Below are 57,671 nucleotides of genomic sequence, written 5' to 3'. Positions count from 1 at the left end.
GAATCTCCATCGCTGAAACCCCAAAAGAAAGTCACCAATGAATCGGTAGCCGTGGCCTCAAAGCTGTAGCTGCCGGGTGAGGATAGTTTCGTTGCAGAGATTGACGCTTCCACACCCTCGCATGAGGTGCTGTCGCCAACATCCGTTACATTGACACTATCGGAGGCGAATACCTCACAACCCTCCACGGTTGTCCCCCAAAAGTTGACTAGATAGAGCCCATTAGAAGCATACTGATGAACAGGGGATACGGCCTCCGAGGAATCTCCATCGCTGAAATCCCAAAAGAAAGTCACCAATGAATCGGTAGCCGTGGCCTCAAAGCTGTAGCTGCCGGGTGAGGATAGTTTCGTTGCAGAGATTGACGCTTCCACACCCTCGCATGAGGTGCTGTCGCCAACATCCGTTACATTGACACTATCGGAGGCGAATACCTCACAACCCTCCACGGTTGTTCCCCAAAAGTTGACTAAATAGAGCCCATTAGAAGCATACTGATGAACAGGGGATACGGCCTCCGAGGAATCTCCATCGCTGAAATCCCAAAAGAAAGTCACCAATGAATCGGTAGCCGTGGCCTCAAAGCTGTAGCTGCCGGGTGAGGATAGTTTCGTTGCAGAGATTGACGCTTCCACACCCTCGCATGAGGTGCTGTCGCTAACATCCGTGACATTGACACTATCGGAGGCGAATACCTCACAACCCTCCACAGTTGTCCCCAAAAAGTTGACTAGATAGAGCCCATTAGAAGCATACTGATGAACAGGGGAGACGGCCTCTGATGAATCTCCATCACTGAAATCCCAAAAGAAAGTCACCAATGAATCGGTAGCTGTGGCTTCAAAGCTGTAAGTACCGGGTGAGGATAGTTTCGTTACAGTGATTGACGCTTCTATACCCTCGCAGGAGGTGCTGTCGCCAACGTGCTCACGGTATTCGGGCGAACCATACAAGTGAGTTTGAAAAAGAATGCTTAGCAGGAAACTAAAAATTAGAAATTTCCACTTTATAAAGTCTGATTTTCTGGTCATATGTTATAAAAGTTTGGTTTGTTTAATGCTAGGGCAGCAACATACCGTTTTACCCTTACCGCCTGAGGAGATAATTTTCTGACTGGCCTCCTTAATTGGCCTGGATTATCCTGGCTAAAAGAAGAAGCGCACACCCAGGGTAGCATGAACAAAACCTGTTTTCAGGACCGAACTATTCAGGAGAGGCTCAAACCTCCCTTTGTATTTACTCTCTATAAAGAACACCGAATTGTAAGCGGGTCTGTATCCCACCTGCATTAGCAAAGCATAACTTAAAAAAGGAGCCGTTTTCAAACCCATCAATTCCAGCTCAGCGGGTCTGTTGATATACAATGAAACAGCACCCTCTCCTCCAATCCATATCGAGAATTTATTATTAAGGTTTACCTGCCAGGTCAGACGAATGGGAATAGAAATACTCTGAACATTCGTGGAGCTTTTTTCCGTGTGGGAAATAGTGCCGGGATAAGCTGTAGAATCCACCACATAAAAATATTGCCGCTCCCCATCTACGATAATGTAATAGGAGGCCGTGGTATCTACCTCATAGGCCGTATACATTGAATCCGTCCTAAGCTCAGTAGTAAAGTAGGCACTGGAATAATCAATACCGGTTCCCAGTCCGATTTTTTGTTTCTCATACTGAAACCTCACGCTCATATCGACCATCGGCTTGCTATCGATCGAATAGCTGGTACCTGTCTGGTCCGGTGTTTCTTTTTGCTGAAAGACAGGAAATACGAAGCCTGCGACTAAAGATACAGAAAGATTTCCCGGTTTCATGTCATATTTGGTAACGGTTCTGACCACCCTGACTGTATCATGGTGTTTTTCAGTGACGACTCTACGAACGGTATCATAAACGGTTTCAACGACTTTTACTGTGTCATAAATGATCGCCACTGAATCTTTTATCTGGGGAGGGGCAGTTTTCCGGATATTTTCCTCTGGTGGTTTCTCTTTAGCGGGCGACTCTGTGGAGGAAGTGATCAGCTCTGCAGGTGGCTCACTTTTGGTGGTGATAATGACCATATTCTGCATAATGCTGTATTCCAAACGAAGAGGGGTCAGGATGTCCCGAAGAATGACATCCACGGATTGCTCCGTAAAATGCGCGGTTACCCTGGATTTTTTGGGAAAATTGTCCGGGTTGTAGGAAAACAGATAGCCGGAAAGGTCACTTAGTTTATCCAATGCGTGCTCCAGCTCTGTGTTGTCAAAATGCACAGTGATCTGCTTTCCCTGGGAAAAGGTAGACGAATACATGAAAAGCAAGGAAGCAGGAAGTACCAACCATCTAACCATCACCTGTTCAATTGCACCTGTTACCTGTAAGTATGTATTTCTGACCGTCTTTTTTTACGGTGATCTTTAGCGTGGCTTCCAGAACTTTTAGAATAAAATCAAGATCACGATTCTCAAACTTTGCGGTGATCTTACACTGCGACAGATCCTCGTGAAACGTGATGGAGACGTTGTACAACGCTTCCAGCCTGGCGACTACATCCGGCAGTTCCGCCTCTCTGAATTCCAGGAAGCCGGTTTTCCAGGCCAGGTAATTGGCATCAGCCACCTTATTTTGCTTCGTTGCCTGTGCGTCATCCGATTCCTTTACCACCTGATCTTCTGCTGTGAGTAAAAACGTCTCATTGTCTTTCAAAAAGGTGGTTTTCACTTTCCCTTCTTTTACCGTGACCTCAGTAGGCTGATCGGGATAGGCCCTTACATTAAACTGTGTACCCACTACCTCGATCCGGGCATCCGCTGTGGTCACCACAAACGGGTGCTGCGGGTCATGCCGGACCTCAAAAAAGGCTTCCCCGGTGAGCTTCACCCTTCTCTCTGCAGATCCTTCCTGCTCATACCTAAGGTTGGAAAACTTGTTTAATGCTACCATGCTGCCATCCGGGAGGCTGTACTCTGTGATGGTACCGACGGTCTCGTAAGCCTGCTCCACTTTAGCAGTCTCTTTAAAAACACCCGAATAGATTACAACCGCAGCAGCCACTATCAACAGACTAATTGCAGCTGCAACCCGCCAGACCCCGTATAGACGTGGGCGTTGTTCACCCTGCATCTTTCGGTGTACCTTCCGTAAGGCCACATTTGCGTCCAGTTTCTTTTCTGCCAGAAGCCCGGTAAGAAACCACGTGTCTTCCATCGCTTCCCGGTCCGGAGCTTCCGATGTATCAGCAGGCCCGTTCCCGGTGAGTGCTTTGGCTATTTCAATATCATGCTTATCTTTTTCTTTCATGTGTTTAAAAGTTGCTGAAATCAGCGGTTTGCTGCAACTCTTTGATCATACCCAGTTGGTATGGCTCAATGTCTAAGTTGAGCATTATGTTCATTTCATAGATATGACATCTATACTTATACGACAACTTATCGACGATTGTCCCTAGACCCAATCCATAAAAACTGCCAGAATGGGTAAATATTCCTTTAGCCCCTCCCGAAGCGACCGGAGTGCTTTTCCCATCTGGGCTTCTACTGTTTTTACTGATATATCGAGTTTTTCAGCAATCTCATAATACTTCAGCCCCTCAAACCGGCTCATGCAGAAAATAAGTTTCCGCTGCTCGGGGAGTGCGGATATATTGTTTTCAATAGCCTGCTTGAGTTCCTCCGCAACGAGCTGGTCCGACATCTCGTAGCTGTCACCCCGCTGCGTCACATAGTCGAGGTATTTATCCCTGACTTTAAAGTGTTTTATCCGGTTAACACAAGCATTGTGCGTGGCAGAGTAGAGGTAGGACTTGATGCTTTTCCGGATCACCAGTGTACTCCGGTTTTCCCAGAGGTTGAGAAATATCGTCTGCACAACCTCCTCCGCTTCTTCCCAATCATTGACAAAAGAAAAGGCGTATCTGCAGAGGGGCTCATACATATCCACAAATAACTGATCAAATGCGTATCTATCACCTTGTCGAATCCTTGCTATTACCTGGTTTAATGTCAAAGCGGGCGAGTTTACTTCTCTCAAAGATAATGAGAAGCATTAAGTTAAGAAGGGTGTACGACAGTTTTGCAAAAAAATGACCCTGGCGTTATAAGAGGTTTTCACACAAAAACACCAATATTCCCCTTTAGAAAAAAGGGGTGTAGGGGAATGTTTATAAGCAAGTTGTTTTTGTGTGAAAATTGTTGGGAACATTCAAATAATGCAAAACTGTAGTACACCAGTTAAGAATATTCCGTTTCCGAGAGTCCATTTTGGAGAAAGCTGCGGTACCATTACGCTTTGTTTGATTGGCCCCGTTGTTGGTGTTTTCACCAACAACACCAGGTGGCTCACAGGCCAGCACCGGGTTGTTAGGGAAGCTGATCTGTGGGTCACAGAACAGGGATAGAGGATTACTTTGAGATCCCATCAGATTACTCCAAGGCTTTATCAGATTACTTTCCACTCTCATTAGATTAGTCCAAACCCTCATCAGATTACTTTTCATCCGTATCAGATTAGTTCTCACTTGTATCAGATTACTCTGTGACCCCATTAGATTAGTCCAAATCCTTATCAGATTACTTTTCACTCGTATCAGATTACCTGCAGAGGTCATCAGATTACTTTCTACCCTCATAAGATTACTCTACGACCCCATCAGATTAGTCTAAACCCTTATCAGATTACTCTGAGACCCCATAAGAGTGAGGCGTCCTAAAATAACTTGACAGGTTTTACATTAATTCTGATTGTAGTTTACAATAATAATTGATAATCCTAATTGTACTTTACCAGTATTGCTTTAATCCTGGGAGAAGTAGACAGGCTAGGATCTAGTCCTGCTTTGGGTTGTCATGTAATTTGTTATTCCTTCATTTGCTTTACAGTTTAAATGGTCATACTAATTCAGCTTTACTTGCTACCTAGTAATCCTGTTAATACTTTACGGGTTGTCAGATAATCCTAACAGGAGTTGACCCTTAAGGAGCTTAATCCTGACTGCTCTTTTCACCTTTTCTTACAGTCCTGTTTAAGCTTACCGATTCCTCAATAGCCTTAGCTGTATGTACCTGCTGTGGTGTCATTCCGTTCAGGCTATCATGAGGACGCAAACAGTTATAAGATGCTACTGCTTTTTGTACCGCCTCTTCTGCTTGATGAGGTGTATCAAAGGACTTCCCTAAGTTATAATCTCCTTTTAAGATACCGTTTACCCGTTCAGCAATCGCATTCTCATGAGGGCTCCCTCGGTGGGTCATGCTTATGCTTGCCCTATGGGTTTTCAGCATGTTTACATACCCCTGGCTGCAGTACTGCACGCCCTGATCACTGTGGTGGATCAGACTCTTCTCCACGTATAGCCTGTTCGAAAAAGCCATTAATAATGCTCTCATGGGGCCATCTGCAGAAAGGTTGTCCAGCAAGCAGTACCCCATGATTTTCCGTGAATAAGCATCTGTAATCAGGCTTAGATACATGAAACGCCCACCTACTGTCAGGTAGGTAATATCCACCACCCAAACTTGCTCTGCTCGCTTTATTTCCAGTCCTTTTACCAGGTTTGGATAGCGTCTAAAGCCATGTGTACTGTCAGTGGTCTGAGGCCTCCTGCGCTTTCTCTGCCGCACTTTCAAGCCATTACGCTCCATCACATCGAAGAGATAGTCCCGACCAATACGCAACTCGTTTTTCGCCAGCTGTTCATTAATAAGCGGCAGTAGTTTACGTGCTCCAAGCTTCTGGATACCGATATGATTACGGATGTCCTTTACCAGCTTAACCACAATGGTCTCTAGTAATGCATGGGATGTTTTGGACTGATGCCAGTGGTACCACCCTTGGCGGGTTTTGCCAAACAGTCGACAAAGGGACGCAAGCCCATTGTCTGGATATATTAATCGCATTATTTGGACTGCTTGGCCCCAGGCTTTTTTCGGATCTGGATGTTAAACTGGTCCTCAGCTACATCCACTAACGTCTCCAGAGCTGATACTTTCAGCATAGCCAGCTCTAAAGCCTTCTTCAGCTCTGCATTCTCCTTCTCCAAGGCCGAGGCGTCTTTATTTTGGTTAGAGCTTTTCATGTTGTTTAAAATACGAAAATATCCCAGATGCTCCAAGGCTTCCTGCTTAAAGGTGTGGACAGTATGGTTTTCCAGCCCATGTTTCCTGGCGATAAAGCTTGTGGACTCCCTGTCCATAACCAATTCTTCCAAAACCACTTGCTTGAACCCAGCACGATACAAGCGCTTACTCTTGTACTTTTTCTTGATTTCTAATGCTTCTGTTGTTTTCATAACTTGACTTGTTTGGTGTCAAGCTATTTCAGGACGGGACCGAGATGTAGCTCAACTTCGCAACCTGTAACCTCGCAACTCGAAACCCCCAAACTCATTAAACTCCACTTTCCTCACTTCACTACCAAAATACTCACCGGACCGGTCAGCCCTGCTTTCAGAAGTGGAAGACCCTCCAGCCGGTAGGGAGAAGTGGTCCGGGTGATCCGTTCGGCTTCCGGTAGGTCATGATCGCGGATCAACCGGTTTCTCCAGGTATTGGTCACCGCTATTTCCAGGGTATTTTCTCCTGTTTGTAGCCCATCCGTAATAGCTACCTGGTAGGGTGCGGTCCAGACAATACCACAAGGTTTGCCGTTTACTTTTACCTCAGCTATGTCATGAAGCTCATCAAATTTGAGGTAATATACCTTTCTATCCGCTGGCTCAAAATCAAAAGTGGTCGTGTATATGGCTGTCCCCGAGTAGTATTTAATTCCGGGGTCTTCGCTCTTGGTCCAGCTTTGGAGAGAATTCCACGTTACCGGTTCCTCTGGCCCACCAAACTCAGGATCAAATGTTATAGTCCAGGATGACTCAAGTGTTTTTTCTGATCTGAACTCCTGCCAGTTGGATCCTTTGCAGGATTGTTTATCCGTTTCCTTTTCCAGGATGACAAACAGGGAACCATTCGGCGCTAAGCGTACAGGTAATTCCGTTCGGGTTCCATTGATTGTCCAGCTTTCAGCCTGTATTTTCCTGTTGGTAACAGGGTCATAAAGTTCTGGCACTTTACCCGTTACTCTTAGCGAAAGTTCCAGGATACGATCCGTTTCGCTTTGGTTAGAAATGAAGTAGATATCTTTCTGTTCACTTCTGCGATGGGTCCAGGCAATGTCTTTGGCTTTCCGGCTATTTTCAAATGCCTGAAAATCAGGCTTGATGTCCAGCCCTTCAAAAGAATCAGCCGTAACAGGTGTTTTGATCACCTTTCCTTTGCCTACAGGCTTTGCGTAAAATCCATCCTGAAGCTCAAATGAATCTCCCCAAAGTTCATCGGCCAGCCGATCGAATTCCTGATCAGCCGAATCCAGCCCCGGTGTGTGCATTGGTTTTTCACTGATCAGTAAGGTGGCTCCGTTTTTCACCATGGTTGCTAGCTTTTCCAGGACCTCTTTAGACACGTACTCCGGGTTAGGATCCATTCTGCGGCTTTTCGGGAGGATGAGCAGCCGGTAGTTCATGCCTGTTTTGAGCTGAATATTCCCACCTTCAACAGATGTCAGCTCCAGCAACGCATCTTTATTAAAAGAGTCGTATTTGTAGCCGTTCAAAGGGTCCAGCCAGTCTTCCGGATCGGCCATGCTGGCAGAGTGATTCACACCTTTTGGAAGCTCCCTTTGCAGCTGACCTTCATTGATCAGTCTGGAGCGTTCACGCTCTACCGTTTCTTTCCCGAAAATACCCGGGAGTGTCTCTACGAGGCGATCGGGGAGGATGGACCTTCTGGGCAGACCTTCGCCGGTAAAGACTGCTATGTCCACAACCGGTTTGCCTTCCTGCAAAAGTCGTTGACACCTTTCGGTATATGCTACAAAGGCCTTTCCGGGTTTCCACCAGGTCTGATCTCTTTGGAAATAGAGTCCTACACTGCTCAGGGTCATGCCTGGCTGTCTGTCCAGCCATGGATTGTGAGCGAAAACATGGAAAAACAGCCGGTTAAAACCCAACGCGTAATTTCTGTCCAGCAGTGGTTTAAGCATTCCCGGATGTTCATCCCAGGCCATGCGCAGTTCGGTAAATCCTTCAGCCTGAATGATGTTTTTCCCATAAACGTGGGCTCCGGATATGGCATCCAGCATGTCATTGGGTTTGTCATGGGTAGGGCTTCTCAGCCAAAATTCACCCATGGGCAGATCAACCGACTGATAGTGTTCCATACCATCGCTTAGCATGGTAGGAGCGACGCTCTCCGCACTGAATAAAACGCCGTTTTCATGTGCACGCTTCTTCATGATCCCATAAAAGTTATCAACCATCATTTCTGTAATCGTTTGACGGATGTCATAAAGAAACTTTTCAGAAAACTCAGCGCTTTTGATGGGATAGCCGGTCATTGCCGGAAGGTAGGGAAGGGGATCGTACCCTCTTCTCTTTCTGAATTCTTCCCGAAAAACAGGGGACCAGTTTTGGCTGCCGCATTCCCAGCTGTCTACATGGAAGGCTGTCAGAACTTCTTCAGAGAGCTCCGGCCCCATTTTTTCAATAACCTGTCCGTACCACTTGTCAAACTGCAGGTTGATGGCCTGGGGGTTGAACTTGTCACACTCCAGACCCAATCCGCCACCCCCGGTATAGTTGGTATGCCCGGTAGAGGTGTGCCCTATTCTGAGCACCGTCCAGTCTCCATCAGGTGCGTTCCAGTTGAGCAATCCGGAGGTATCCATTTGGTCAGTAAGATCTATCAGGTTTTCCGGGTCGATGCATGCGGAGCGGGCCAGCTGCTGTTCTGTCGTCCTGGGGCTGATCCGCCAGACCTCCCCGGTTTTACCCTCAAACTGATGGATTTTCGGCAGACTGGACATTTCCAGACCGGCAATTTTAAGGCGGGGGCTCCACTTTGCAGCGTCCAGGTCCTCAGCCCCCGGTTCTGTTCCTTCTTTTGACCATCGAAATCTGAAATATCGTGCAGTCGTTTTTGGAATGGCATAGGTCACCTGGGCATCCGTATCCTGCCATCCGTGGCGAGGGGGTACCATCTGGTGGACCGAGTCAAAGTGAATGCCGTCCTGACTTGATTGTACCAATAAGCGGTGCGACTGGTAGTTGTTGCCTTTGGTGATCACCCGGATGCTCTGACAGGTAAAGGGTTCACTAAATTCATACTGGAACCAACAATCCTCGTTGCATCGAAATTGCTCTTCATTTCCTGGGATAACCAAATAATCAGCATTATCTCCTGTGCTGGTGGTAATAGTCGGCCTGGTGGCGTAGGTGGATGTCGCGATTTCCTTTGTAGGAAAGGCGAATACGGCAATGTCTTTATAGTATCCCTGGTAGCCTTCGGGTCGCAGCAATTTCAAATCCACTTTGCGCCCACCTTTTATGTGCATTTCTTTCCAGACTATTTTTTGCATGGAAAGTTCAGGAGTGATCCATGGGCCGCCGGCCAGGGCAAACCCATCGCTGGCATGCATCCCCAGTTGGAGTCCCAGCCTTTTGGCTTCTTCCATGGCAAACCGGACCATTTCCCACCATTCAGATGATAATTGTACAATCGGAGGATTGATAAGAGGAGGGTCTTCAGGTCCTTGAATGGGCATGAGATAAGCTCCGCCTATTCCGGCTTCTTTCATGGCTTCCAGGTCAGCAGTGATACCTTCCTTGCTTGCGCTTGCTTTCATCCAGTACCAAAACACCCAGGACTTTTCAGGGTGATTAGGCATCTTCACCGTCTCAGGTGGTTGGCAGGCCAGTAGAAATAAGAGGAGAATGGTAAATGATTTTTTCACGGCTAGGAATTTGTCTTTACGTTCAGGAAAACATCTCCTGCTGATTGAAGCAGATTAAAATTTCAGCGAACATCTGCGTTATCTGCGGGAGTTAGGTTGATCACTTATACAAAGGTCCATAATTGACACAAGCCCGGTAATCAGCTCCTTCAGGGTCCATACCAAAAGAAGCCCAGTCCTTTGGCCGGAAAGGTTCCGACTCTACGTTATGCATATTGACCGGGATCCTGAGCATAGAGCAAAGCGTGATCAATTCCTTGCCATAATGTCCGTAGCTGAATGCGCCATGATTAGCGCCCCAGTTAGCCATTACCGAATAAACGTTTTTAAAAGCCCCTTCACCTGTTGTTCTCGGTACAAACCAGGTGGTTGGCCAGGTAGGATTCGTTCGTTGGTCCAGGGCATTGTGAACCTCTTTAGGCAGATCCACTGTCCAGCCTTCAGCAATTTGCATGACAGGTCCGAGTCCTTTCACCAGATTGAGCCGGCACATCGTTACGGGCATTCCGCCTCTGGTCACAAAGTGTGAAGAAAACCCGCCGCCCGGAAAGTAATCTACCGCCGGAGGCCAGTCGGTGGCATCCAGGCATTTCTTTGCTTCAGCATCACTGATCTCCCAGAAAGGCTTCATTGCCGGATTTCCATTTACGGATTGCTCGCCACTGCCATCCAGTGCAGACGACCCGGAGTTGATCAGGTGAATGATGCCCTCTTTTGCCAGCCCTTCAAGCCGGTGGCCGGTAACCCTTTTGACAGAAGCCGGACTCCAATAAGTGCGTACATCTGAAAAGATCTGGGCCTGATTGGTAATTAGATAACCGAAAAGCATGGATACGCCATTCAGGGAGTCGTTTTCGGTAGCCATCATCATTGGAGGACGTTTACCGTTCCAGTCAAATGAGCTATTCAGGATGGCTTCCATAAAGTCGCCATTGGCCATGTAGTCAGTCCATTGTCGCTGGCCCTGAAATCCTGCGGCAATGGCATTGAACCCCAGCGCTTCTTCACCAAAACCCTTCTTTGCCAGCGCTTCATTCCCAACCATCAGGTCTTGACAGATCATGGCCATTTTTACCACCGTTTCCCATTCTTTGTCCAGCTGTTCCCGTGATTTGTTGTGAGGGTTGTAGTTGGTATTTTCTTTGCAGTTTTCTTTTGTCCATTTCAGCGCAGCACCAAATTCTTTTTCATCAAAAATGCCTTTTCCGATCCTGCGATTGATCTCAGACATGTCTACGTATTCATTTCGCATGCCCAGGTATTCCTGAAAGAAGTCTTCTTTTACTACGGATCCTGCAATCCCCATAGACACGGCTCCAATGGACAGGTAAGACTTACCCCGCATGGTAGCTAAGGCTATTCCGGCTTTGGAAAACTGCAGAAGCTTTTCTTCAACCTCTGTGGGGATGGGGTCGTCTACAGAGTCCTGTACATCTTCTCCGTAAATGCTGAAGGCAGGAATTCCTTTTTGTGTGTGGCCCGCAAGAGCTGCAGCCAGGTAAACTGCTCCCGGCCTTTCTGTTCCGTTAAATCCCCAGATGGCTTTCGGCCGGGTAGGGTGCATATCGATGGTCTCCGTACCATAGCACCAGCATGGGGTCACCGTAATGGAGAGACCTACATCCTCCCGCTCGAATTTTGCTTCACATCCGGCCGCCTCAGCCACGCGTCCTATGGTGCCATCAGCAATGACACATTGCACGGGAGTTCCATCCAGGTATTTGAGTCTGGCTTCCAGAAGGTCCTTTACTTTATGAGCCATTTTCATTGTAGGCTCCTCCAGAGATTCTCTGATGCCGCCCAGTCGGCCGTCAATCACGGGTCTGATCCCGATTTTGGGAAGTTTTCCGCGTAGTTTATAGAATTGATTCATATGATTTGAAACTAGATGCTAGGGTACAATTCTAAGGGGAATAGCCCTTTTGACAATCCTTCCCCATCCTGTAATCAGGAGTTTTACTGATAATAAAAAAAGCCACCTCGGAAGAAGTAGCTTTTTCTCAAATCAAATTGAATAATCCTTGATCTTATAGTCTACCGATGACAGATATAGTAGTTGAGATGATGTTTCCTGCTAATGTTTGTCATCGCATTTTATGTGCCTGTATCCAAAAGGACCTGTCCTTAGCTAGCCTTAAATACTAATTCAAAATTTCCTAAGCCACCGACTCGACTTCCGGATTCTACAGTGTTGAAAGTGATAGTAAGCGTAGTATTATCAGAGGATAATGATGCACTTGCAGATCCAACCTCAACGTCTTCACCAGCGTCGGTCAACACAACATTACTAATAGTTCCTTCATCGCTTACATCAAAGCTTCCGCCGCTAGTAACATACGTGTCAATTCCTCCTCCGGATAAGCCGAACGTGATTGTAGAGCTTCCACTAATGTTAATAGCGATATCAGCAATAGTAATTCCATCAGCATCGGTAGATGAGTTTGTAGCATCTATCGTCCAGGTACTTTCTGTAAGGGCTTTAATGTCCTTTTCTCCTTCTGTTTTTCCACCACCATTATCTTTACCACATCCCATAAAAATGACAAGAGATGCAAATACTAAGAGTGCGATTAGCGTATTAATTTTTTTCATTTTACTAAGAGTTAGTTTGTAACGTTCGATTCTTTTCAATTCCAATCTTGTTTTCAAATCTATCTTTATCAATTATTCAAACCATCCTGTGCTTTCATGTCTGATAGCCCTCCTTTTTTTACTTCTTTTGTTTTAGTGACCGGTTAATACCTCATTTAAATGAGGCTAGCCGGAGAGCTTTTTTTTCAGCGCATTATTTAACCACATGTTTGTAAAAAAATACTTTGAAGAGTTTTCGGTAGGAGAAGTAAGGGAAACCATTGGACGAACCATTACAGAGTCTGACATTGTCCTGCATGCGGGGCAAACCGGGGATTTTTTTCCACATCACATGGATGCCGAATGGTGCAAAACCCAACCCTTTAAGGAGCGTATCGCGCATGGTACATTGATCTTTAGTGTAGCTGTTGGGATGACAGCTGATTTTATCAACGAAGTGGCCATGACTTATGGGTACGAACGGCTCAGGTTTACCAAACCGGTTTTTATAGGAGACACCATTAAAGTAAAGGTGATCATTAAAGATATGAAGGACCACAAAAAGCCATCTTATGGCCTTGTGACGGAGCTTGTAAAGGTTTTTAACCAAAAAGATGAGCTGGTAATGGTATGTGAGCACCTTCTTTTGACGGAGAAAAAGGAGGCAAATGGCTGAGATAATATTAAAAGGGATAACCTGGGGACACAGTCGCGGGATAACGCCACTCCAAGCATATGCCCAGCGATTTAACGAGAAGTATCCGGAAGTGACCGTCACCTGGAGAAAACGGACTTTGCAGGAATTCGCTGATTACCCAATTGAGAAGCTTGTGGATGACTATGACCTGGTGATCATTGACCATCCGTGGGTTGGGTGTGCGGCTGCTACTAACTGTGTTTTACCTTTGGATCAATACCTGTCAAAGGAATACCTGGCTGACCAGGAGCAAAACTCGGTGGGTTACTCACATCAGAGCTACAACTATGGAGGTCATCAGTGGGCATTGGCGGTAGATGCAGCTACACCGGTGGCGAGTTATCGTAAAGATCTGCTCGAGAAAAATGGTGCCCAGGTTCCGGAAACCTGGGAAGAGGTGTTGGAACTGGCTAAAAAAGGTAAAGTGGCTGCCCCGGCTATTCCCATCGATCTGTTGATGAACTTTTATGCTTTTTGTCTGGCACATGGGAGTGAGCCTTTTCAGTCAAAAGAAGAAGTGATTGATCAGGAAACTGGTTTGAAGGCGCTGGATACCATGAAAGAGTTTTATTCTTTACTGGAACAGGAGATGTTTTCGCGCAACCCCATAGCCGTAGCTGAGCTGATGAGTACTTCCAGTGATTACTGGTACTGCCCTTTCGCTTATGGCTACTCCAACTATTCACGTGTTGGCTATGCACCTTATTTGCTGCATTATACCGGATTGGTGTCTTTTAAGGGAAAAACATTACGAAGTACTCTTGGCGGGACAGGCCTGGCTGTATCAGAAAGAAGTCAACATAAAAAATGGGCAGTCAGGTTTGTGGAAGAAGTGGTTTCTTCTACGATCCAATCTACATTTTATACAGAGCACGGCGGTCAGCCGGGACATCTGAAAGCCTGGATCAGCGAGTCTAACAACCGGCTTACACATGATTTTTTCAGGAGTACGCTACAGACTTTAGAGGATGCTTACGTCCGTCCGAGGTACAATCGTTACCTCCACTTTCAGGATCACGCGGGTGATCCGATCCGGGAGTATTTAAAAGACGGTGGAGACCCTAAAGAGGTATTGCAGCGAGTCAATAAGATTTATCAGGAAAGCCTAAGCACATGAGCCAGCTTCCACTTGAAGGATTGACGGTATTGGAGTTTTGTCAGTACTTATCCGGCCCCTCGGCTGGCCTGAGACTGGCAGATCTGGGTGCCCGCGTGATCAAGATTGAGTCACCAAAAGGGGATGCGTGTCGGAAGTTGGCTATAGAAGATCTGTGGGCGGATAGTAATACCTCATTGCTATTTCACACGATCAACCGGAATAAGGAGAGTTTCTCAGCTGATCTGAAGGCCCCGGAAGTGATAGAGAAGGTGAAGAAACTCATTGCACAGTCTGATGTGATGATCCACAACTTTCGTCCGGGGGTGATGACAAAACTTGGCCTGGGTTATGACCAGGTGAAGGAAGTAAATAGCCGGATCATCTATGCAGAGATCACGGGTTATGGAGCTGAGGGACCATGGAGCAAAAAGCCTGGTCAGGACCTGCTGGTACAGGCAAAGAGTGGACTTATGTACACTTCAGGAAATGAAGCAGATCCTCCTGTTCCATTTGGTTTGGCTATCGGGGATATCATTTGCGGAGCGCAGTTGGTTCAGGGTGTTTTAGCAGCTCTGATTCGCATGAAAAAAACGGGAAAGGGCGCTAAACTGGAGCTGTCATTGCTGGAATCCCTTCTGGATTTTCAGTTTGAACTGCTCACCACGTATTACCAAAGTGGTCAGCTACCAAAGCGATCAAAGACGAACAATGGTCATTCGCTACTTGGGGCGCCTTATGGTTTACATCAAACGCAGGACGGATACATTGCCATCGCCATGGTGCCGCTTACCAGGTTGGCAGATGCTATAGGATGTGATGAACTGAAAAAATATGGTCAGGTAGATGCTTTCAAAAAAAGAGATGAGATCAAGCATATCCTGGCTAAACATTTGATCAGGAAGCAAACCCAATTTTGGCTGGATAGTATGCAGAAAGCGGACCTGTGGGCTATTGAAGTGCTGGATTGGCAGAAAATGGTCAATCAAAATGGCTATAAACAGCTCCAAATGGAGCAGAGAATTGCCAGTGATCGTGAGCTATATACCACAAGATGTCCCATTCGTATTAACCGCCGGAAGATATACGGGCAAAAGCCGGCACCTGATCTGGGAGCTGACAATGAAAGTATAGAAAAAGAATTTGGGTTGGCATGAAGCTTTTGGAAGACATATTAGTCATTGACTTTAGCCAGTTTTTGTCGGGCCCTTCGGCGAGTTTACGACTGGCAGACCTGGGAGCACGGGTGATAAAGGTTGAAAAACCGGGGACCGGAGATATCTGTCGTCAGCTTTATGTTTCTGATGTTCGTATCGATGATGAGTCTACCATTTTCCATGCCATCAACCGAAATAAGGAAAGCTATGAAGCGGACCTGAAGAATGAGCAAGACCTGATCAAGGTAAGGAAATTGCTGAGTAAAGCGGATGTGTTGCTGCATAATTTTCGGCCGGGTGTGATGAAACGTTTGGGGCTTGATCATGATTCTGTGAAAAAGATTAATCCGTCCATCGTTTATGCAGAGATCAGTGGATATGGTGATGAGGGAGAGTGGAGTGAATTGCCCGGGCAGGATCTGTTGCTTCAGGCGCTCACAGGATTGCCTTATTTAAATAATGATGCCACTAAACCACCAACACCCATGGGCGTGGCAGTAGTGGATATTTTAGCAGGTACACATGTGGCTCAGGGCATTCTGGCTACATTGTATCAGAGGTTAAGCTCCGGTGAAGGAGCTTTGGTGCAGGTAAGCATGCTTGAGAGTGCCCTGGATTTTCAGTTTGAAGTGCTGACCTGCTTCCTCAATGATGGCCGACAACTCCCGCAAAGAAGTAACGAAAATCATGCACACTGCTATGTAGGTGCGCCATACGGAGTTTACAAAACTTCAGATGGATACCTGGCTCTGGCCATGGGAAATATTCCTGACCTGGGGGAATTACTCGAGTGTGAGCCACTGAAAGCATATACTGATCCTGCCAGGTGGTTTGTACAACGGGATGAAATTAAGCTGGACCTTGCCAGACATCTGTCCACAGAAACCACAACACATTGGCTGAGTTTGCTTGAACCTGCAGACATCTGGTGTGCCGAAGTGTTTAATTATGAGCAACTCCTTGCACAGGAGGGTTACCAGGCGCTGGATATGGAGCTCATCGTGAAGACTACTTCCGGGAGTGAAGTGAAAACCACCAGGTGCCCGATCAGGGTAGATGGTGAGTTGCTGACCTCACCTGTTGGAGCGCCGGAGCTTGGGTTTCATACGGTTAGTATTGATCAGGAATTTGGAAATTAAACTACCGGAAGGATGAATATTATCGATACACACATTCACATTTGGGACCTGGAAAATATCAGTTACAAGTGGCTTGAGGGTGATGAAACGATCCTGAATCGCACTTATCACTTCAGGGAAATAGAAGAAGACCGAAAACAGGTAGGAGTAACGGCGGGCGTATTGGTGCAGGCCGAAAACCATTTTGAAGATACGGACTGGATGCTTCTCAACGCAGAAAAGACTGACTGGATCAAAGGGGTGGTAGGATGGGTGCCTCTGATCAGCCCTGAAGCTACTGAGCAGGCACTGAATAAATATCTGGATAATCCCTATTTCAAAGGAGTCAGGCATTTGATCCATGATGAGAAAGATCCAAAATGGCTTCTGCAGGACACGGTGCTGGAAAGCCTTAAGATCCTGGCTGAAAGAGGGGTGCCTTACGATGTGGTAGGTGTTTTGCCGGAGCACATCGAAACGGCGTTAACAGTTGCTGAAAAGGTACCTGAGCTAAACATGGTCTTTGATCACCTCAACCAGCCACCTGTTTCTACTAAAAAACAGTTTGGACGGTGGGGAGAGTTGATGCTGGAAGCGGCAGGACATGCCAGGTTTCATCAGAAAATTTCCGGGCAGGGAACTGCATCCGGCAATTTTCAGGAATGGACTAAAGAAGACCTGAAACCATACATTGAGTTTGTACTGGAGCATTTCGGGGTGGACAGGAGCTTCTGTGGCGGAGACTGGCCCGTGTCTTTGCTAGCCGGTGACTATGTAAAAACCTGGACAGCTTACAAAGAACTGCTTTCGGAGATCCTAAGTGAAGAAGAACAGAAAAAGGTCCTTTTCTCCAGTGCCAACAAGTTTTATAATCTCAACTTATGAACGTAATAAGCGGAGTGCTTTTTCATGCGGTTGGTGCTTCGGCGGCTTCCCTGTGTTATACCCCTCAAAAGAAGGTGGTTCAATGGTCCTGGCAAACTTACTGGCTGGCTCAGGCACTGGTTTGCTGGCTTTTATTGCCCTTGATAGGTGCCTATCTTACTATACCTGAACTGCTAACCGTACTACGGGAAGCGCCAGCTGATGCCATGTGGATGTCTTTTGGGTTAGGGGTAGTGTATGGCATAGGAGGAACTGCATTTGGCCTGGCCATTCGACATATCGGCTTCTCTTTGACGTATGCCATTGCTATAGGCATCTCGTGCGTATTAGGTACCCTACTGCCTCCGTGGGTGAGGGGAGAACTGATGACCGTACTCAGCAAGCCAGGTTCGGAATATATAATCGGTGGAATGCTGCTAGGTGTGGCAGGGATTGGGTTTTGTGGGGTGGCAGGCCGTTTCAAAGAAATGGACCTGGAACAGAAAACCAGCCCTTCAGGTAGTAACTTTTCTTTGACAAAAGGACTTGTCCTGGCGATAGGTGCCGGGATCCTTTCAGCTTTATACGGCTTTTCCCTGGATCAGGGTCAACCCATTGCCGATGTGGCAGCAAAGTATGGTGCAGGCCATTATCAGGGCAACGTGATCTATATTTTTTCAAACACGGGAGCCTTTTTATTCAGCCTGATTTATTGCCTGTATTTGCATCAAAAAGAAGGGACATTTAAAGAGTACCTGGCTAAAAACAATGGCCGTACGCGCCCCCTGACCTTCAATTATTTACTTTCGGCATTGACAGGGTTACTGTGGTATTCACAGTTTTTCTTTTATGGGTTAGGGCATACCCGCATGGGAGACTATAAGTTTAGCAGCTGGGCCATTCATATGATCATGTTGGTATTGTTTAGTTCATTGGCCGGTTTACTGCTAAAAGAGTGGGTGGGAAGCAGCAGGAAAACAATAGGAGCGCTGATCCTGGCATTAGTTGTATTGGTTGTGGCCGTAGTGGTGTTGACCATTGGCAACGCTTACGGTAGATAACTCATGGAGAAATTTGGAATCAAATTACCCGCAAAGAAACTTCCGATATTCATCATCGGGGCAGGAGGGATCGTACGTGATGCTCACCAGCCTGCCTATCAGCTGGCCGGATTTGAAGTAGCTGGTATATATGATTTGCAGCATCATAAGGCAGTGGATCTTGCTGAAAGCTTTTCAATCTCTGAAGTTTATGATACTCAGGATTCTTTAGTACAGGCCGGTGGTAAAAAGTGCGTGTTCGATATAGCTGTGCCTGGTCATGAGGTTTTGAACGTTCTGGGACAGTTACCGGATGGAGCTAATGTCCTAATCCAAAAGCCTATGGGCGAAAACCTGGCAGAGGCAACTAAAATCCTGGAGTTATGCAGGCAGAAGCAATTGAATGCGGGAATCAATTTCCAGCTGCGATATGCACCTTTTATCAGTGCGGCCAGGAAAATGATCGGACAGGGGGAAATAGGGGAATTGGTGGATATAGAAGTGAATGTCAACGTGTATACCCCATGGCAGCTGTGGGATTTTTTATTTACAGCTCCTCGGGTCGAGATCCTCTACCACAGCATTCACTATTTGGATTTGATCCGTTCTTTTTTGGGTAATCCGGGGAGCATTTATGCTAAGACAGTTAAACACCCGAAAATGGATGCTCTGGCCTCAGTAAGGACCTCCATGATCCTGGATTACGGAGATATGATCAGGGCTAATATCCTGACCAACCATGCGCATGATTTCGGTATACAGAACCAGCATTCGTACATTAAGCTGGAAGGAACCAGAGGAGCCATTAAGATGAGTCTGGGGGTCCTGATGAATTACCCTAAGGGCGTACCTGACACTTTTGAGTATGTGATTTTAAAAGAAGGAGAAGAACCAAAATGGAAGACTAAAGAGGTTGAAGGTTCCTGGTTTCCACATGCATTTATTGGGTCCATGTCTGAAATCATGCGCACAGCAACGGGCGAAACAGATCACCCAGATAACGCTGTGGAAGATTGCATCCATACCATGGAGTGGGTGGAGGCTGCCTACAGATCGAGTGAGGAAGGTGGAGTGGAGCGTTTGGAGTAATAAGATCCGTTCTTCCTGGTTCCTTATTATTCCTTTTTATTGTTTAGTCAACAAAGGTTTCCTTAATTATTCGCTGACCAGAACTATGCGGTATTGATTTAGCTCCATTCGTCAAGGTTCTCATCTTGAAATACTTCATCTATCAGGAGGTTGTCGTCTCCATTTTCAGACATCTTTTTAAAAGCGTCATTCCATCCTTTTCTGGATTGCTTTATTGGCTTAAGAATGATTTTATCCTCGTCAAGTATGAGTTCCACTTTATCAGTAAGGTGGTATTGTTCAAGAATTTTGTTTGCTTAACCTCAGCCCTTTGGAATTCCCTATTTTTATGATTGATGCTTCCATGTTACAACTATTTATGCAATTACAAGGTTATTACATTTTGAGCGATATCAAGAGAAAGTTAAAGACGAATACGAACTGGTAGAGGAGATATTAGTGCTCCGGATTATGATACACGGTTACTTGGCTGAGCAAGTTTTTGGAAATGTTGATATTTTATTGACCTACCGATCCAATGGCAACCAAACAGCCATATCAGCCTCTTCTCTGTTTGCCCAGGCAAAATAGGGGATCAGTTTCACCTCAACAGGTTTTGTACTTCGGCTTACTTCACGATACAGCTTATTTTCAGCAGAGCGCTCGACCAGCTTAGCCTCGCCTCTTAAGCTAACCAGCATAGTGTTGTCAATCGTAGTGGTTTCTGGTTCTAGCTCTATATCAGCCGGGATGATCACATCTGAGAGCTTTTGTCCTTCTTCTAAATCTACAGCTTCCAGGCAATAGACCAGCGGACCTCTTTGTATGGCCACCATGTTTTGGGTTTCTTCTACCAACGGACTGGCCTCTATAAGTGTGGCTGGCATATCCAGAACCAGACGGATGTTGTCCCCTTTTTTCCATTTTTCGGTCAACGAAAGATAAGAAGCTGACGGCGCAGGAGTGTTGATTTTTTCTCCATTTACATAGACTGTAGCTCCCTTGCACCAGTCAGGGATTCTGAAGTTGAGTGATTTTTTAGCAGTCGGAGCCTCGTTTACCTGGATTTTGATTTCACCATCCCACGGGTAATTGGTCGTCTGAGTCAGGCTAATGTTTTCATCACCCAGTGCGGTATTCAGACTGCTGCTACCATACATATTGAACCAGATCCCCTTGTCATTTTTACTGTAAAAGTAATTGGATACCTCAGCGATAGTTCTGATAGTATTAGGCGGACAGCAATTGGATAACGAGATGTATGCCTCTCTTACATTCGGCCATCTCAGCTGGAATGGCAGGTCTGTCCGGTGGCTCAGCGGGTTGGTGTAAAAGTATCCTTTCCCGTTGAGATTTGCTCCAGAGAGCACACTGTTGTAAAATGTTCGTTCCATGAGGTCTGCATACCTGCCTTCTCCTGTGGCTTGTAGCATGCGGTAGTTCCAAAGCACACTCCCAATGTTGGCGCAGGTCTCGTTATGGGCCGCTGCATTGGGAAGTTCATACTCACGGCCATAAGCCTGGTGGACCTGTTGTATCTCTGCAGGGTTGTAAGAAGTACCATTTGGTGAGACCCCGTCATACAGCGCACCACAGCCTCCGGTGATGTATAGCTTTGAGCTTACCAGGTTATCCCAGATCTTGTCCAGTGCTGCTTTGAGCGTTTCATCACCTGTTTCTGCGTAAACGTCCGCTACGCCAGCATATAGGTAGTTAGCTCTTACGGCATGTCCTACAGGTTTTTCCTGCTCACGAAATGATATGCGATCCTGATTATGGTCCGTGCCATCTTCTACCATGCTGCGGATGTCTATAAACCGCCTGGCAAGTTCCAGGTACTTTTTCTCTCCTGTAGTGCGGTACATTTCTATTGTTCCCATGTAGTGCGAAGGGCAGATGGCATTTTGAGCCATCTTTTCAGGGAATTTTTCAGTATATGTGTATAAATAGTCAGCAGCTTTCCTGGCAATTTCCAGGAGATCTGTTTTTCCGGTGGCCTTGTAATGGACAGTGGCTGCTGTCATCAGGTGTCCCATATTGTAGCTTTCAAAGTCCATGCGGTCACGAAATTCCACAGCAGTTTCAGGGTTGTTTCTTGCTTCGATCATCACAGGTGTGTGAATGTATCCGTCGGCTCGTTGTGAAGCTTTGATCAGGGGAATTACCTCATCGATCATCTGGCTGTACTTTTCATCACCTGAGAGTGCATAAGCCATACTGGCTGCCTCGATGAGTTTGTAAAAATCTCCGTCATGAAAAGGGGCGCCTTCATGCTTGCCATTAGCTTTCCCGGCGGCTATCTCAAAGTTGCGTACTGCATGGCTGATCTCTGGGTCATTGTAAATACTCCACATCTCAGGGATCATGGTTTCCATGCAGGTCTTCACACGTTCCTGCCAAAAGCCCTCGGTAAGTTTCACCTCATCAAAACCCACCGGTTTCAGCTGCGCAAAAGGACTTGCTGAGGTATTGACCAGGCTTTTATTGGCCGTCAGGGACTTTTTATCCAATGGCCTGGTATCATTGCCAGGTTCCTGTGCAGGTTGGCTGCAACTGATGACGATTACCAGGAGGCAGAATAATATTGTGCTTTTCATCTTTTTTAGAGGTTGTCCTGGGTGCCAATTTCATCATTTTTATTCGTAACGCGAACAGGAGATAGCAGGACACTTAATCGTAAGTTGTCCCGGATATTTACGATTGAACGCATTTAGGAATATGTTAACTAATCCTCAAATTTCAGGCTGCAAAACACCTATATTCCCTCTTTGAAGAGGGTGGAGGGAGATGTTTCATCTACAAATACCGTTTTGCAGGCTGTAAATTTTTGAATGTGTTTGCCCTGACTGTCACTGGTGAAAATGGATAGGATTACAGCAACATATTTAGTAGAGACACCTCACAATCTGCATGAAGCAGCTGCAGTGCTTGCCGGAGAGCAGTCCAGCGGCACATTTGTTTCTGTACCGGGGGAGACAGAAGAAATTAAGGAACGGTTTGCTGCACGGGTAGAGCAAGTAGAGGAAAAGGAGGTAGTGGATCAGCCCAGTATTCCTGGTGATCACCTAAGATCCGGGAAATATTACAGAGGACGAATTACGGTATCCTGGTCTGTGGAGAACTTTGAGGTAAATGTACCGGTCCTTATTTCCACACTCCAGGGAAATCTTTATGAACTGCGACAATTTACAGGACTGAAGCTTGATGATTTTGAGCTTCCCGATATTTACAAAGATCATTTTACCGGTCCGCAGTTTGGAGTGTCCGGAACCAAAGAGCTCGCTTCTGTTGATGCTGATCGTCCAATGATCGGTACCATTATCAAGCCCAGCATAGGGTTGACCCCTAATGAAACTGCAGCTATTGTAAAAGAACTTATAGAAGCGGGGATTGATTTCATTAAGGATGATGAATTGATGGGATCACCAGCCAACTCTTCTTTTTCGAAGCGGGTGAGTACTGTAATGCGAGTGATTAATGACTATGCGGATAAAACCGGGAAGAAGGTCATGTATGCCTTCAACATCACGGGAGATTATGACACCATGCAAGCCAATTATGATCGGGTGGTAAACGCAGGCGGCACCTGTGCGATGGTCAGCATCAATAGTGTAGGCTGGGCTGCGGTCAGAGATATTTGCAAACGTGGAGAGTTATCTATCCATGCGCACCGCAATGGCTGGGGTATGCTCAACAGACATCCTTATCTCGGAATTAACTTTCCGGCTTACAGTAAGCTCTGGTGGATGGCCGGGGTTGACCAGCTGCATGTTAATGGAATTCGCAATAAGTTTTGGGAGTCAGATGAATCTGTGGTGCGGTCTATTAAGTCCTGCCTGACACCATTCATCGGTGATCGGATCGTTTTGCCTGTAGTTTCCTCCGGACAATGGGGAGGTCAGGCTTTTGATACCTATAAGTATACACAAACCACCGACCTGCTCTACATGGCCGGTGGAGGTATTATGGCACATCCATCAGGACCAGCTGGAGGTGTAAGAGCGCTTAAGCAGGCGTGGGAAGGTGCAGTGAGTGGGTTGAGTTTGGAAGAAGCTGCCCGTAAATACAAGGAGTTTGGTGAATCAGTGGAAAAGTTTGGTAAGTGAAAAGTGTGAAAGACATAAAACTAGCTTTTTATGGCGATGATTTCACCGGGTCCACTGATGCTTTGGAGTTTTTGACCAGGGCAGGGGCACGAACGGTTTTGTTTTTGGAGGAGCCAACTCCGGAACAAATACAGCGATTCCCTGACCTGGATGCCATTGGCATTGCAGGGATAACCCGTGTGATGGAGCCACAGGAAATGGCCAATACTTTAAAATCAGCCTTTGATGCGTTGAAAGCTTTGACCCCCCGACATATTCATTATAAGGTTTGCTCCACGTTTGATTCATCTCCCGAAATCGGTAATATCGGCGTGGCAATCATGGTAGGGCAAGAGGTTTTTGAAAATGAATGGACGCCCATACTTGTGGCAGTTCCGGGTCTGGGTCGTTACTCAGCTTTTGGCCATCTGTACGCCCGCATGGGCATTGGTAGCCAGGGAGCAATTTACCGACTGGACAGGCATCCGTCCATGAGCAAGCACCCCATCACTCCGGCGGATGAAAGTGACTTGCGGGAGCACCTGTCGCGTCAAATCGAGGCAGAAATGGGGCTGATCGACCTGGTGGATCTGGCTAAACCTTTGGAAGAAATTGAGGAAAAGCTCAACGCTGAAATCGCTGATGGAAAGGATATCATTTTCTTTGATGCCATGTATGAAAATCAAATGGCCACCATTGGGGCGTTACTGGATACTAAGGCTGAAAACCAGCCATTGTTTTCCGTGGGTTCGTCCGGTATTGAGAAGGCGCTGGGTGACCATTGGGCAGATCAAAAAATATTGAAACTCCGTACGAATTGGGAGTTGGTCAATGAACATAAAGCCATTCTGGTACTTTCCGGAAGCGTCTCTCCGGTTACGGCTAATCAAATCAATTGGGCAGTAGCGCATGGTTTTGAGGAAATAGCCGTGGAACCAGATGCGTTGGGAAATGAAGCTTTCATTTCCAACTATGTGTCGCAAATTCAGGAACATCTGTCCAAAGGCCGAAGTGTGATCTTGCACACTTGCAAAGGGCCGGATGATCCGAGGGTAAAGACCACGAAAAAGTACTTTCAGTCTCAGGGACTGGATGAGTTGGGCATCCGAAAGGAAACAGCCAAAAGATTTGGAGCCATTCTGGGGCAATCGGCATGTCGTACCCTGGAAAAACAGCCTGTCAAGAGACTCGTGATAGCCGGAGGGGACACTTCGGGGTTTGTGGCGCGTGAGCTGGGCATAACCGCCGTGGAGATGATCGCACCCGTATATATGGGAGCTCCGCTTTGTCGGGCTTACGCCAAAGGATCACCTGTAGATGGCATGGAAGTTAACCTGAAAGGCGGCCAGGTGGGGGATGAAAGGTATTTTGAGGTTTTGAGAAAGGGGAGGATCGATTGAGGATTTGGGATTGAGGATTTGGAAAGACCGGGAAGACATGGTAGATGTAGAAGCTTACATAAGGGAGCTTCGTAAGCCAAAATGTGATTTGACTAAGACCCTGGTTATGATGATAGGGGTACTGATTAAGAATGAAAATTTAAAAGTCTGCGTCTATCTGCGTGATCATCGGGAATAAAGGGTATTTCAAAAGTTGCGCTGATTTTCGCAGAATTAAAAATTAATAAATAGCAACTTCATGACTAAAAAACTAGGATTAATACACACTTCAGCAACATTGGTTCCTGTATTTCAGGAACTTATTGATAAGCACTTAAAAGGCAAAGACATCAAGGTCTTTAACATCGTGGATGACAGTCTGATCAAAAATACCATCGAAAGGAACAAGCTAACTCAAGACACATCAAGACGAGTGGTGGACTATGTAGGATCAGCAGAAGCGGCCGGTGCTGATTACATCCTGGTGACCTGTTCGTCTATAGGGCCGGCGGTGGAATCTTCCGCGTCCCTCACAGGAGTCCCGGTGCTGCGTGTGGATCAACCCATGGCAGATAAGGCGGTGCTCATGGGCACAAAAATCGGGGTTGTTGCGACACTTTCCACCACATTAGAACCGACCAGTGACCTGGTAATGAGAAGGGCAGAGGCAGCAGGCAAAAAAATTGAGCTGACTTCCAAACTATGTAAAGGAGCATTTGATGCGCTGATGGGAGGAGAACCCGAAAAGCATGATCGGATGGTGGCCGATGCCCTTAAAGAGCTTTCATCAAAAGTGGATGTGATCCTCCTGGCTCAGGCTTCTATGGCCCGTGTAGTGGGACAGCTTTCCGAAGAAGATAAAAAAGTCCCCATTCTGGCCAGCCCACAGATAGCCATAGAATATTTAGCTGAGGTTCTTTAAATGAAGCGTGTGCAGCGTTTACTACTTTGGACCTCCCTACCTTTTGGTGTGGTATTGATCATCAGTTTGATTGTCGGAGCTAATGAGTGGGCCAGACCCCTGGCAGTTGGAACTGCGGTAACGCTATCCATTGGCTTAGGTTCGTTGAGGCTCCTGAAAAGCTACCAGTACACGGCCTGGATCCTCACGGCTATTGTAGCAGCATTGATCTATCCATCTGCATTTTTATCCGTAGGAGGTTTTGATATGCGTAATAAGTGGCTCATTCTGGTTGTGGTACAGTTGGTCATGTTTGGGATGGGTACGCAAATGAGCTTGGCGGATTTTGCCGGTATTCGGTCTATGGGTAGAGGCGTTCTGATTGGTTTGTTGTGTCAGTTTAGCATCATGCCTACCCTGGGCTTTCTGCTTACCAGAGTTTTTGATTTCGATCCTGAAATTGCTGCGGGAGTGGTGCTGATCGGGTCGTGTAGTAGCGGCCTGGCCTCTAATGTGATGGTCTACATAGCGGGAGCCAACCTTACCTTGTCAGTGACCCTGACAGCCGTTGCTACGTTGCTGGCACCTTTGCTTACTCCGTTGCTGATGCAGCTATATGCTGGTACCTACATCGAAATCAGGTTTTTGGACATGTGTTTGCAGATCATCAAGATCGTCATTGTCCCAATTGGGGCGGCTATGCTCTACGATGGTCTCAAAACACTCTCACCAGGCTTCAAAAAGCGAACTTACACAATAGCTCTTTTAGCCGTTTTATGGCTTGCAGGAGTTATGGTTTTTGGTAATCCTGTCACTTCCTTTGGACAGGTGATTGCAGAGTTGATCAGCTTTCTGTCAGGAGCGGTAATTTTCGGTGTTGTTTACTATCACTTAACCAATCTGATCAAGGGCCTAACGAAGGTTATGCCGCTTTTTTCCATGTTTGGGATCGTGTATTTCACATTAGTTACCACGGCTGCCAGCCGCGAAAATATCCTTCAGATCGGTTTGCTCCTTATTTTGGTAGCCATTATCCACAATTCCCTGGGCTATACGTTTGGTTATTGGCTTAGTCGTGCCTTGAGGCTTGATAAGGAATCAGCCAGAACCATAGCCCTGGAAGTTGGCCTGCAAAATGGAGGAATGGCCTCCGGACTGGCCGGTGTAATGGGAAAACTTGCTACCCTGGGGCTGGCCTCTGCCATATTTAGTCCGTGGATGAATGTATCAGGCTCCCTTCTTGCCAATTACTGGAAAAGGAGTTCAAAGAAATAATTACTTTGTGGTAAACCTCAATAATCTTCTTATCAGCCTATTAGCCTTTTATCCAGAATCAAGGGACGTGTATCCATCAATTTGATCTGGTTAAAGTCTTCATGTAAAGGATTTAGAATGTAGTTGTATTCTGTAGGTACGAGTGCACTTGGGACTTGAAGACACAGACCACCTTGTTTGAAAAAACTTGTTCCATAACTGACTGTCGCTCCGGTATGAGGATAAGCATTCCAGTTTTCCGGTAGGGGGTTGATTTTCGAAATGGGGAGGTCGTCAGGAAAGTCCAGTTCTGCGATATACAGACCAGTATCAATTTTATCAGAGCCCAGATTGGCGATGGTTTCTAATACGGCCAGGGACACACTTGAAGAGGTGTATAAAGCGTGAACACCTTTCTGGTTCCAGCGCCCACCAAAGAGCATAGAACCTGTTCCGGATAAGTCTGAGATATGAGCCTTTCTTGAAATCCGGTAGAGTATCACGAATATACTCCATAGGCGATACGACCAAGCGTATCATTAATGATACTAATACCTGTCTCAGTGTCCATGTATGAAAGAGGACTTTTGCCACCGAGAGCCAACAGAGGAGATTGGAGCCATTCTCTGAAGGATTTGTCATCACCCAGTACTTCCTCTCCAAACTGATAAAGGCTGGCAATCTGGAGTACCCGGTCACTGACCTGTGGACTTAATAGCTCTTGATCTTTGACCTTTTCGATGGTACGCTTACTCACGGGTAGCAAAGCAGAAAATTCCGTAAGGTTAAGGCCACTCTGGGCCACAATAGCCAGAAACTCTGATTTGGTGATCCCTTCATGAGCCTTGCGGTACCGAAGTGCCGGTTCCTGAACATAATTGATCGTTTCCTTTCCTTTATTCATAAATCAAATGTACGAATTATTTCTCTAATTTATACGAAATATTTCGATTTTAGTTTTCACAATCCCTAACTTGAATATTCTCAGTTTCTCCTCCTTTTTTATCAATCAGCAGCTCATCGCCTCCCAGGTCAAACTGCACTTGTTCTAAGGTTATGTTTTTGCTATCCAGAATGTCGATAAGTGAATCAGGGGTTGATATACGAGCGTTTTTTATAGTGATGTCTCTGGCGTCATGCAGGATCATCAGGTTTTCACTTTTCACATCAGCATTATCAATCACCAGATTGCTCATAGGGGATTCAGGAATACCGAATATCTTAAGGAAATGAGTCCCTTTTTCGACCACAATGTTGGTGATGCGTACATTTCTGTAAAATGGAGTAAGCTCGGTCACAGGTCTGACTGGTAGCCGATCTGCCAACTCGCCTACATACATTGGTTTTCCCAGCATGTCCCATTTGATCACCGTGTACTCCAGGTTCATGCGGATGCGGTCATAATACAGGTTTTCTCCCCCACCACCTCTTGGTCTTCTTGTTTTGAAGCGGATACCTACGCCGGTCCCTTCAAATACACAGTCATGAACATACAGGTTTTTGATGGTCCCGGCTGTCTCGCTACCACAGGTAATGCCCCCGTGCCCTTTTCGAGCAAGGCAATAACGTACCACCACATTTTCAGTTGGCTTATTTACGCGCAGGCCATCTTTACCTCGGCCTGATTTCATGGTGAAGCAATCATCACCGGTGCTAAGGGTGCAGTACTCTATCAAAACGTTTCTTGATGATTCGATATCAATTCCATCCCCTCTGGGAATCCCTACTGAGTTGACCGTGACACCCCGGATAATTACCCCGTCGCAGTAGGTAGGTACGATGTTCCAGAAGGCAGTGTTTTCCAGTGAAATACCTTCGATGTACACGTTTTTACAATTGATCGGTGAGATAAACTTTGGTGGGAAGATCCACTCCTCCCTGGATCCATCATGGATACGCTCCTCAGCTGGTTTGCTGAGGTCGACCAACCCTTCAATAGCTTTCATGTAAGACCGTTCTTTGATCTCCCCTCCATAGGGACCTATAAGCTTACCTTTTCCAGTAATAGCAATATTTTCCTGGTTGTTAGCGTAAATGCAGGCGGCTAATGACATCACCTCCAGGCTTTCCACTCTGGTGAAAACAGCAGGTTGATAGTCATTTACATCTTTGCTGAACCGAAGTTCTGCTCCTGCTTCGAAGTGTAGGTTAACATTACTTTTAAGGGAGAGCCGCCCGCTTTTCCATTTTCCTTTCGGGATAATGACTTTTCCACCGCCTCGTTGACTGGTTTCGTCAATGGCTTGCTGGATGATGTCAGTAATCAAATCAGAGGTGTCTGCTCCAAGGTCAATAATGTTTACAGTCCGATCCGGAAATTCCGGTTTTTTAAACTCAACTACAGGGAAAGGTGCTTCAACTCTGGAAATGGTATCAGGCATGACAGCCGCTCCGACCTGATCAATGGTGGGAATGGTGCTCAAAAGGTCATAGTCCGGCCCAATTTGCTTTTGATTGCAACCTAAAACCAGAATAAAAGATACAAGGACTGAAATTCGCTTAGTTTTCATAAAAGTTGATAATGTCTTTTTTTCTACTTGCAGGAGATACATTTAAAATTCTACTTTTCCCGTCTTTTACTTTTGCCTCTATTACCGTATTGGAAGGAGCGTGGAGTTTGAAGTGAACATCCCATTCTTTTGGCCATGCCGGGAACAGGAGGATTGAGTCTCCGCGAGTCTGGAGGAGCATCTCCTGCAGGCCAATGGCTCCTGAACCACCCCAGTTGTGGTCAGGTACCCAGTCAAACCCCGGACCCCAAAAAGCAGGGAAACGTCTGCCAGCATCTTTTAACTTCATGGTGGTGTATTTAGCAGCCTCTTCAGTCAGACCCAGTCGTGCTGCCCAGATGTTGTATTGTTTCCAGCCCACATGGCTTTTAAACTTTTGCACATCCGGGTCCAAATGATACGTGTTGAGTGCCACTTCCAGGTTCGGTTTACTTACCCCATAAATCCCCCACGGGAATACCGGGTAAAGCTGTGGGGCCTCCGTATTGTTAATGCGCTCCCAGAGTTTTGCCGGAGCGATGGTTTTCTTTCCATCCAATTCCCGAAAGGCAAGGGGAGGGATACGATCGAGCATTTCCTTCCATTTCTTCCTGTTTTGTTCATTCAGGTAATCAGATTGCAACAGTCGCTCCAGCACTACACGCAAAGCAACCACGGTAGATGTGGCATTGTAAGCCATCTTATACGTTTCACAGGAAGATCCCGGGTATAAAATCAGGTCACCATTCTGGTCAAAGGTTTTACTTCCTCTCTTGTTGGCTAAATACTGATAGTGCTCATCAAAAAAAGTGAGCGAGCTTTCGATCAATGGGATGTACTTTGAAATGTCTTTTCCTGCATGGGATTCCGTTTCCAGTATCATCAGGCAAAACTCCAATACGGTGTCCCATTGATATTCGAGCCATGCATTGTATTGAAGTCCCGGGTCGTATCCTTCCGGGCGATTACTGCCGTATTCAGCAAAATTTGGTAAACCGAAATTTTCCAGCTGTTCAGTGAAGCAGGCTCCGTTATGATTCCAGTAAAGCTGACTTCTCAACTCAGCATTTTTTAAAGCTTTCAGGTAAAAATCAAATTGAGGCTTCATAAGTTCGAAATCCCCGCTTTTCAGCATGGGGAAATAGACCAGTCGCTGGTTTTGTGCTGTATGGGTACCACCTCCCCAGTTTCTGTGGTCTGGTGAAAAAGTATACACACTGTCCACCGTAGATGGATCGTATGTAAATAGCCCTCCGTTGAATTTGGTAGGGCTGCTGCCAAAAGCATTACAGCCCAACATGTATCGAAACAGCTGATAATTTCTCCCTGTTTGCCAGACAGAATCTCTTTCTTCTCCGTCAATGAATATAAAGCTGCGGTTCCAATAGTCATGCCACCAGTCCACCGTTTTTTCACGTGTATTTTCCTCAGACTGAGTAGCCTCGTATGTAGCTTCAATTCCATTGATCAGCGCACTCGTATTCGGAGTTTGTTGTGTATGCAGGTAGATCTCCAGACTATGGGTTTTGCCTGGAGAAATGCTTTTCATTTTCCATCCTTTGAAGTCCGTATCGATGTAAATGCCAGAGTAAGTCGTATTTGGTTTCAGGTTGGGGCCAGTCATGTACCCACCAAAAGTGAGATTTTTGAGTGGATTGGTCATCTTTTCTTTCACTGGTTCCATACCTTGCTGAGCCACGGATATATCAAATATTGTATGTTCTTCATTTTTGTGATAAAAGAAGATGCCTTCATCTTTAAACCGGATACTGTCCTTTCTGGCAATCACATTTTTACCCTTCCATTTATAAGAGTTGGCATTATTTGCCCTTCCGTTGAGGATGCGGTCCTTGTATCGCCAGCTTTCATAGCTTGCTTGCAAAGCCGAAGGTTGGGAGGTTTTGAGGTCTACATGGATCACAGGTCGAAATACTTCCACCCACAGCTCAATTTCGGCTTCAAGTTCCTGATTTTTAGCCGTGATGAGCATATTTCCGTTTTTCAGGTTGAGTTCTTGTTTGAAATCGCCGGCCTCAAATGGATTTGGTGAGAGGGCTAGCCTTACCCTGCCAAGCTTGAGCAGGGTATTGTTTTCATCAAAAGTGCCACTTCGGGAGAAATAGAAAAATACTTCGTCATCTTCTACCCACACATTCATGCCAATATCTCCACCACCCAGTGGCATGGATTCTGAGGAGTTTTTGCTTTGACTATCCCATATGATATTGTATTGTTCCAGCTCTTTGGGCTGTGCAAAGCCCGTAACAAGTCCTAAAAGACAGATTACAGATCCGAAATAGTTTCGAATTCCACAATCAAAAAACTGAAAAAAGAGATACATTTTCATATTCGAAATCAGTATATATGGTTTTCGGCTTTTTTGCCGATTGCTTATTTGATCAATTGCTTCGGATCCCAATCATCCGTTCGGAATGAACTCACAGGTATCCCTTCAGTGCTGAATAGCTGCGCCGGTCCTGCATTGGTAAAAGCATACCTGATCGCAACCGGAGCCTTTACTTTTTCAGACCATACCTGGACAGACTTGCGCCTTACTCTGCATGTGGCAGGGTAAAACACCTGGTCTTCACCGGCAATTTCAAATGCGGTTACTTCTTTGCCGTAAGCGGTAATTCCGTTTGGCAGGTTTTTAAAAGTCACCGTAACCAGCGAATCCTCAATATTGAGCTGGTCATAGTCCGGGGTAGCATACCCAAAACCCTCCATCCCGTAAGTTTTTGCCAGGGCTAGCCAGGCCAGACGTTCTCCGGCAGTTTGTTTATCCATAGGGTGGATCGTTTTCATGTCTCCGGCATCCAGCAGGCAGGACATTCCTGAAGATGGGATTGCGTATTGTGATTTGCGCTGAGCGTCACGCAGGTAAGCCGAATTAGCAAACCACGGCTTATCCTCAGGATAAAACATGTCATAATTGAAAGGAGCAATCTGAGTAAAATAAAATGGGAATTCACCCTGATCCCATTTTTCTCTCCAGAGATTGACCATGGCGGGGAAAAGCTCTTCATAAGCCAGAGGTCTTTCTGCGTTGGATTCTCCCTGGTACCAAATGGCCCCCTTGATCGTATAACCGATCACCGGTTGCAGCATGCCATTGTAAAGTACAATAGGCGTCCTGTTTTTCTCACCTATAGCCTCATCATTTTCCGGAATAGCTACCTCCTGGAAATTGGTTAATGTTTCTTCATTCATCCAGGCTTCTACATTCGAGCCACCGTACGTCACATCTATCAGCCCGATGGGTACACTTGTCAGCTCTTGTACCAACCTGGCAAAATAGTAAGCTGTAGCGCTGAACTCACCCGCGGTGGCAGGAACTGATTCTTTCCAGGTACCTTCAAAATTATCCTGGGGAATGGTGGTTGATTTTCGGGGAACCGAGATAAAGCGAATATTTGGGTTCCTGGATTGCAATATTTCAGAGTTGGAATTTGCTACAGGCTCACCCATAAATCCCCGGAGCGGCATTTCCATGTTGGACTGTCCGGAGCAAAGCCAGACTTCCCCGATCATCACATTTTCAATTACAATGGTTTTGCCGGATCGAATGGATAATTGGTGGGGACCGCCTGCCGGAGGGGTTGTGATAGAGGTTTGCCACTTACCATTTTGGTTTGCTTTGACCTTGAAAAGCTTTTTGGTCCAGGAAGGCTGTATTTCTACAGTAGCCTCCTCATCTGACCAACCCCGGATGTTCACGTCCGAATTTTGCTGTAATACCATATTATCACTGAAAAGTGATGGGAGTTTTAACTGTGAAGCAGCAGAGAGCCAACTAAAGAAACATACAACGATCAGAATTCTTTTTGTGTCCATCATTAATGTCGTTTTTGGGAGTCATGGTCATTTAGTTAAGACCTCTATAGAAGTCCTTCTCCATATGGAGAAGGGTTGGGATGAGGCCAAATACATTAAAACCCTTAACTAAATGACGTTTAAATTTTGATCTAAAGTAAGGTTTAACAGGGAAAACAGAAGCCGGATAATGCAGGATACGTGAGCCAGCGTTTTACCGTAGTTTGGCGGTTGAGACTGATCATTTAACCTATCCGAAGTATGCTCAACAGTCCGATCTTAAAAGATTACCCACTTTTTCTCCTTGTCGTTCAGCTTGGGTTAATGGGGATATCACCTGATGAGCAGGAGTATGCGAGGAGGGATATTTTACTCAATGATCATTGGTTAACTGTAGCCGGTGAAGATATAGGCGAACATTCGGGGTTTGAAAAGGAAGATTATAATGTGGCAGACTGGATACCGGTAAGCATTCCTCACAATTGGGATCGATACGAAGGTTACAGACGGCTCCAGCACGGAAACCGGCACGGATATGCCTGGTACAGAAGATATTTTCAGTTTGATGACTTAGATCCGGAGAACCGGTATTTCCTGTTCTTTGAAGGGGTTAGTTCCTATGCCACTATATTTCTCAATGGAGAAAAGGTAGGAGAGCATGCTGGCGGAAGAACTTCTTTTACACTTGATGTTACGGGCCAGATTAATTTGAAAGGAAAAAACCTCCTCGCGGTAAGGGCAGATCACCCGCCGGTCATTGATGACCTTCCCTGGGTTTGTGGTGGTTGCTCTGAGGAGTACGGTTTTTCAGAAGGCTCTCAACCAATGGGTATTTTCCGGCCAGTGCATTTGATAGTGACTGATCCGGTTCGTGTTGAGCCATTTGGTGTGCATGTCTGGAATGATACTACTGTAAATGAAAACTCGGCATTCATTCATGTCAATACCGAGGTAAAAAATTATGCTGATAAAGCAGCTGGTATAACACTGAATCATCAGTTAAAGGATCGAAATGGAAATGTGGTAACTGAGCTGGGAGAAGAGGTTCGTTTGGGCGCAGGAGAGATAAAAAAGGTCGGGTTGCAATCACCTGCTTTTGGTCCGGTCAACCTGTGGTCTACGGACCATCCTTACCTCTATACTTTGGTAACCGAGATTAAGCAAGGCGGCAAAATCATTGATAGAGTAGAGACTCCTTATGGCATTCGGTGGGTTAAATGGGATATTGATGAGGGTGGTACTAACCAGTTTTATTTGAATGGGAAGCCTGTTTTTATCAATGGGACCTGCGAATACGAGCACAATATGGGAAAGAGCCATGCATTTTCTAAAGAAATGGTGAAAGCTCGTGTAAGCCAGATAAGGTCTGCCGGCTTTAATGCTTTTAGAGATGCACATCAGCCTCACAATTTTCGTTATCATCATGCCTGGGATTCGCTTGGAATCTTATGGTGGACCCAGATGGCTGCTCACATCTGGTTTGATACGCCGGAGTTTCAACAAAACTTTAAGCAGCTCATGCGCGACTGGGTAAAGGAGCGGCGAAACAGTCCTTCTGTTATTTTATGGGGTCTGGAAAATGAAAGCACATTGCCCACCTGGTTTGCCAGGGAGTGCACACAGATCATTCGTGAGATGGACCCCACCTCACCTTCACAGCGATTGGTAACAACCTGTAACGGCGGTACCGGCACGGACTGGAATGTGCCTCAAAACTGGACAGGCACCTATGGAGGAAACCCTGATGAGTATCATGAGGATGTGAAACGACAGCAGTTGATAGGTGAGTACGGAGCCTGGAGAACACTGGATAAACATACCGAAGGGGCATTTGATCAGGATGGACCGCTTAGTGAAGACCGTATGACCCGGCTTATGGAAAAGAAAGTCCGGCTGGCAGACTCATCCAAAAACCAGACCTGTGGGCATTTTCAATGGATTTTCAACTCACACGAGAATCCCGGAAGAAATCAAAGCGGGGAGGCATTTCGTGAGCTGGATCGTGTCGGCCCGGTCAACTACAAGGGGCTGTTTTCTCCATGGGGTGAACCCGCGGATGTCTACTACATGTATCGCGCCAATTATGCTCCAAAGGAAACCCAGCCTATGGTTTACATTGTATCACACACCTGGCCCAATCGCTGGGAGGGCCCGGGAATAAAAGACAGCATTGCCGTGTATAGCAACTGCGAGGAGGTGGAGTTATTCAATAATGGCCGCTCGTTTGGCAGGCAAAAACACCCCGGTTTTGGAAAGCATTTTCAATGGGATCAGGTGGATGTTCAGGGGAGTATTTTGAAAGCAATTGGATTTGTGAATGGTGAAAAAGTAGCTGTAGATTATGTGAAGCTGCATCATCAGCCAAAGGATGCCGAGCTGGACCAGATCATTTCTGATCAGGTGAAGCTTTCAGATAATCCGGAAAGAAATTACGTGTACCGGATTAATTGTGGTGGGCCGGATTACGTAGATTCGAATGGTAATCTCTGGATGGCTGATGTACATCACAAAACTTCAGATACATGGGGTTCTACTTCCTGGACAGATGATTTTGAAGATATGCCTGGCTACTATGCCAGTCAGCGTAGAACGTTTGACCCGATCCTGAATACCACAGAGCAGAGCCTTTTTAAAACCTTTCGCTATGGTATGGATAAGCTTCAGTATCATTTTCCGGTACCTGATGGACGGTATCGGATAGAGTTCCATTTTGTGGAGCCGTGGTATGGTACCGGCGGAGGGTTGGACTGCACGGATTGGCGGATATTTGATGTAGCTGTAAATGGACAAACGGTCATTGATGACCTGGATATCTGGAAGGAAGCAGGCCATGATCAAGCCCTGATCAAGACAGCAGATGTGGAGGTAAAGGACGGAGCTTTAACGGTAAGCTTTCCGGAGGTCAGGTCCGGGCAGGCGGTAATTTCAGCCATTGCGATCAGTTCACTGGATCAAGGAATAGCACCAGCTGAGCAATCATCCGGGGTTATCCAGGCTATCAAACGTTCCAAAACCTGGCTGGACTGGGGGGATCAGCCTTTTGTGGGTCGAAACTTAAGCTTTAAAGAGCTGCCTCCCGATCTTTTTGGAGCAGAATGGATACAACGAGACGTGAATGATCCGGATGTACACTTCGAGCTTTCAGAAGAAGCCGATGTGTACGTAGCATTGCTGGAAGGAGTGAACGAGCCATCCTGGTTAGAGCCTTTTGACTTTACAAAAACCAGAGTGGTGCTGGCCGGTGAGCAGAAGTTGGCGTATGGTGTGTATAAAAAGCGTTTTCCGGAAGGCAGGCAACTTAGTTTCTCTAATAAAAGTCCGGATCAGCTGGCTTACATTGTTTTTGCCAAAGCAGCCGCCTATTTGGAGCCTCCTTATGACCTGAAACCCAAAATTCCTTATGATGAGGATGTGGCCATACTGGAAACCGATGACCTGTTGATTGAGGAGAAATTTGGACTGGGATGTGTCACCTTTTTGGCTAACAGCTTGCAAAAGGTAAGCTGGCCGATCAAAACGGGAGTGGCTGATTATCATGCCATTCATTTTAAGTTTTCCAATGAAACCGGCGAAGACCTGACAGCTACCTTTAACCTTATAGCTGCAGACGGCACCCTGATGCAGTCAGATAAAATAGCTTTCAGGCAAACACCGGCAGGCAAATACCGTCAGGAAGATGTTTTTACCAAATCCATGATCAATGCCGGAGCTTATCGCGTGCAGATCGCGGGGGAGGACCTAAAAGGTTTGCGTATACGCGGCATCAGAGTACAATAATGATCATTATTCAAACCAACCATAAAACAAGATAGATGATGAGACCAATAAGTTTATTGCTATTATTAATATTGATTTTTTCCTGCACTGAGAAGGAGGTGTCTATACATTTTGAAGGTACCTCTGACTCCAGGGTGGACTATGGGATTTCCCAACTTACCGAAATGTTGGAATCCCATGGCTATCAGATTTCAGATGAAGGCAGTGGGGTAGCAATAAATGTTTCAGCGGATGATAAATCTCAAAGAGCGGAATCCTTTTCGATCACTGCAGACAGAGATAAAATCACCATTAAAGCTTCTGATCCTGCCGGTGCTCTGTATGCCTGCTTGGACCTGTCGCAACAGATCGAGCAAAGTGGCCAGCTTCCGGAGGAGTATCAAACTTCGCAAAGTCCGGACATGGTTTTGCGGGGAACCTGTATAGGACTTCAGAAAACCACCTACCTGCCGGGTAGAAGTGTTTATGAGTACCCATACACTCCGGAATCTTTTCCCTGGTTTTACGATAAGGAGTTATGGATCAAATACCTGGATATGATGGCAGAGAACCGTTATAATGCGCTTTTTCTTTGGAATGGACACCCGTTTGCTTCGCTGGTTCGCCTGGAAGATTATCCGGACGCAGTGGAAGTGGATGAAGAGATTTTCAGGAAAAATGAGGAGATGTTCACTTTCCTGACCGGGGAAGCAGAAAAACGCGGCATCTGGGTGATCCAGATGTTTTACAACATTATTCTTCCCAAGCCGCTGGCCGACAAACACGGGATTAAGACGCAAGACAGGAGTCGACCGATTTTGCCTCTGGCGGAGGACTACACGCGCAAAGCCATTGCGGCATTTGTAGAAAAATATCCGAACGTAGGTCTGCTGGTAGCGCTGGGGGAGGCCATGCAGGGCATCGATAACGATGTGCGGTGGTTTACAGAGACCATAATTCCCGGGGTGCAGGATGGGTTGAAGGCATTGGGACAGACAGAAGAGCCGCCAATTGTACTGAGAGGTCACGATACGGATGCTGCAGTAGTTATGGAAAATGCATTGCCCTTGTACCATAACCTGTACACTCTCAATAAGTACAATGGCGAATCGCTGACAACTTATGAACCAAAAGGGAAGTGGGCTGAATATCACCGCAGTCTGAGTAAGCTGGGCTCTACGCATATAGACAATGTGCACATTCTGGCAAACCTGGAGCCGTTCAGATACGGATCGCCTGACTTTATCCAAAAGAGCGTACAGGCTATGAAAAGCACTCACGGGGCGAATGGTCTCCATCTGTACCCGCAGACCTCCTATTGGGAATGGCCTTTCGCACCGGATAAAACCGAACCGAAACTACTGGAAATGGAGCGGGACTGGATCTGGTATGAAGCCTGGGGAAGATATGCATGGAAAGCTGACAGGGATAAAAAGGATGAAGAAGCCTTTTGGTCAGCCCTGTTTAATAAAAAATTTGGATGCAGGGACTGTGGCCAAAAAATCCTGGAAGCTTATGAATTGTCCGGTGAAGTCTCGCCCATGATCCTGCGACGGTATGGCATCACTGAGGGAAACCGGCAAACCATGTCTTTGGGCATGTTTATGAGCCAGCTGGTAAGCCCTGAAAAGTTTAGCTTAAATCACATGCTCAACGAATCACATTCGCCACCTGGCGAACTGTTGTCGGAATATGCGCGTAAAGAATTTCTGGGTGAAGAACATCAGGGTGAAACACCTCTCTGGGCAGCTGACAAAATTGTTGAATATGCGGACCGGGCAGTAGATGCCATCGATGATGTGAGTGGAGTTACCAAAAACGAGGAGGAGTTCAAAAGGCTGAAAAATGATATGTACTGCTATCAGGCTATGGCCCGGTTTTATTCAACTAAAGTGAAGGCTGCTTTAAAAGTGCTTAACTACGGTTACTCAGGTGATATTACTGACCTTGAAGAAGCCATTCCACTGTTAAAAGAAAGTGTGGATCATTTTGGCGAGCTGGCCAGGTTAACAAAGGATCATTATCGATATGCAAACAGTATGCAGACCCAACAGCGTCGCATCCCTATCGGGGGCAATGAGGGTAAAAATACGACATGGGGGGAGCTGCTCCCGTTTTACGAGACAGAACTGGAGAATTTCCGGAGGAATGTGAAGCTGCTGAAGGAAACAGGAAGCGGTGATCTGTCAGTTCAGGTGAAACCACTGAAGCCTGTCCCGGTACACTTTACGGGTGAGCATCATGGTGAGTACACATTGAAAGCAGGCAGTAAACCATTTTTAGAAGATGAATATGTAATAAAGAATGTAGCCAAAGAATTACAGGATCTTACGGGCATCAGGTATTCATTTAAGGAACTCGATGATCATGATACAGAGGTCAGGTTTACCAACGAGAAACCTGTAAAAATGGTCGTTGGTTTTTTTCAGTCTGATAAAACGGAATTTTTATCTCCACCAACCTTGGAGTTCGATGCATCAGCTAATTTTTATGGTCAGGCGGATATAAAGATCCTGAATGCCATCGAGATTTCAGGCCTGCCTCCGGTAAACGTGCACACCTACTATTTCGAGCCTGGGAATCATTCCCTGCTTTTTGATAATGATGTTTTTTTGGTGTTGGGTTTTATGGATGGGGATGAAATGATAAAAGCCCGTGATGCGGGTTTCACAAAGGGGGGTACTGTTTCAGGGCTTGATTGGTTGTTTTATTAATACATCAGGAGCAGGGGATTACAGCTTCAATATTTCTACCTCAGATAATCCGGTACTTTTTGAAATGATCTCTACTGATATTCCCTGCTCTTTAAGCTTTTTGGCCATTTCTTTCCGGGCTCTTGAGGAATTCTTTTTTTCTTTCTCAATTCCTTTTTTAACACCTTCCTTTCGGGCCCTATCCAGTAAAAATTCTTCGATTCCCATTGTGTATCAAAATTCGATTAAGGAGCTATATGAAATTTAAGGATTTAGCTCCCATAAGCTATATTTATTGACCTTCCCAATCTCTCCATTATAGGATACCACAGGAAGGTTGTCCTGCATGTTTAAGATATACTTGAGTGATCAATAAACGGACTCTAAATGAGTGTAACAAAACAGGCAACCACGTCCTCTTCTCTTGTAGAAAGACTGGATGCGCTATATGAATATGACCGGGAACCCGTAGCCAAACATAAGTTACATGGATGGAAAACCTTCATTGCCATGTTTGCCGGAGAGCATGTGGCAGGTACTGAGTTTGTGCTGGGCCCTCTGATGGTTATGCATGGCGTGTCCGCATTTGATTTTTTCGTTGGCTTACTTATTGGAAATACTCTTGCTGTATTAAGCTGGGCTTTATTTTGTGCGCCGGTGGCCGTCAAAGTTCGTCTCACCATCTATTGGCAGCTGAGGAAGATATGCGGACCGTATTTGACGGTAGCCTATAGTGCATTTTATGCGGTGATCCTTTGCCTGCTGGCGGGAGCTATGGTGAGTGTGGCCGTTACGGCCATTTCCATTCCGTTTGGGATTCCCAATCCCGATTATGTAGCCGGTGACATGATACCTACTTTCCCCTGGATGGTCCTGGCTTTAATCGTAGGGATCGTGATCTCTGCTCTTGCCGTATTGGGTTTTGATAAGATTGCGCACTTCTCCCAGGTATGTGCTCCCTGGATGGTGTTGGTATTCTTTGCTGCAGCGCTGGCCGTGATGGGTGATCTCGGAACCAATGGGTTTTCGGATTTCTGGAGAGTAGCTAATGAAAAAATATTTACGGGCGAACCGATCGGTGGAAATTCAAAATACACCATTTGGCATGTGATCGGTTTTGCCTGGCTTTGCAATGCTACCCAGCACATCGGTATGGCGGATGTGACCATATTCCGCTATGCCAAAAGCTGGAAGCAGGGATTTGCCTCGGCATTCGGGATGTTCCTGGGACATTACATGGCCTGGATTGCTTCCGGCATTTTGTGTGCGGCATTTTTGGCCGAAGGGCTTACCAACCCTCAACCAGGCAATATAGCCATGTTTGGTGCCGGAGTGGCAGGACTGATCAGTGTGGTGATCGCTGGGTGGACCACAGCAAACCCAACCCTTTATCGTGCAGGCCTGGCTATACAGGTTGCTACCCCCAACTGGAAACGCTGGAAGGTGACCTTTTTGGCCGGAGCTTTTATGATCGTTACTGCCTGTATACCGGCAGTTAATGCTTACCTTGACCGTATCATTGGTTATTACGGGCTGTTTTTCATGCCTTTGGGGGCTTTTATTTTTGTGGATGTCTGGCTCTTCCCAAAACTCGGGTTGATCTCAGACTATGCGGAGAAAAAAGGACTGATGCTGAGCTGGCCAGCGGCGGTAGCCTGGATCGGGTCGTTTGCGATTATGCTCTTTTTCTATGGGAAGGATAACTACTCCTGGCTTTCAAAGCTACTGGGTGAACAACCGGCCTGGCTGGCTTCCATTCAAGCCGACCTGATGTTTATGATTGCTCCCGAGTGGATCCTTTGTGTGCTGCTCTACATTGGCTTCAGCAAAATTCAGCAGCGAAATGAGAACCTTAACCCAACAGCTTCATGAAGAAAATCTTAAAAGTCATTTCATTACTTGGCCTCCTGCTTACCATAGTGCCTTCGTTCCTGGTCTTTTACGATGTGATAGATAAATACATTCACTTTACCCTGATGGGAGTGGGTGTTGTGCTTTGGTTTGCCACAGCACCCTTTTGGATGAAAGGCCCATCTCTGGAATAAAAATATCCTTCAGTGCAACTTTTGGTAACAGACCTTAAAACAGAATACAAAACAAACCCATTGGGTATTGCTACGCCAGCTCCCCGTTTGAGTTGGGAAATGCAGTCGGATGCTGCTGATGTCAAACAGGTAGCGTACAGGATTATAGTGGCCGGGTGTAAAGAGGATCTGGAAAATGAGAAGGACCTGTTTTGGGATTCCGGTAAGCAATCGACCGATCAATCCATCCATGTGCCGTATGCCGGTAAGCCACTGACCTCTTCACAAAGAGCCTGCTGGCAGGTAGAAGTCTGGGATAATCATGGTCATGAGGCCATCTCATCAAATGAGGCGTTTTGGGAAATGGGATTATTGAGCCATGCTGACTGGCAGGCCCAATGGATTACTCACCCATGGGAAGCAGACCTGAAACAGTCCCAACCCTGTCCTTATTTTCGAAAAACATTTGAGATTAAAAAAAAGGTCAAGGCTGCGCGGGTTTATGCGACCGCTCTGGGACTTTATGAGCTGGAACTCAACGGCACAAAAGTCGGTGATGAGGTGTTTGCACCAGGCTGGACCAACTACCACAAAAGACTTCAATACCAGGTATATGATATTACTGATCAGGTAAGGCAAGGCGAAAATGCAGTTGGAGCAGTTTTGGGTGATGGCTGGTACCGGGGACATATGGGCTGGTGGGAAAACAACCGGAATACCTATGGCGAGGAACCCGGTTTATTGCTGCAGCTCCACCTGGAATATGAAGATGGTACAAAGGAAACGGTCCTTTCGGATACTTCCTGGAAGGCCACTACCGGTCCTATCCGAAAATCTGATATCTACAATGGCGAGACCTACGATGCCCGACTAGAGCAAGATGGCTGGTCATCGCCCGGGTTTGATGATTCGGACTGGGAGCCAGTGAGACAATCTGTGACCTCCCCTTTAGGGGTAAGAGGGGTGAGCGTAGGCAAAAGCACCCTTGTTGCTTCCGAAGGAGAGAAGGTTCGGAAAGTACAAGAAATCAAACCGATCGATCTGATCACCACCCTGAAAGGCGAGCAGGTGCTGGATATGGGACAGAATATGGTAGGGTGGGTACGACTGAAAGTTTCCGGAAAAAGCGGAGAAGAGGTCACCCTTCGTTTTGCAGAAGTGTTGGACCTGGAAGGTAATTTTTATACGGATAATCTTCGAAATATTGAATGTACCGATCGATACATTTTAAAGGGAAATGGAGTAGAAATATACGAACCCCGGTTTACGTTTCATGGCTTTCGCTACGTAATGATAACCGGATATCCGGGAGAGCTGTCTTTAGAAAGTGTTACAGGTATTGTGGTTCACTCAGACATGCCAGCAATTGGTGAGTTTGAATGCTCAGATCCCCTGATCAATCAGCTTCAGAGCAACATTCAGTGGGGGCAAAGAGGGAACTTTTTGGATGTGCCTACGGACTGTCCGCAGCGGGATGAGCGGCTGGGATGGACCGGAGACGCGCAGGTTTTTGCACCTACAGCAAACTTCAACTTCAATACCGCTCCGTTTTTCACCAAGTGGCTGAAAGACCTGGCAACTGAACAGCGTGAGGATGGGAGTGTACCCTGGGTAGTGCCCAATATCATCGAAAATGGGGGTGGCACAGGCTGGTCTGATGGCTTTGGAGCGACCGGATGGGCGGATGCAGCGGTGATCATCCCATGGACTTTGTACCTGAGTTATGGAGATAAGCGCATCCTGGAGGAGCAGTTTGATTCCATGAAGGCCTGGGTGGATTACATGACTAATCATGCAGGTGACAGCTACATTTTCGATTATGGCTTTCATTTTGGAGATTGGCTCTCTTTTGCTGAATACCATAGCTATAACTTCAATGCTCCCGATTATGGGTTTGCCGGAGCACATACGGATAAAGAGCTGATAGCCACGGCTTATTTCTACCATTCGGTAAATCTGCTGAGAAAATCAGCGACAATCATTGGCCGGCAGCAGGTGGCTGATCAGCTGGCTGAACTGATGCCTAAGATCAGGGATGCCTGGAATGAGGAGTTTATGACAAGGACCGGACGGCTGGTATCCGGTACCCAGGCTGCCTATGCCATTGGGCTCTGCTTTGGCATTGTAGAAGAAGACAAGGTCGAAGTGATTGCCAAAAGGCTGGCAGATGATGTCAGCTATTTTGGTCACCTGACCACAGGCTTTTTAGGAACGCCTGTTCTCAACTATGCCCTGTCTGATTTTGGAAACTTGCAGTTGGCATATCAGCTGCTTCATAATGACCGGTATCCATCCTGGTTATATCCGGTTACCCAGGGTGCCACTACCATTTGGGAGCGCTGGGACGGGATCAAACCTGATGGCACCTTTCAGACTGTTGGTATGAATAGCTTTAACCATTATGCTTACGGGGCAATTGGGGAGTGGCTGTATTCCAGGGTGGTCGGCATCAATGCGGATGAGCGTAATCCGGGTTATAAAAAGGTTGTATTCAAACCGCACATCGGAGGTAAGCTTACATACGCTAAAGCCTCCATTCACACCATGTATGGAAAAGTTTCGGCGGGATGGGAGCTGGAAGGAGATATAGTGACGTACCATGTGGAACTGCCAGCCAATACCAAGGGCCTCGTGATGTTGAAAAATGTACAACCCGAACAGGTTGAGATAGATGGTAAGCCACTGACTGAGAGTAAGATTGTAGATTCAGTCAAAAAGAATAATAGCCAACTAATTTTTGAACTTGGGTCAGGAGCTTACAAGGTTTCCTGGCTATGAAGAATAACGAACCAATTATGTTCAGAACCTATAGCAAAGCAATATTTACTTTTCTGTTAACTACCTTGTCGCTGATGACCTATGCGCAGAAATTCTATGACATCACTGATTTCGGAGCCAGGAAGGACGGCTCTGAAAAAGCAACGGAGGCAATAGCGGCGGCCATTGACAGTGCAGCCCAAAATGGTGGAGGTACGGTTTATTTCCCGGCAGGAGAATACCTGACCGGACCGATCCATTTCAAGAGCAATATCACACTTTTTATAGATGCCGGTGCTTATGTAAAGTTCAGCGATGACTTTGACGATTACCTGCCATTCGTCCAGTCAAGGTATGAGGGCATCATGGTAAAGAGCTTTTCACCACTGATCTATGCCTGGGAAGTTGAGAACATTGCCATCGTGGGACGGGGAACCATAGATGGGCAGGGCCGTGAGTGGTGGCACCAGACCGAGCGTCTCCAGGGCAAAGATGCTCAACGAGTGAAGTATCAGGATATGCATGATAAGGCTAACCAAGATGTGATCAAACCGGACAGTCCCCATATGATCAAAAGAGGTTTTCTGAGGCCACCGTTTATCCAGCCGATGTTTTCTGAAAATATCCGGATTGAGGGGATTACTATTGTGAACTCGCCTTTCTGGACGGTCAACCCGGAGTTTTGTGAAAACGTAACCATCACAGGCGTGACCATCAAGAATCCACCTTCCCCAAATACCGATGGCATCAATCCTTCTTCCTGTAAGTATGTCCACATTTCGGACTGCCACATCAGTGTAGGAGATGATTGCATCACGATCAAATCCGGTAAAAATGAAGATGGGCGCAGGATGGCTGCCCCGGCGGAAAACTATACGATCACAAACTGTACGATGCTCTCCGGACATGGAGGGGTCGTGATCGGCAGTGAGATGTCCGGAGGAGTGAAGAAGATCACCATTTCCAACTGTGTGTTTGATGGGACTGACCGGGGAATACGCATTAAATCCACCCGTGGCAGGGGCGGAGTGGTGGAAGACATTCGAGTGAGTAACGTGGTGATGAAAAACATCAGGATGGAGGCGATCAAGCTCAATATGTTTTACTCCGATACACCGCCCGAACCGGTTTCTGAACGCACACCCATTTTCAGGAACATCCATTTTAGCGATATCACTGCTCACTCTGACAAAGCGGTGGTTCTAATCGGTTTGCCGGAGTTGCCTATCGAAAACATCACCTTCTCCAATATCAATTTTGATTCCAAAGAAGGGATCAATATAAAAGATGCTTATAAAATTGAGATTGATCATGTAGAAGTCAATACAGAAATTGGCCCTGCCCTGGAGGTTTTTGATACGGATGATATTGAGGTTTCAGGTTTTAAAACCTATACTCACCATGAGGGGCGTCCGTCGATAGAATTTACCAATGTGAGCAACGCCTACCTCATGAACAACCGGGCGACGGAAGGCACGGATGTTTTTCTTTCGGTAAAAGGAGCGTCATCCGGTAAGATCTATCTGAAGAATAACTTGCTTGAAGCGCCCGGAGAACAAGTGAAGCAATTCAAGGAAGTAAAAGGTTCTGTTATAATCGAGAAATAAATCTATTAACTCTCAGCTCTATGTTATACAAAAGACTTTTGATACTGTCATCATTCGCCTTGACTATGTCCTGTGAAAATCCAAAAGAGAATCAGTCACTTAAGCTGTGGTACGATGAGCCCGCGGACGAATGGACTGAAGCCCTTCCTGTTGGTAATGGTCGTATTGGCGGGATGATTTTTGGAGGTACGGATATGGAGCATATCCAGTTTAACGAAGAGACCCTCTGGACCGGCGAGCCACGTGATTACAGTCGCGAGGGGGCTTCAGCGTATCTGGATGAGATCAGGCAGTTGCTGAGAGAAGGAAAGCAGGGACAGGCGGAGCGACTGGCCGGCATGGAGTTTATGGGACGCCGGAGCAATGAGGAAAACTACCCGGAGCAAAAAGAGGCCTGGCTAAATAAAGTAAGAAGCGAGGAAAGCCTGAAGTATGCCGAACCTAACTTTGATGATTCAGCGTGGAAAACCTTGCAGGTTCCTTCCGGAAATGGCTGGGAAGAACTGGGCTATGATGCGGTAGATGGAGCACTGTGGTTTAGGTTTTCTTTTGACTTACCTGAGGAATGGCAAGGGAAAGATCTGGTGCTGGAGCTGGGCAGGATCCGGGAGACGGATTTCACCTATTTCAATGGTGATCTTGCTGGAACTGAAACCAACCGGAAGGTAGAAAGGGTATATGAGGTGCCTTCATCCAGGGTCACCTCAGGTAAAAATATAATTGCCGTACAGGTACTCAATTACCAGGATAAAGGTGGCTTTGTCGGGCTGGATGATTTTGATAAGCCGATGATGGTTTACCCAAAGGGCACGGATCGTGACGGGATTCGGCTGGATAAACCCTGGAAGTTTTATATGCAGGATATTGACCCTCCGGTTTTCCCGGAGTACGAGGAGTTTTATCAACCTTTCGGAGATCTGTGGTTTACCTTTCAGAACCATGAAAAAGGAACCAATTACCGCAGGGACCTGGACATATCCAATGCGGTTGCTTCTACCAGCTATCAGGTGGATGGGGTGAAGTATACCCGTGAATATTTTGTCTCCGCGCCGGATCAGGTAATGGTCGTAAGGTTTACCGCCTCAGAACCCGGTGCTCTGAGCCTTTCTGCCAGGCTGACCAGCCCGCATCGCGACTATAAAGTAGCTGCGGTAGATGAGCAGACCATCAAGCTGAGAGCCGATGTGCACAATGGAGCACTCCATGGTATCAGCTTCCTGAAGGCAGTCAGCAAGTCGGGAGAAGTAACCGTGGCTAATGACCAGATTCAAATAAGTGATGCTGATGAGGTTGTTTTCTATATGACTGCAGTGACCAATTACAAGAGCTATGATGATGTATCCGGTAAACCGGAGCAGCTGGCCATGGAGGATATGGAAGATCTTGATAATAAAAGCTTTGAGGAAATTAAAAGCGTTCACATATCAGATTATCAGCGTTTTTTCGATGACTTTGCCATTGACCTGGGCAAGGGAGAAAATGAAGGACTGCCTACTGATGAACGCATCAGTAAGTTTTCTACTTCTAACGATCCATCCCTTTTGGCACTGTATGTTCAATATGGTCGTTATTTGTTGACCTCTACCTCCAGGCCGGAGACACGCCCGCCAAATCTGCAGGGCATCTGGAACGACGACCTCACACCACCGTGGGGCAGTAAGTACACCACCAATATCAACCTGGAGATGAATTACTGGCCGGCAGAGCCTTTGAATCTGTCCTCCCTGAATGAGCCGTTATTCCAGCTGATCGAAGAGGTAGCAGAGCAGGGGCAGGAGACCGCTATGGATCACTATGGTGCTGACGGGTGGGTGCTCCATCACAATACCGATCTATGGAGAGCAACAGGGCCTGTAAATCATGCCAATCACGGTATTTGGGTTACCGGGGGGGCATGGCTTTGCCATCACCTGTGGGATCATTTTGAGTATACGCTTGATACTGCTTTTTTAAAGGAAAGAGCCTATCCATTAATGAAAGGTGCGTCAGCCTTTTTTGTAGACTTTTTGGTAAAAGATCCTGAAACCGGTTACCTGATCAGCACACCTTCTAACTCTCCCGAAAACGGAGGGCTGGTACAGGGCCCAACCATGGACCACCAGATCATCCGGGACCTGTTTAGTAACACAGTTACTTCTGCAGAAATTTTGGGAGTGGATAAATCGTTCAGGGATACGTTGGCACAGATGCTGCCGGAGATAGCGCCGAACATGATCGGGCAGTACGGGCAGCTTCAGGAGTGGCTTACAGATATTGACGATCCGGAAAACAAACACCGGCATGTATCTCACCTGTGGGGAGTATATCCGGATGATCAGATCAATGTTGGGACCCCCGAGTTGTTGGATGCTGCCAAAAAGTCGTTGATCTTTAGAGGCGATGAGGGTACCGGCTGGAGCCTGGCCTGGAAGATCAATCTGTGGGCGCGCTTTAGAGACGGTAACCATGCCTGGGAGCTGATCGAAGTATTGCTGAGTCCTGCCTGGGTAGAGCGGAGTGGAAGGGGCGGCTCCTATGCCAATCTTTTTGATGCACATCCGCCATTCCAGATCGATGGAAACTTTGGTGCAGCTGCCGGAATTGCCGAGCTCATTGTGCAGAGTACTTTGGACGAAATTGTACTGCTTCCAGCCCTTCCGGATGCATTACCGAATGGCTCCATCAAAGGGTTGAGAGTGAAAGGCGGGATTGAACTGGACATAGCATGGGAAAAAGGAACGCTCAAGAGCCTGAAGGTAGCCTCGAAAGCCGGCCTGCCCTGCAAACTAAAATATGGCGGTCAGGAAGTTGCTTTTGAAACCGTGAAAGGGGAGGAGTATCAGTTTGATGGGAATTTAGAAAGGAGGTAAACCTCCCGATAGTCGTCCGACCACTCTGAGTGGTCAGACGACTCCTTGATCCCAGTACAACTCATCCGATGACCCAGGGTTGCTCCATAGGTTGCCCCCAGATAGAAGGTAATCTATATGCTCTTATCACTAATCATACTCCCAACCTCCCAATTCCCTAATCCTCCCGACCACCTAACTCCCCTTTTAATAAAATCAAGCCCCTCCCTGAAATCTTATAATAAATCTACTGAAAACGTTCGCTGTTTATCATTTATTTAATAATGCGACTGTTTTGCAGGCTTTGAGTAACAATATCGCAAATACCCATGCGCTTACTCAGCATGATAGGACAGGATAGTTCCCTCTGCAATTTTCAAGAATATTGGTATTGACAATAAAACTGGACCGATAGCCTGACAGGTTTTGTGGTTCAGCTTAAGGAATTATCAATCAATCTGTAAAGAGGAAGATGTATAGAGAAACGAGATCAATAGCAGAAAAGTATGGTCATTATAAGAAAAGGTTTTCTGTTTTATTGTTGGTGATCTTTTTGACTGGCTTCAGTCAGGTGTGGGCTCAGGAGTCAATGAAAGTAACCGGAAAAGTAACCGGTTCTGATAGCAAAGAAGGGCTTCCGGGCGTAACAATCTTTGTAAAAGGAACAACTACCGGTACCATATCTGATGTAGATGGTAATTATTCGCTTACTGCAGGAGAAAATGATACGTTGGCATACTCGTTTGTGGGCTATGTGAAGCAGGAGCAATTAGTAAGCGGAAGGACTACAATCAATGTGGAGTTGGAACTTGATATTCAGAGTCTTGAAGAAGTAGTGGTGGTAGGTTATGGAGAGCAGAAGAAAGCGAATCTTACTGGGGCTATTACCACTATAAAGCCGGAAGAGCTGGAGGATATTCCTACAAGTAATTTGAGTCAGACATTGGTCGGGAAACTTGCCGGTGTGCAGGTTAACCGCAATGGTACGGGCATTCCTGGAACTCCTTCAGAGCTTGTGATCAGGGATGAATCCGCTTCAGGCCCAATCTCAAGACAAGTACTTTATGTGATAGATGGAGTTATCTATGTGAGTGAGCAGGATGGGACTGGTCCTTCAGGGGCGGAAGTCTTTAACCGGCTGGACGCGAGTGAGATTGAAAGCATCTCCATTCTTAAGGATGCAGCTGCAGCCGTATATGGAGCCCGGGCTGCCGGAGGCGTTGTTTTGGTTAAAACCAAAAGAGGAAAGGAAGGAAAGCCCAGGTTTAACTACTCTGGCTCTACGGGCATTGGGCAACCAACCCGGATACCTGAAACACTAAGCGGTTATGAGCATGCTTTGATGCTCAATGAAATTGCAGAAATAAAAGGAACGCTGCCTGGTGGACGCCCGCCAAGACCAAGTGACCTGTTTACAGATGCGGAGCTGGAAGAGATCCGGTCAAGAGACTATGACTGGTTAGACGGGTTGTTCAAAAGCGCAGTGACCAATCGGCATGTTCTCAATGTATCCGGTGGTTCTGAAACCATCAGATACTTTTTTGGTGGTAACTACTACTATGAATCAGGAAACTATGATAACCTGTGGTTCAAAAGGTTTGGTTTAAGGTCTAATATCGAGGCTGATATATCGTCTGATCTTACTTTTAGTCTTGGGGTCAGCTTCTCTGAAGGCACAAGAAAAAATCCAAGCTATGATCCGGGAAGCGGAAACGTAGGAGAAGGTGTTTTACGTGATTGGTACAAACGACCGCTTACAGCGCCTAAATGGCTCGACCCCGTTGTTGACGGAAAGCCGGTTCAGGTCGGTTCATCCTGGAATCCTTACGGGCTGCTGGAATCGGGAAGCCACCGCACCAGCCTTAGTAATAATCTGAATATTCTTCCCAAACTCGATTATGAGGTTCCTTTTGTGAAAGGCCTGAAGTTGAGCACCCAGTTTTCTTACAATATCAATACCTCCTCAGGCACCAGGTATAATCAGAACTATGAAGTTTACGAGCAGGAGGTACTGGCAGGAAGCAGCAGAAATAAATTACTCTTTGAAGATGAACTCACCGGTACCACCTTCCTAATTAACAACTCAGAAGGTTTACAGGAAAGCTGGAGGAGAGGTGTCAACTATCAGTTGAATGCCTCGGCTAATTACACCAACACGTTTGGTGGACACACATTCAATGTATTGGCGGTATATGAGCAGTCAGACGGTCATGACAGGGACATGGCCTTTACCCAGACCGGGGGAGTGGTGAGAGGGTATCCCTATGTGTGGGCTTTCAATGGTACGGCTGTGCCAAGAGGCCTGTATCATCAGATCGGCCGGTGGGGTGTCATAGGAAGGCTTAATTATGACTATAAGAATAAGTATTTGTTTGAATCCGCTTTCCGCGGGGAGGCATCAAGCAAATTTGCAGAGTCTGAGCGTTTCGGGTTTTTCCCAACCGTTTCAGCAGGGTGGGCTTTGAGTGAGGAGTCATTCTTTTCTGATGCTTTGCCATTTATGAATTTCTTCAAGATCAGAGCATCCACAGGTATTCTGGGAAATGATAATACACGACCCTATGAGCACCGGGTAGCATTTATTCCTGAAGGGGAGCCTTCCGGCCCTATTTTTGGAACTGGTGATGGAACAGTAAGCAGTACTGTAGAAGCGAGACAAAATGGATTCACGATACCTAGCCGTACCTGGGCCAAGGTATGGAACAACAATCTGGGAGTAGACCTACGGGCGCTGGACCACAGATTGTCCCTGACTTTTGAGTACTATTATAACAAGACCTACGACGGCTTTGACCGGAACAATACCTATCCAATGGTGATAGGAAACTCCAAGCCACCTCATGAGAACTACCGGGTTTCATTCTCTACCGGGCAGGAGTTTTCCCTGGGTTGGTCAGATGACATCACAAGTGACTGGAAATACTCACTGGATGCCAATTTGTCCAAGCGAAGAAGTAGACCATTGCAATTGTACCAAAACCCTGCCGTATTAGGAACCTGGGTTGATCAGCTCAAGCATGATGATAGCAACCAACCCGGATATGTAGCATTGGGTATCATACGTACCGATGAAGATGTGGAGATGGTAAAAAACATGTACCAAAATGGTGATGGAACGATCAACGGCGTTCCCATTGAAAAAGGGATGATCTATTATGAAGACATTGGGGGACCAAATTACAGCAGGGAACCCGATGGTGTGCTGGATGGGAATGACAGAACCATTATTGCCGAATACACCACTCCTCCTTACAGCTATGGCTTCACGCTTTCTACTACCTGGAAAGGACTGAAAGCTTCCTTCTCCTTTGGAGGTGTATTTGGGCACAAGGATTTTATCAACAAGGATGAGCAGTCGGCGGCAAGTCTTACGTCAAACGTATTTACCTGGTGGGGTGATTACTGGACAGAAGACAACCCTGATGCATCGATGCCCCGACCCCATGAGTGGGGCAATGCCGGTGAGCACTCCACTTTTTGGATGAGGGACGGTCATACACTGCGGTTAAATTTTGTTAACCTTTCTTACGCGATGCCTGCCAGACTGACGAAAAGACTAAAGCTGAACTCATGGCGCCTGTTTGTTTCAGCAGATAATGTATACACCATCATAAGTCCGTTTGATTACAAAGACCCGGCGGTTTCGCGCGCTTATGACTATCCACTAGTAAGAAAGATTAATTTAGGTACAAACTTTTCATTTTGATGAGAGCAATGAAATTGGTTAAGAAATATGTGTTTTTGGTGAGTGTTTCCATTGTGCTTAGCAATTGTAACGCCGTGTTAGATACGGAAGATCAGACGGCAATAGATGGTGAAACACTCTTTGAGGATAAAGCTCTTGCGGAGCTATACCTGAACAAGATCTATGAATACATCCTACCAGGATTTGATGGGGTACTAAATGTCGTATTAACAACAGATGCTCCCGGAGATCGTTTGGGGCCGGGTGATGCAGGTGGTTATATGGCTGGTACGCTTATAGATCCAGTAGCAGGTTCTGACAATACACCCGGTAATTATTCATATACCACTTTTGGATATATCAGGAATCTGATCGTATTTATGGACGGGGTACAGGAAAGCCCCTTAACGGAAGCGGAAAAAGAAGAGTTGCTCGGTCAGGCTCACTTTCTGAGGGCGTTTCTGTATTGGGATTTGGTCCTGCACTATGGCGGGGTGCCCATTGTTGAGGATATCCTTGATATTAATGAAGGACTGGAAGTAAACTCATTAGCTCGTTCTTCGACTGCCGAGTGCATAGACTTTATCGTGTCAGATCTCGATCTGGCCACAGAAATGCTGGAAGGTAAGAGTATGGTATATGGTCGTATCACAACTGCTGCAGCGGCAGCCCTTAAGGGCAGAGTCCTTCTTTTTTGGGCCAGTCCCCAGTTTGACCCCAATGGTTTGAATAGTGCGGATGGGATTGATGCCCGATGGCAAAGGGCCTATACCGCCAATAAAGAAGCAAAAGAAATAGCTGATGCGGCTGGATATGCTTTGTATCCAAACTTTGAAGATATCTTCCTTGCCGAGGATAATGAGGAGGCCATCATGATTGTAAAATACTCAGAGGGAACCAGTAAGACTCATGGATATGAAAACAGTGTAAGGCCAGCTTCTGTGGCTAACTCACCAACACTCTTTGGCACACCCACATGGGATTTTGTAAAAGCTTTTCCCATGAAGGATGGCACCCCTATAGATGCAAGCTCTGATTATGATCCTATGCTTTACTGGCGGGACCGCGATCCCAGGTTTTATTCAACAGTCGGGTATAATGGGACGGAATGGAGCTTTAATGGCAGAAGTGGCAACAGGCAATGGACTTATGAAGACAATGCCCAGGAATCAGGCGTTCTGCCATACACAGGATTTTATTTACGAAAGCATGTAAATACAACATTGACCAGTACTGAGTCAGCTCAAACACCTACGGACTGGATTGAGATCAGATATGCTGAAGTATTACTGAACCTGGCAGAGTGTGCCAATGAAGTGGGGCAAACTGCTGAGGCATTGGAGCTGCTTTATCAGATCAGGGAGCGCGCGGGTATTGAAGTAGGCAGTGGTGACTATGGTATTTCTGCTACGGGCAAGGTCCAGTTGAGAGAGACCATTCTGAATGAGCGCCGAATTGAACTTTCATTTGAAAACAAGAGACATTTTGACCTGAGAAGAAGGAATTTGTTTGTGAATGGTATTGACGGCACATCTGGCGAGGGGCTGAATGGCTCCAGACGAACCGGTATCACTACCAGGCTGGATACCACATACATCTATACGGTAGTGGATCCTTCCATAACAGAAGAAACAGATGGTGAGGGCAATGTCATAAGAACCAGGGGAGAAGTGGCATTTGACTTCTTCGAAGAGACTGTTAGGGATACGGTTAGCTGGGACAATCCGGAGGCATTGGATACTTACTTTAATTATGAGGTATTCGATGTTGAGTCCAATGATATCAATTTCCTGCAACCGAAATACAACTTCTATTATCTACCGACTAATGCCACGGTAAGAAACGACAATCTTGAACAAACAATGAACTGGCCGGAAGGAACTTTTGATCCACTGGCCGAGTGATTTTTGAAACCATAAGATAGAATGAAGATGATTATGAGAAATTTACTTAACAAATACTGGGTGTTGCTCGCAGGTTACCTGATTAGCTTCACGCTGGTAGCTCAGACAGATACCACGCTGGTAATGGATCCCGGAACATTTACACCTGATCCGGAAGGCTATTATGAACTAGGGGTTACCAAACAGATTGATGATTGTGGGCCAGATCCATTACATTTTGGAGGATGTGATGACGCCTATGGTGATTCGGACCATTGGGAGGTTGGCGTGCAGCATGGATGGGAATATGGAGAGGCCATTATTTTTCACGATTGCGGAGGTGATGGAGTCAATCAAGAGCAAACATGCGTAGGCAGTGCTGATAAGTATCATGAGGACCATCCCGAAGGATGGGATACAGCCACTGAAGATTTCCTTCGCCTTGGGAAGCATAAGTATTTTGGAACTGATACAGCCCATTATGGCTACCTGATAAGTCCCTCGTTCAGCAACCTGAAATCCCTTACGGTTAAGTCTACAACCGATATTTCCAGACAGGAAGGAAGTAGAGAAATAGTTTTGATGATAGAAGCATCCTTTGATGGTGGTGAAACATGGGAGTATATAGATAATTTGGAAGGTGTAGCATGGGTAGAGCACATTATTTTGGATCAGGCAGGGGATGTTGCTTCATTTACCGATGGAGACGGAAATGAAGACTTTCAGGCTATAGTGGATGGTTCCAAAACAGCGGACTCAACCATGTTGAGATTTCTTCCCATTCCGTATATTGAAAAGATAGACAGGCACCCGGATGGTCAGCGGATCAATATCTGGGAAGTTACCATCGAAGCACAAACAGTAGTAGAAAAAGAAGAACCTGAAGATGTTCTTGCTATCGGAGACGGACTCAAAAATGCTCCATTTATCATCCGGCAGGGAGAGTTTATAGCAAAGGATACCAAATCCCTTTATGTCTACAACCTTTCGGGAATTTTAGTGGGTGAGGGAAAACGAGTTGGAATACCCTGTAAGGGACTTTACGTGGTGAAAACAGCTGAAGGCTATTCTAAAAAGCTCTATATCAAATAAAAATACCTATAAAAAGAAAAACCACCTGATGAGTAGCTCCCTACAAGCTCCTCAAAAGGTGGTCTTTGAGACAAATAAACCTATTAGTCATGAAACACAAATTTTTACATTTTATTTTGATCTGTGTGCTTTTTACTTCAATAATTTGGAGTGCAGGCGCTCAAACAGTTCATAGGGTACCAAATACGGTGTCTGATACGCTGTATTTGGAGACATTTATAGAAGATGTTTCCCTGTGGGATCCTGGAGATATCATCATGTTGATAGATCAGGAATACGAAGTACGTGGAACCATCGACCTCTTTCAGGAGGTAACCATTATCGGTGATCCTTCCCTGGGAAGTCGTCCGGTGCTAACCATGTATGATAATGGATTCCGTGCCAAGGAGGATTCGATCAGTATTACCATTAAAGGAATCAATTTAGACGGGTATAATCCCGAGGAAAACAAGACAGCTCCTTATGTACTTAGGTTCGACCAGGCCGGTTGGTATAACTATCATGACATTCTGATAGAGGATGTGGAAGCATGGGACTTCAATGGAGGGGTGCAGTTGTATAAAAATACTGGCACTTATTATGAGACAGTGACTCTAAATAGAGTTTATTTCCATGATATGGTCTCTGATTTCGCCGTTGACCCCCGGTTAAATGTAGTGGAAGAATTGACCATTACTAACTCCACTTTTGCCAATGTAAAAGGATTTGTAAAAAACCTGTATAACAATAATGATGGCACAAGTGCTTTTGGTACAGTGGCTCAGAATGTAGTTATTGACCATAACTCTTTTTACCTCACACCAAGTGATGCCTTTATTCAAATGAATGATGGTACGGACGGGTCTGTAACACTGACTTATACCAATAACATAGCCAGTACGCTTCTGGATCCGGATAATAGCAGGCCGTTCAGGATTAATCCTGATGCTGGTACGTTCACATTTAGTAACAGTGTCTTTCATAGTTTTGAAACCAGCAGGTTAGGAGGGTTTAATATAGACACCGCTTCCTTACAGGCTAATGCGACGTTTACAAGTATCCTGGAAAGTGATCCGGGGTTTGGTGGGGGATCAGAATATCCTTTTAACCTTTACCCTACAAATTCTGAGGTATTAACGGCAGGAGATGATGGAGGAGCAATCGGTGATCCAAGATGGATCCAGTCTGCTGATAATGTGCTGGACCTGGAAGGTTTCATCGAGGATATTTCTCTTTGGTCACCTGGTGATACCATTTTACTTACAAAGCCAGAGTACTTTGTAACTGGCACTATTGATATTTTCCAGGAGATAACCATCATGGGAGACCCTACCTTACCGAATCGTCCGGTGGTTCATATGTATGACAATGGGTTCCGGGCAAAAGAAGATTCGATAGCCATAACCATTAAAGGAATCAACTTAGATGGTCTTAATCCTGAAGACGGAGGCACAGCTCCATACGTGCTGAGATTTGACCAGTCAGGCTGGCAAAACTGGACAGACATCCTGATAGAGGATGTGGAAGCCTGGGACTTTAACGGAGGAGTACAGTTGTACAAAAACACAGGCAGCTATTATGAGACAGTAACGCTAAACAATGTGTACTTCCATGATATGGTATCAGATTTTGCTGTTGATCCTCGTTTGAATGTTGTAGAGGAGCTTACCATTACCAATTCCACCTTTGCAAGAGTAAAAGGGTTTGTGAAAAACCTGTATAACAACAATGACGGTACAAGTGCATTTGGTACGGTAGCTCAGAATGTAGTTATCGATCACAACACTTTCTATAATGTGCCGAGTGATGCATTTATCCAGATGAATGACGGTACGGATGGGTCAATAACCCTGAACTACACGAATAACATAGCCAGCGGATTGCTGGATCCGGATAATAGCCGACCATTCAGGATCAATCCTGATGCCGGAACATTTACCTTCAGCAACAGTGTCTTCCATGATTTTGAGACTGCAAGACTCGGAGGGTTTAACATAGACACTGCTTCGTTACAGGCTAATGTGACTTTTACGGATATTTTAGATAGTGACCCTGGCTATGAAAACACACCAT

39 protein-coding genes (2 of these 39 cut by a window edge) are annotated in these 57,671 nt (G+C 46.2%); 22 read left to right on the top strand and 17 right to left on the bottom strand.

Features of this window, described 5'->3' with window-relative positions; translation table 11 throughout:
• The 9 genes from AC3E9V_RS14385 to AC3E9V_RS14345 form a co-directional block, all read right to left on the bottom strand.
• A protein-coding gene (locus AC3E9V_RS14385) for a PKD domain-containing protein (RefSeq protein ID WP_488748826.1) crosses the window boundary here: on the bottom strand, window positions 1-1,031 show its 5' end (the start). It extends 1,288 nt beyond the left edge of the window; 1,031 of the gene's 2,319 nt are visible here — the first part of the coding sequence; it begins with the start codon at window positions 1,029-1,031; its stop codon lies beyond the left edge, outside the window.
• A gap of 114 nt (window positions 1,032-1,145) precedes the next feature.
• Entirely contained in the window at window positions 1,146-2,336 is a 1,191-nt protein-coding gene (locus tag AC3E9V_RS14380) for a hypothetical protein (RefSeq protein WP_488748825.1), read from the bottom strand.
• A 7-nt stretch (window positions 2,337-2,343) separates the two neighbouring features.
• A complete protein-coding gene (locus AC3E9V_RS14375) occupies window positions 2,344-3,285 on the bottom strand; it encodes a FecR family protein (RefSeq protein WP_488748824.1) in 942 nt (313 codons plus the stop codon).
• A 144-nt stretch (window positions 3,286-3,429) separates the two neighbouring features.
• On the bottom strand, window positions 3,430-3,990 hold the full coding sequence (locus AC3E9V_RS14370) for an RNA polymerase sigma-70 factor (RefSeq protein ID WP_488748823.1): 561 nt from the start codon (window positions 3,988-3,990) through the stop codon (window positions 3,430-3,432).
• 974 nt (window positions 3,991-4,964) lie between these two features.
• Window positions 4,965-5,879, bottom strand: a complete 915-nt coding sequence (locus AC3E9V_RS14365) for an IS3 family transposase (RefSeq protein ID WP_488748822.1) — start codon at window positions 5,877-5,879, stop codon at window positions 4,965-4,967.
• Entirely contained in the window at window positions 5,879-6,271 is a 393-nt protein-coding gene (locus tag AC3E9V_RS14360) for a hypothetical protein (protein ID WP_488748821.1), read from the bottom strand. The genes AC3E9V_RS14365 and AC3E9V_RS14360 overlap by 1 nt, the downstream gene beginning before the upstream one ends.
• A gap of 113 nt (window positions 6,272-6,384) precedes the next feature.
• Window positions 6,385-9,762 carry a glycosyl hydrolase gene (locus tag AC3E9V_RS14355; RefSeq protein WP_488748820.1) on the bottom strand — a complete coding sequence of 1,126 codons (3,378 nt, stop codon included), beginning with the start codon at window positions 9,760-9,762 and terminating at the stop codon, window positions 6,385-6,387.
• 100 nt (window positions 9,763-9,862) lie between these two features.
• Entirely contained in the window at window positions 9,863-11,635 is a 1,773-nt protein-coding gene (locus AC3E9V_RS14350; RefSeq protein WP_488748819.1) for an L-fucose isomerase, read from the bottom strand.
• A 251-nt stretch (window positions 11,636-11,886) separates the two neighbouring features.
• Window positions 11,887-12,393 carry a hypothetical protein gene (locus AC3E9V_RS14345; RefSeq protein ID WP_488748818.1) on the bottom strand — a complete coding sequence of 169 codons (507 nt, stop codon included), beginning with the start codon at window positions 12,391-12,393 and terminating at the stop codon, window positions 11,887-11,889.
• Window positions 12,394-12,559: 166 nt separating this feature from the next.
• Between AC3E9V_RS14345 and AC3E9V_RS14340 the strand changes: the two genes are divergently transcribed.
• Genes AC3E9V_RS14340 through AC3E9V_RS14310 form a run of 7 tightly spaced genes read left to right on the top strand, consistent with a single transcriptional unit; the run spans window position 12,560 to window position 19,394 of the window.
• Window positions 12,560-13,009 carry a MaoC family dehydratase gene (locus AC3E9V_RS14340; protein WP_488748817.1) on the top strand — a complete coding sequence of 150 codons (450 nt, stop codon included), beginning with the start codon at window positions 12,560-12,562 and terminating at the stop codon, window positions 13,007-13,009.
• Window positions 13,002-14,147 carry an ABC transporter substrate-binding protein gene (locus tag AC3E9V_RS14335; RefSeq protein ID WP_488748816.1) on the top strand — a complete coding sequence of 382 codons (1,146 nt, stop codon included), beginning with the start codon at window positions 13,002-13,004 and terminating at the stop codon, window positions 14,145-14,147. The genes AC3E9V_RS14340 and AC3E9V_RS14335 overlap by 8 nt, the downstream gene beginning before the upstream one ends.
• Window positions 14,144-15,283 (top strand): CaiB/BaiF CoA transferase family protein, encoded by a 1,140-nt coding sequence (locus AC3E9V_RS14330; RefSeq protein WP_488748815.1) that lies wholly within the window; start codon window positions 14,144-14,146, stop codon window positions 15,281-15,283. The genes AC3E9V_RS14335 and AC3E9V_RS14330 overlap by 4 nt, the downstream gene beginning before the upstream one ends.
• A complete protein-coding gene (locus AC3E9V_RS14325) occupies window positions 15,280-16,422 on the top strand; it encodes a CaiB/BaiF CoA transferase family protein (protein ID WP_488748814.1) in 1,143 nt (380 codons plus the stop codon). The genes AC3E9V_RS14330 and AC3E9V_RS14325 overlap by 4 nt, the downstream gene beginning before the upstream one ends.
• A gap of 12 nt (window positions 16,423-16,434) precedes the next feature.
• Window positions 16,435-17,286: an amidohydrolase family protein gene (locus AC3E9V_RS14320; protein ID WP_488748813.1), complete on the top strand. Its 852-nt coding sequence runs from the start codon at window positions 16,435-16,437 to the stop codon at window positions 17,284-17,286.
• A complete protein-coding gene (locus AC3E9V_RS14315) occupies window positions 17,283-18,326 on the top strand; it encodes an L-rhamnose/proton symporter RhaT (protein WP_488748812.1) in 1,044 nt (347 codons plus the stop codon). The genes AC3E9V_RS14320 and AC3E9V_RS14315 overlap by 4 nt, the downstream gene beginning before the upstream one ends.
• A gap of 3 nt (window positions 18,327-18,329) precedes the next feature.
• Window positions 18,330-19,394: a Gfo/Idh/MocA family protein gene (locus AC3E9V_RS14310; protein ID WP_488748811.1), complete on the top strand. Its 1,065-nt coding sequence runs from the start codon at window positions 18,330-18,332 to the stop codon at window positions 19,392-19,394.
• 98 nt (window positions 19,395-19,492) lie between these two features.
• Here AC3E9V_RS14310 and AC3E9V_RS14305 read toward each other — a convergent pair whose 3' ends face one another.
• Together AC3E9V_RS14305 and AC3E9V_RS14300 are read right to left on the bottom strand one after the other, a co-directional pair.
• Window positions 19,493-19,651, bottom strand: a complete 159-nt coding sequence (locus AC3E9V_RS14305) for a hypothetical protein (protein ID WP_488748810.1) — start codon at window positions 19,649-19,651, stop codon at window positions 19,493-19,495.
• A 249-nt stretch (window positions 19,652-19,900) separates the two neighbouring features.
• Window positions 19,901-21,970, bottom strand: a complete 2,070-nt coding sequence (locus tag AC3E9V_RS14300) for an aceric acid hydrolase (protein ID WP_488748809.1) — start codon at window positions 21,968-21,970, stop codon at window positions 19,901-19,903.
• 264 nt (window positions 21,971-22,234) lie between these two features.
• Between AC3E9V_RS14300 and AC3E9V_RS14295 the strand changes: the two genes are divergently transcribed.
• From AC3E9V_RS14295 to AC3E9V_RS14280, 4 genes are all read left to right on the top strand, one after another.
• Complete coding sequence (locus AC3E9V_RS14295) at window positions 22,235-23,479, top strand: ribulose-bisphosphate carboxylase large subunit family protein (protein ID WP_488748808.1); 1,245 nt, start codon at window positions 22,235-22,237, stop codon at window positions 23,477-23,479.
• A gap of 5 nt (window positions 23,480-23,484) precedes the next feature.
• A complete protein-coding gene (locus tag AC3E9V_RS14290) occupies window positions 23,485-24,858 on the top strand; it encodes a four-carbon acid sugar kinase family protein (RefSeq protein ID WP_488748807.1) in 1,374 nt (457 codons plus the stop codon).
• Between the two features lie 238 nt (window positions 24,859-25,096).
• Window positions 25,097-25,759 (top strand): aspartate/glutamate racemase family protein, encoded by a 663-nt coding sequence (locus AC3E9V_RS14285; protein WP_488748806.1) that lies wholly within the window; start codon window positions 25,097-25,099, stop codon window positions 25,757-25,759.
• Window positions 25,760-27,013, top strand: coding sequence for a bile acid:sodium symporter family protein (locus AC3E9V_RS14280; protein WP_488748805.1), 1,254 nt, complete (start codon window positions 25,760-25,762; stop codon window positions 27,011-27,013).
• A gap of 32 nt (window positions 27,014-27,045) precedes the next feature.
• Here the strand turns inward: AC3E9V_RS14280 and AC3E9V_RS14275 are convergent, their stop codons facing one another.
• From AC3E9V_RS14275 to AC3E9V_RS14255, 5 genes are read right to left on the bottom strand one after another with little or no spacing between them, the layout of a single operon-like run.
• A complete protein-coding gene (locus AC3E9V_RS14275; protein ID WP_488748804.1) occupies window positions 27,046-27,495 on the bottom strand; it encodes an RES family NAD+ phosphorylase in 450 nt (149 codons plus the stop codon).
• Complete coding sequence (locus AC3E9V_RS14270; protein ID WP_488748803.1) at window positions 27,492-27,896, bottom strand: Xre family toxin-antitoxin system antitoxin; 405 nt, start codon at window positions 27,894-27,896, stop codon at window positions 27,492-27,494. The genes AC3E9V_RS14275 and AC3E9V_RS14270 overlap by 4 nt, the downstream gene beginning before the upstream one ends.
• A 49-nt stretch (window positions 27,897-27,945) precedes the next feature.
• Window positions 27,946-29,502, bottom strand: coding sequence for a glycoside hydrolase family 28 protein (locus AC3E9V_RS14265; RefSeq protein ID WP_488748802.1), 1,557 nt, complete (start codon window positions 29,500-29,502; stop codon window positions 27,946-27,948).
• Entirely contained in the window at window positions 29,492-31,828 is a 2,337-nt protein-coding gene (locus AC3E9V_RS14260; protein ID WP_488748801.1) for a DUF5703 domain-containing protein, read from the bottom strand. The genes AC3E9V_RS14265 and AC3E9V_RS14260 overlap by 11 nt, the downstream gene beginning before the upstream one ends.
• A 44-nt stretch (window positions 31,829-31,872) precedes the next feature.
• Window positions 31,873-33,318 (bottom strand): sialate O-acetylesterase, encoded by a 1,446-nt coding sequence (locus tag AC3E9V_RS14255; protein ID WP_488748800.1) that lies wholly within the window; start codon window positions 33,316-33,318, stop codon window positions 31,873-31,875.
• Between the two features lie 237 nt (window positions 33,319-33,555).
• On the opposite strand from AC3E9V_RS14255, the gene AC3E9V_RS14250 reads away from it, so the two are divergent.
• Together AC3E9V_RS14250 and AC3E9V_RS14245 are read left to right on the top strand one after the other, a co-directional pair.
• On the top strand, window positions 33,556-37,071 hold the full coding sequence (locus tag AC3E9V_RS14250; RefSeq protein WP_488748799.1) for a malectin domain-containing carbohydrate-binding protein: 3,516 nt from the start codon (window positions 33,556-33,558) through the stop codon (window positions 37,069-37,071).
• 35 nt (window positions 37,072-37,106) lie between these two features.
• Window positions 37,107-39,764, top strand: coding sequence for an alpha-d-galacturonidase (locus AC3E9V_RS14245; RefSeq protein WP_488748798.1), 2,658 nt, complete (start codon window positions 37,107-37,109; stop codon window positions 39,762-39,764).
• Between the two features lie 18 nt (window positions 39,765-39,782).
• On the opposite strand, the gene AC3E9V_RS14240 is transcribed toward AC3E9V_RS14245, so the two are convergent.
• A complete protein-coding gene (locus tag AC3E9V_RS14240; protein WP_488748797.1) occupies window positions 39,783-39,971 on the bottom strand; it encodes a hypothetical protein in 189 nt (62 codons plus the stop codon).
• A 159-nt stretch (window positions 39,972-40,130) separates the two neighbouring features.
• Here AC3E9V_RS14240 and AC3E9V_RS14235 point away from each other — a divergent pair, with 159 nt between their 5' ends.
• The 9 genes from AC3E9V_RS14235 to AC3E9V_RS14195 all read left to right on the top strand — a co-directional run.
• Window positions 40,131-41,615 (top strand): purine-cytosine permease family protein, encoded by a 1,485-nt coding sequence (locus AC3E9V_RS14235; RefSeq protein ID WP_488748796.1) that lies wholly within the window; start codon window positions 40,131-40,133, stop codon window positions 41,613-41,615.
• Complete coding sequence (locus tag AC3E9V_RS14230; RefSeq protein ID WP_488748795.1) at window positions 41,612-41,788, top strand: hypothetical protein; 177 nt, start codon at window positions 41,612-41,614, stop codon at window positions 41,786-41,788. Before AC3E9V_RS14235 ends, AC3E9V_RS14230 begins: the two co-directional genes overlap by 4 nt.
• Window positions 41,789-41,800: 12 nt before the next feature.
• A complete protein-coding gene (locus tag AC3E9V_RS14225; RefSeq protein ID WP_488748794.1) occupies window positions 41,801-44,545 on the top strand; it encodes a family 78 glycoside hydrolase catalytic domain in 2,745 nt (914 codons plus the stop codon).
• Window positions 44,542-46,131, top strand: a complete 1,590-nt coding sequence (locus AC3E9V_RS14220; RefSeq protein WP_488748793.1) for a glycoside hydrolase family 28 protein — start codon at window positions 44,542-44,544, stop codon at window positions 46,129-46,131. Before AC3E9V_RS14225 ends, AC3E9V_RS14220 begins: the two co-directional genes overlap by 4 nt.
• A 20-nt stretch (window positions 46,132-46,151) precedes the next feature.
• Window positions 46,152-48,980, top strand: coding sequence for a glycoside hydrolase family 95 protein (locus AC3E9V_RS14215; RefSeq protein ID WP_488748792.1), 2,829 nt, complete (start codon window positions 46,152-46,154; stop codon window positions 48,978-48,980).
• Window positions 48,981-49,431: 451 nt separating this feature from the next.
• On the top strand, window positions 49,432-52,665 hold the full coding sequence (locus AC3E9V_RS14210) for a SusC/RagA family TonB-linked outer membrane protein (RefSeq protein WP_488748791.1): 3,234 nt from the start codon (window positions 49,432-49,434) through the stop codon (window positions 52,663-52,665).
• A complete protein-coding gene (locus tag AC3E9V_RS14205) occupies window positions 52,665-54,548 on the top strand; it encodes a RagB/SusD family nutrient uptake outer membrane protein (RefSeq protein ID WP_488748790.1) in 1,884 nt (627 codons plus the stop codon). The genes AC3E9V_RS14210 and AC3E9V_RS14205 overlap by 1 nt, the downstream gene beginning before the upstream one ends.
• A 33-nt stretch (window positions 54,549-54,581) precedes the next feature.
• Entirely contained in the window at window positions 54,582-55,619 is a 1,038-nt protein-coding gene (locus tag AC3E9V_RS14200) for a hypothetical protein (protein WP_488748789.1), read from the top strand.
• A gap of 89 nt (window positions 55,620-55,708) precedes the next feature.
• Window positions 55,709-57,671: the 5' portion of an Ig-like domain-containing protein gene (locus AC3E9V_RS14195; RefSeq protein WP_488748788.1), read on the top strand. The gene runs 3,305 nt beyond the window's last position; only the first 1,963 of its 5,268 coding nucleotides appear in the window; the start codon lies at window positions 55,709-55,711; its stop codon lies beyond the right edge, outside the window.

This window comes from Marinoscillum sp. HNIBRBA16962 (assembly GCF_057801515.1).
Note: the sequence above shows the minus strand (reverse complement) of the source record. Positions and strands in the feature narration are given on the sequence as shown.

What these genes read in the sequence shown, in the direction of transcription:
- AC3E9V_RS14255 (WP_488748800.1), bottom strand. Translation starts at nt 33,318, where the DNA reads ATGATGGACACAAAAAGAATTCTGATCGTTGTATGTTTCTTTAGTTGG.
- AC3E9V_RS14340 (WP_488748817.1), top strand. Translation starts at nt 12,560, where the DNA reads ATGTTTGTAAAAAAATACTTTGAAGAGTTTTCGGTAGGAGAAGTAAGG.
- AC3E9V_RS14220 (WP_488748793.1), top strand. Translation starts at nt 44,542, where the DNA reads ATGAAGAATAACGAACCAATTATGTTCAGAACCTATAGCAAAGCAATA.
- AC3E9V_RS14360 (WP_488748821.1), bottom strand. Translation starts at nt 6,271, where the DNA reads ATGAAAACAACAGAAGCATTAGAAATCAAGAAAAAGTACAAGAGTAAG.
- AC3E9V_RS14320 (WP_488748813.1), top strand. Translation starts at nt 16,435, where the DNA reads ATGAATATTATCGATACACACATTCACATTTGGGACCTGGAAAATATC.
- AC3E9V_RS14350 (WP_488748819.1), bottom strand. Translation starts at nt 11,635, where the DNA reads ATGAATCAATTCTATAAACTACGCGGAAAACTTCCCAAAATCGGGATC.
- AC3E9V_RS14280 (WP_488748805.1), top strand. Translation starts at nt 25,760, where the DNA reads ATGAAGCGTGTGCAGCGTTTACTACTTTGGACCTCCCTACCTTTTGGT.
- AC3E9V_RS14295 (WP_488748808.1), top strand. Translation starts at nt 22,235, where the DNA reads ATGGATAGGATTACAGCAACATATTTAGTAGAGACACCTCACAATCTG.
- AC3E9V_RS14310 (WP_488748811.1), top strand. Translation starts at nt 18,330, where the DNA reads ATGGAGAAATTTGGAATCAAATTACCCGCAAAGAAACTTCCGATATTC.
- AC3E9V_RS14300 (WP_488748809.1), bottom strand. Translation starts at nt 21,970, where the DNA reads ATGAAAAGCACAATATTATTCTGCCTCCTGGTAATCGTCATCAGTTGC.
- AC3E9V_RS14285 (WP_488748806.1), top strand. Translation starts at nt 25,097, where the DNA reads ATGACTAAAAAACTAGGATTAATACACACTTCAGCAACATTGGTTCCT.
- AC3E9V_RS14265 (WP_488748802.1), bottom strand. Translation starts at nt 29,502, where the DNA reads ATGAAAACTAAGCGAATTTCAGTCCTTGTATCTTTTATTCTGGTTTTA.
- AC3E9V_RS14210 (WP_488748791.1), top strand. Translation starts at nt 49,432, where the DNA reads ATGTATAGAGAAACGAGATCAATAGCAGAAAAGTATGGTCATTATAAG.
- AC3E9V_RS14375 (WP_488748824.1), bottom strand. Translation starts at nt 3,285, where the DNA reads ATGAAAGAAAAAGATAAGCATGATATTGAAATAGCCAAAGCACTCACC.
- AC3E9V_RS14330 (WP_488748815.1), top strand. Translation starts at nt 14,144, where the DNA reads ATGAGCCAGCTTCCACTTGAAGGATTGACGGTATTGGAGTTTTGTCAG.
- AC3E9V_RS14335 (WP_488748816.1), top strand. Translation starts at nt 13,002, where the DNA reads ATGGCTGAGATAATATTAAAAGGGATAACCTGGGGACACAGTCGCGGG.
- AC3E9V_RS14200 (WP_488748789.1), top strand. Translation starts at nt 54,582, where the DNA reads ATGAGAAATTTACTTAACAAATACTGGGTGTTGCTCGCAGGTTACCTG.
- AC3E9V_RS14260 (WP_488748801.1), bottom strand. Translation starts at nt 31,828, where the DNA reads ATGAAAATGTATCTCTTTTTTCAGTTTTTTGATTGTGGAATTCGAAAC.
- AC3E9V_RS14380 (WP_488748825.1), bottom strand. Translation starts at nt 2,336, where the DNA reads ATGGTTAGATGGTTGGTACTTCCTGCTTCCTTGCTTTTCATGTATTCG.
- AC3E9V_RS14325 (WP_488748814.1), top strand. Translation starts at nt 15,280, where the DNA reads ATGAAGCTTTTGGAAGACATATTAGTCATTGACTTTAGCCAGTTTTTG.
- AC3E9V_RS14315 (WP_488748812.1), top strand. Translation starts at nt 17,283, where the DNA reads ATGAACGTAATAAGCGGAGTGCTTTTTCATGCGGTTGGTGCTTCGGCG.
- AC3E9V_RS14250 (WP_488748799.1), top strand. Translation starts at nt 33,556, where the DNA reads ATGCTCAACAGTCCGATCTTAAAAGATTACCCACTTTTTCTCCTTGTC.
- AC3E9V_RS14235 (WP_488748796.1), top strand. Translation starts at nt 40,131, where the DNA reads ATGAGTGTAACAAAACAGGCAACCACGTCCTCTTCTCTTGTAGAAAGA.
- AC3E9V_RS14215 (WP_488748792.1), top strand. Translation starts at nt 46,152, where the DNA reads ATGTTATACAAAAGACTTTTGATACTGTCATCATTCGCCTTGACTATG.
- AC3E9V_RS14270 (WP_488748803.1), bottom strand. Translation starts at nt 27,896, where the DNA reads ATGAATAAAGGAAAGGAAACGATCAATTATGTTCAGGAACCGGCACTT.
- AC3E9V_RS14365 (WP_488748822.1), bottom strand. Translation starts at nt 5,879, where the DNA reads ATGCGATTAATATATCCAGACAATGGGCTTGCGTCCCTTTGTCGACTG.
- AC3E9V_RS14230 (WP_488748795.1), top strand. Translation starts at nt 41,612, where the DNA reads ATGAAGAAAATCTTAAAAGTCATTTCATTACTTGGCCTCCTGCTTACC.
- AC3E9V_RS14240 (WP_488748797.1), bottom strand. Translation starts at nt 39,971, where the DNA reads ATGGGAATCGAAGAATTTTTACTGGATAGGGCCCGAAAGGAAGGTGTT.
- AC3E9V_RS14205 (WP_488748790.1), top strand. Translation starts at nt 52,665, where the DNA reads ATGAGAGCAATGAAATTGGTTAAGAAATATGTGTTTTTGGTGAGTGTT.
- AC3E9V_RS14245 (WP_488748798.1), top strand. Translation starts at nt 37,107, where the DNA reads ATGATGAGACCAATAAGTTTATTGCTATTATTAATATTGATTTTTTCC.